At 56.1% G+C, this 57,671-nt stretch carries 45 protein-coding genes and 2 tRNA genes (1 of these 47 running past the window's edge); 27 read left to right on the plus strand and 20 right to left on the minus strand.

Annotation, left to right across the window (positions count from 1 at the left end):
- The 12 genes from Pla52o_RS04045 to Pla52o_RS04100 form a co-directional block, all read left to right on the plus strand.
- A protein-coding gene (locus Pla52o_RS04045) for a prepilin-type cleavage/methylation domain-containing protein (RefSeq protein ID WP_146593259.1) crosses the window boundary here: on the plus strand, positions 1-73 show its 3' end. It extends 563 nt beyond the left edge of the window; the window shows 73 of its 636 coding nt (coding positions 564-636); its start codon lies beyond the left edge, outside the window; it ends in the stop codon at positions 71-73.
- A gap of 128 nt (positions 74-201) precedes the next feature.
- Complete coding sequence (locus Pla52o_RS04050) at positions 202-663, plus strand: type II secretion system protein (protein ID WP_231612063.1); 462 nt, start codon at positions 202-204, stop codon at positions 661-663.
- Positions 663-1,727 (plus strand): prepilin-type cleavage/methylation domain-containing protein, encoded by a 1,065-nt coding sequence (locus tag Pla52o_RS04055; protein WP_146593261.1) that lies wholly within the window; start codon positions 663-665, stop codon positions 1,725-1,727. Before Pla52o_RS04050 ends, Pla52o_RS04055 begins: the two co-directional genes overlap by 1 nt.
- Positions 1,724-3,388, plus strand: coding sequence for a type II secretion system protein GspK (locus Pla52o_RS04060; protein WP_146593262.1), 1,665 nt, complete (start codon positions 1,724-1,726; stop codon positions 3,386-3,388). The genes Pla52o_RS04055 and Pla52o_RS04060 overlap by 4 nt, the downstream gene beginning before the upstream one ends.
- 13 nt (positions 3,389-3,401) lie before the next feature.
- Positions 3,402-5,024 carry a type IV pilus biogenesis protein PilM gene (gene pilM, locus Pla52o_RS04065; RefSeq protein WP_146593263.1) on the plus strand — a complete coding sequence of 541 codons (1,623 nt, stop codon included), beginning with the start codon at positions 3,402-3,404 and terminating at the stop codon, positions 5,022-5,024.
- The gene (locus tag Pla52o_RS04070) at positions 5,021-6,244 is read left to right on the plus strand and encodes a cadherin repeat domain-containing protein (protein WP_146593264.1); all 1,224 of its coding nucleotides are present in this window, start codon (positions 5,021-5,023) and stop codon (positions 6,242-6,244) included. Before pilM ends, Pla52o_RS04070 begins: the two co-directional genes overlap by 4 nt.
- A complete protein-coding gene (locus Pla52o_RS04075; RefSeq protein ID WP_146593551.1) occupies positions 6,244-7,008 on the plus strand; it encodes an ABC transporter ATP-binding protein in 765 nt (254 codons plus the stop codon). The genes Pla52o_RS04070 and Pla52o_RS04075 overlap by 1 nt, the downstream gene beginning before the upstream one ends.
- Complete coding sequence (locus Pla52o_RS04080) at positions 7,005-7,802, plus strand: ABC transporter permease (RefSeq protein WP_231612064.1); 798 nt, start codon at positions 7,005-7,007, stop codon at positions 7,800-7,802. Before Pla52o_RS04075 ends, Pla52o_RS04080 begins: the two co-directional genes overlap by 4 nt.
- A gap of 235 nt (positions 7,803-8,037) precedes the next feature.
- Entirely contained in the window at positions 8,038-9,159 is a 1,122-nt protein-coding gene (locus Pla52o_RS04085; protein WP_231612065.1) for an NAD(P) transhydrogenase subunit alpha, read from the plus strand.
- Between the two features lie 13 nt (positions 9,160-9,172).
- Positions 9,173-9,478, plus strand: a complete 306-nt coding sequence (locus Pla52o_RS04090) for an NAD(P) transhydrogenase subunit alpha (protein WP_231612066.1) — start codon at positions 9,173-9,175, stop codon at positions 9,476-9,478.
- Between the two features lie 13 nt (positions 9,479-9,491).
- The gene (locus tag Pla52o_RS04095) at positions 9,492-10,898 is read left to right on the plus strand and encodes an NAD(P)(+) transhydrogenase (Re/Si-specific) subunit beta (RefSeq protein WP_146593266.1); all 1,407 of its coding nucleotides are present in this window, start codon (positions 9,492-9,494) and stop codon (positions 10,896-10,898) included.
- Positions 10,899-11,053: 155 nt separating this feature from the next.
- The gene (locus Pla52o_RS04100; RefSeq protein ID WP_146593267.1) at positions 11,054-12,073 is read left to right on the plus strand and encodes an ABC transporter substrate-binding protein; all 1,020 of its coding nucleotides are present in this window, start codon (positions 11,054-11,056) and stop codon (positions 12,071-12,073) included.
- Between the two features lie 194 nt (positions 12,074-12,267).
- Here the strand turns inward: Pla52o_RS04100 and Pla52o_RS04105 are convergent, their stop codons facing one another.
- Complete coding sequence (locus Pla52o_RS04105) at positions 12,268-13,095, minus strand: protein kinase domain-containing protein (RefSeq protein ID WP_146593268.1); 828 nt, start codon at positions 13,093-13,095, stop codon at positions 12,268-12,270.
- A 399-nt stretch (positions 13,096-13,494) separates the two neighbouring features.
- Between Pla52o_RS04105 and Pla52o_RS04110 the strand changes: the two genes are divergently transcribed.
- Together Pla52o_RS04110 and Pla52o_RS04115 are read left to right on the plus strand one after the other, a co-directional pair.
- Positions 13,495-14,574, plus strand: coding sequence for a substrate-binding domain-containing protein (locus Pla52o_RS04110; protein WP_231612067.1), 1,080 nt, complete (start codon positions 13,495-13,497; stop codon positions 14,572-14,574).
- 129 nt (positions 14,575-14,703) lie between these two features.
- A complete protein-coding gene (locus Pla52o_RS04115; protein WP_231612068.1) occupies positions 14,704-14,979 on the plus strand; it encodes a hypothetical protein in 276 nt (91 codons plus the stop codon).
- A gap of 196 nt (positions 14,980-15,175) precedes the next feature.
- On the opposite strand, the gene Pla52o_RS04120 is transcribed toward Pla52o_RS04115, so the two are convergent.
- The gene (locus Pla52o_RS04120; RefSeq protein WP_146593269.1) at positions 15,176-16,894 is read right to left on the minus strand and encodes an NADPH-dependent assimilatory sulfite reductase hemoprotein subunit; all 1,719 of its coding nucleotides are present in this window, start codon (positions 16,892-16,894) and stop codon (positions 15,176-15,178) included.
- Positions 16,895-17,065: 171 nt separating this feature from the next.
- On the opposite strand from Pla52o_RS04120, the gene folD reads away from it, so the two are divergent.
- Both folD and Pla52o_RS04130 read left to right on the plus strand, forming a co-directional pair.
- A complete protein-coding gene (folD, locus tag Pla52o_RS04125; protein WP_146593270.1) occupies positions 17,066-17,968 on the plus strand; it encodes a bifunctional methylenetetrahydrofolate dehydrogenase/methenyltetrahydrofolate cyclohydrolase FolD in 903 nt (300 codons plus the stop codon).
- 254 nt (positions 17,969-18,222) lie between these two features.
- Positions 18,223-18,459 carry a hypothetical protein gene (locus Pla52o_RS04130; protein ID WP_146593271.1) on the plus strand — a complete coding sequence of 79 codons (237 nt, stop codon included), beginning with the start codon at positions 18,223-18,225 and terminating at the stop codon, positions 18,457-18,459.
- A gap of 148 nt (positions 18,460-18,607) precedes the next feature.
- Here the strand turns inward: Pla52o_RS04130 and Pla52o_RS04135 are convergent, their stop codons facing one another.
- From Pla52o_RS04135 to Pla52o_RS04160, 6 genes are all read right to left on the minus strand, one after another.
- Positions 18,608-28,267, minus strand: coding sequence for a tandem-95 repeat protein (locus Pla52o_RS04135; protein ID WP_146593272.1), 9,660 nt, complete (start codon positions 28,265-28,267; stop codon positions 18,608-18,610).
- A 94-nt stretch (positions 28,268-28,361) separates the two neighbouring features.
- On the minus strand, positions 28,362-29,900 hold the full coding sequence (locus tag Pla52o_RS04140) for an outer membrane beta-barrel protein (protein WP_146593273.1): 1,539 nt from the start codon (positions 29,898-29,900) through the stop codon (positions 28,362-28,364).
- A 218-nt stretch (positions 29,901-30,118) separates the two neighbouring features.
- Entirely contained in the window at positions 30,119-31,552 is a 1,434-nt protein-coding gene (locus Pla52o_RS04145; RefSeq protein ID WP_146593274.1) for a class I adenylate-forming enzyme family protein, read from the minus strand.
- Positions 31,553-31,831: 279 nt separating this feature from the next.
- Positions 31,832-32,854 (minus strand): class II fructose-bisphosphate aldolase, encoded by a 1,023-nt coding sequence (gene fba / locus Pla52o_RS04150; RefSeq protein ID WP_146593275.1) that lies wholly within the window; start codon positions 32,852-32,854, stop codon positions 31,832-31,834.
- A 185-nt stretch (positions 32,855-33,039) separates the two neighbouring features.
- Positions 33,040-35,010: a YjhG/YagF family D-xylonate dehydratase gene (locus tag Pla52o_RS04155; RefSeq protein WP_146593276.1), complete on the minus strand. Its 1,971-nt coding sequence runs from the start codon at positions 35,008-35,010 to the stop codon at positions 33,040-33,042.
- Positions 35,011-35,115: 105 nt separating this feature from the next.
- Positions 35,116-35,784, minus strand: coding sequence for a zinc metallopeptidase (locus Pla52o_RS04160; RefSeq protein WP_146593277.1), 669 nt, complete (start codon positions 35,782-35,784; stop codon positions 35,116-35,118).
- Between the two features lie 431 nt (positions 35,785-36,215).
- Here Pla52o_RS04160 and Pla52o_RS04165 point away from each other — a divergent pair, with 431 nt between their 5' ends.
- Positions 36,216-37,319: a phosphatidate cytidylyltransferase gene (locus tag Pla52o_RS04165; RefSeq protein WP_231612069.1), complete on the plus strand. Its 1,104-nt coding sequence runs from the start codon at positions 36,216-36,218 to the stop codon at positions 37,317-37,319.
- A complete protein-coding gene (locus tag Pla52o_RS04170) occupies positions 37,316-38,104 on the plus strand; it encodes a TatD family hydrolase (RefSeq protein WP_146593278.1) in 789 nt (262 codons plus the stop codon). Before Pla52o_RS04165 ends, Pla52o_RS04170 begins: the two co-directional genes overlap by 4 nt.
- Before the next feature lie 217 nt (positions 38,105-38,321).
- Here Pla52o_RS04170 and Pla52o_RS04175 read toward each other — a convergent pair whose 3' ends face one another.
- Complete coding sequence (locus Pla52o_RS04175; protein ID WP_146593279.1) at positions 38,322-38,651, minus strand: nucleotide pyrophosphohydrolase; 330 nt, start codon at positions 38,649-38,651, stop codon at positions 38,322-38,324.
- 23 nt (positions 38,652-38,674) lie between these two features.
- On the opposite strand from Pla52o_RS04175, the gene Pla52o_RS04180 reads away from it, so the two are divergent.
- Both Pla52o_RS04180 and Pla52o_RS04185 read left to right on the plus strand, forming a co-directional pair.
- Entirely contained in the window at positions 38,675-39,364 is a 690-nt protein-coding gene (locus Pla52o_RS04180) for a hypothetical protein (protein ID WP_146593280.1), read from the plus strand.
- A 67-nt stretch (positions 39,365-39,431) separates the two neighbouring features.
- Positions 39,432-40,865: a phytoene desaturase family protein gene (locus Pla52o_RS04185; RefSeq protein ID WP_146593281.1), complete on the plus strand. Its 1,434-nt coding sequence runs from the start codon at positions 39,432-39,434 to the stop codon at positions 40,863-40,865.
- A gap of 22 nt (positions 40,866-40,887) precedes the next feature.
- Here the strand turns inward: Pla52o_RS04185 and Pla52o_RS04190 are convergent, their stop codons facing one another.
- Complete coding sequence (locus Pla52o_RS04190) at positions 40,888-41,466, minus strand: DUF4416 family protein (RefSeq protein WP_146593282.1); 579 nt, start codon at positions 41,464-41,466, stop codon at positions 40,888-40,890.
- Between the two features lie 183 nt (positions 41,467-41,649).
- Here Pla52o_RS04190 and Pla52o_RS04195 point away from each other — a divergent pair, with 183 nt between their 5' ends.
- Positions 41,650-42,762, plus strand: a complete 1,113-nt coding sequence (locus Pla52o_RS04195; protein ID WP_146593283.1) for a pyridoxal phosphate-dependent aminotransferase — start codon at positions 41,650-41,652, stop codon at positions 42,760-42,762.
- Positions 42,763-43,229: 467 nt separating this feature from the next.
- Here the strand turns inward: Pla52o_RS04195 and Pla52o_RS26625 are convergent, their stop codons facing one another.
- Both Pla52o_RS26625 and Pla52o_RS04200 read right to left on the minus strand, forming a co-directional pair.
- Positions 43,230-43,397 carry a hypothetical protein gene (locus tag Pla52o_RS26625; protein WP_197168983.1) on the minus strand — a complete coding sequence of 56 codons (168 nt, stop codon included), beginning with the start codon at positions 43,395-43,397 and terminating at the stop codon, positions 43,230-43,232.
- Positions 43,398-43,596: 199 nt separating this feature from the next.
- Complete coding sequence (locus tag Pla52o_RS04200) at positions 43,597-44,091, minus strand: hypothetical protein (protein ID WP_146593284.1); 495 nt, start codon at positions 44,089-44,091, stop codon at positions 43,597-43,599.
- On the opposite strand from Pla52o_RS04200, the gene Pla52o_RS04205 reads away from it, so the two are divergent.
- Positions 44,077-45,105: an L-threonylcarbamoyladenylate synthase gene (locus Pla52o_RS04205; RefSeq protein WP_146593285.1), complete on the plus strand. Its 1,029-nt coding sequence runs from the start codon at positions 44,077-44,079 to the stop codon at positions 45,103-45,105. The two genes, Pla52o_RS04200 and Pla52o_RS04205, sit on opposite strands and share 15 nt — an antisense overlap.
- Positions 45,106-45,417: 312 nt before the next feature.
- Complete coding sequence (locus Pla52o_RS04210) at positions 45,418-46,995, plus strand: AAA family ATPase (RefSeq protein ID WP_231612070.1); 1,578 nt, start codon at positions 45,418-45,420, stop codon at positions 46,993-46,995.
- An 82-nt stretch (positions 46,996-47,077) separates the two neighbouring features.
- Here Pla52o_RS04210 and Pla52o_RS04215 read toward each other — a convergent pair whose 3' ends face one another.
- From Pla52o_RS04215 to arfB, 4 genes are all read right to left on the minus strand, one after another.
- Entirely contained in the window at positions 47,078-47,707 is a 630-nt protein-coding gene (locus Pla52o_RS04215; RefSeq protein ID WP_146593286.1) for a response regulator transcription factor, read from the minus strand.
- Positions 47,708-47,810: 103 nt separating this feature from the next.
- On the minus strand, positions 47,811-49,277 hold the full coding sequence (locus tag Pla52o_RS04220) for an ATP-binding protein (RefSeq protein WP_231612071.1): 1,467 nt from the start codon (positions 49,275-49,277) through the stop codon (positions 47,811-47,813).
- A 19-nt stretch (positions 49,278-49,296) separates the two neighbouring features.
- On the minus strand, positions 49,297-50,031 hold the full coding sequence (locus tag Pla52o_RS04225) for a UvrB/UvrC motif-containing protein (RefSeq protein ID WP_146593287.1): 735 nt from the start codon (positions 50,029-50,031) through the stop codon (positions 49,297-49,299).
- Between the two features lie 198 nt (positions 50,032-50,229).
- Complete coding sequence (gene arfB, locus Pla52o_RS04230; protein ID WP_146593288.1) at positions 50,230-50,658, minus strand: alternative ribosome rescue aminoacyl-tRNA hydrolase ArfB; 429 nt, start codon at positions 50,656-50,658, stop codon at positions 50,230-50,232.
- 151 nt (positions 50,659-50,809) lie between these two features.
- Here arfB and Pla52o_RS04235 point away from each other — a divergent pair, with 151 nt between their 5' ends.
- Positions 50,810-52,165, plus strand: a complete 1,356-nt coding sequence (locus tag Pla52o_RS04235; RefSeq protein ID WP_231612072.1) for an outer membrane protein assembly factor BamB family protein — start codon at positions 50,810-50,812, stop codon at positions 52,163-52,165.
- A 76-nt stretch (positions 52,166-52,241) separates the two neighbouring features.
- On the opposite strand, the gene Pla52o_RS04240 is transcribed toward Pla52o_RS04235, so the two are convergent.
- Complete coding sequence (locus tag Pla52o_RS04240; protein ID WP_231612073.1) at positions 52,242-53,504, minus strand: FAD:protein FMN transferase; 1,263 nt, start codon at positions 53,502-53,504, stop codon at positions 52,242-52,244.
- A gap of 289 nt (positions 53,505-53,793) precedes the next feature.
- Here Pla52o_RS04240 and Pla52o_RS04245 point away from each other — a divergent pair.
- The 3 genes from Pla52o_RS04245 to Pla52o_RS04255 all read left to right on the plus strand — a co-directional run bounded on the left by Pla52o_RS04245 (position 53,794) and on the right by Pla52o_RS04255 (position 54,703).
- Positions 53,794-53,882, plus strand: a tRNA-Ser gene (locus Pla52o_RS04245).
- A 121-nt stretch (positions 53,883-54,003) separates the two neighbouring features.
- Positions 54,004-54,076: transfer RNA gene (locus tag Pla52o_RS04250), tRNA-Lys, on the plus strand.
- Positions 54,077-54,319: 243 nt separating this feature from the next.
- The gene (locus tag Pla52o_RS04255) at positions 54,320-54,703 is read left to right on the plus strand and encodes a group I truncated hemoglobin (protein ID WP_146593291.1); all 384 of its coding nucleotides are present in this window, start codon (positions 54,320-54,322) and stop codon (positions 54,701-54,703) included.
- Between the two features lie 31 nt (positions 54,704-54,734).
- On the opposite strand, the gene Pla52o_RS04260 is transcribed toward Pla52o_RS04255, so the two are convergent.
- The 3 genes from Pla52o_RS04260 to Pla52o_RS04270 all read right to left on the minus strand — a co-directional run bounded on the left by Pla52o_RS04260 (position 54,735) and on the right by Pla52o_RS04270 (position 57,629).
- The gene (locus tag Pla52o_RS04260) at positions 54,735-55,274 is read right to left on the minus strand and encodes a type 1 glutamine amidotransferase domain-containing protein (protein WP_146593292.1); all 540 of its coding nucleotides are present in this window, start codon (positions 55,272-55,274) and stop codon (positions 54,735-54,737) included.
- Positions 55,275-55,343: 69 nt separating this feature from the next.
- Positions 55,344-55,682, minus strand: coding sequence for a P-II family nitrogen regulator (locus tag Pla52o_RS04265; protein WP_146593293.1), 339 nt, complete (start codon positions 55,680-55,682; stop codon positions 55,344-55,346).
- Positions 55,683-56,192: 510 nt separating this feature from the next.
- Entirely contained in the window at positions 56,193-57,629 is a 1,437-nt protein-coding gene (locus Pla52o_RS04270; protein ID WP_231612074.1) for an ammonium transporter, read from the minus strand.
- Between the last annotated feature and the right edge of the window lie 42 nt (positions 57,630-57,671).

The raw sequence follows: 57,671 nt of genomic DNA on the forward strand, positions 1-57,671 counted from the left end.
CACGGTTCAACTTCGCGGGATCACCGGAGAGGTGACCGTGGGAGACATGACGGTGGCGGAGGGAATACGATGAGTCGATCTTTGAGTCGATCTTCCGGGCGCTCGGACGCACCTGGGCGCTCGGACGTACCCGGGCACTCGGACGCACCTGGGCGCTCGGACGCACCTGGGCACTCGGACGCACCGAAAAAAGGCACAGGATTGTTGAAACGCAGAGGGTTTTCGCTGCTGGAAATTCTGCTTTCGATCGCGATTCTCGGCGGCTCGTTGGCGGTTTTAAGCCAGTTGGCGTTGACCGGAACCGATGCGGCTCGCGAAGCACGCGAGTTATCGATGGCACAAATGATCTGTCAAACGAAGCTATCGGAGATCCTACTTCAGAATGTCTCCCCGCAAAGCGTTCCGAACTCCTCCGTGGAATCAAGCGACAGCGGTTCGATGGTACCGTTTTTCTACTCCGTCGATGTTCAACCTGCGTCGTTGGACGGCTTGTTGGCGGTACGTGTGACGGTCGAGGCGAGCGATCCCGATGGAGGCCCTGCTCTGGCGACCTACTCGTTAACGCGATGGATGATCGATCCCGCGCTAGGGCTCGAAGCAGCCGAGGCCGCCGAGCAAGCCGCCAAAGATGCCGAAGCATCCACTTCTCAGGAGGCGGGGTGATGAATCAACGTCGCGTTTTGAATTCGAATCTCGCTGGCCGCCAAATTTGGCCGCCCTCACGGGCCAAGTCGGCCAAGCACGCGACCGCCTCGGGCTTCACGCTGCTAGAGTTGATCTTAACTCTGTCGCTTTCGGTTGTTTTGATGATGTTGATCGGCGGTGCGTTTCAATTCTACGCCGACACCATGAACACACGTGACATGGATGTTCGCCAAGTACAACTTGCCAGAGCGGTGCTGCAAATGATTGAAGATGATTTGCGCTGCACTTCGCATCCTCAGCCCATTGATTCGGCGGCCCTAGAAACGTTGCTGGTTTCGATGGCTTCTCAGAGTGTCGCCGGAGCAAGTGGTGCCGGAAACGCGGCCGCAGGCGAAGATCTTTCTGCAGCCGGCATTGCGAGTGGAGAGGACGCGATGGTCGATGACGCGGCGAGCGGGGTGACAGCCGATGCCACGCTTGATTTACAACTTGGTGGATCGGTGCTGCAGCGACCGGGGTTGATTGGCAACCAATATCAAATCCAAATCGACTTGAGCCGGTTGCCGCGTTTGGAGGAGTACACGGTCATGATGGACGCTTCGACGGCGACCCTGGATGACATCCCCAGCGATCTGAAGACGGTGACGTACTTTGTTCAGGATGCCGGAGTCATCGGCGGGGTGACCGATGTTTTCGCAGACCAAAATACGGCGGCGATGGAGGCCGCCGGAGGGCTTGTGCGTCGATCGCTCGATCGCGCGGCAACGGTGTATGCCGTCGACAGCGGCGCGATCTCGACTTTGAACCAAACCGGTGAGCTACTTGCTCCGGAGATTATCAGTATCGAGTTTGGCTACTGGGACGGCTTGATGTGGTTGACCCAGTGGAGCAGCGATGAAATGGGTGAGTTGCCCGCGGCCGTGCAAGTGCGGTTGACCATGAATGATCCCACGATCGCGGCCGCAAACGAATCGGGGATGTCCACTACCAGTGCGATTCGCACGTTCACGCATGTCGTTCGTTTGCCGCTGAGCCGACCGGTGGAACAAGCCGAGACCGAGTTGGCGGAGGTGGGGCTATGAACGCTGTGTTTGAATCGCGTCAATCCCGACGCCGTCTCGCTAAACGTCCTCGCGGCGGCTTCTTTTTGGTGCTGGTGCTCGTCGTCGTTGCTGTGGCAACCATGGCGGTCTATTCGTTTACCGAGTTGATGGTGGCCTATGATGATTCAGCCAACCTGTCGGGCGACTTGGTCCAAGCGCGCGTGAATGTGGAATCCGGTGTCGATACGATTCGGTTGCTGTTATCGCAACCGCCGAGCACACGTGTCGATTACGGGGGTGTCTTCAACAATCCTTCGATGTTCCAAGCGATCACCGTCTCTGCGGGAGTGGATGGAGTGACGCCCGCGAACTTCACCGTCGTCGCACCTGGGTTGACCGAGACGGGAACCTTAGGCGGGATTCGATTTGGGCTTCAAAATGAGTCCGCGCGTTTGAACATCAACACTTTGACAGTGCTCGAAAAAAACTCCGACCTGTTGGTTCCCTCGTTGGCGCTGACCGGCGCCGATACGGAGGAGGTGGATGCGGAAAACTTGGCCGTTTCGCTGTTAATGGCATTGCCGGGAATGACGTTGGAGGTTGCCGATGCGATTCTCGATTGGCTCGACGAGGATGACGAAATGCGGCCTTCGGGCGCCGAGCTTGACTATTACATGACGCTGCCGACGCCCTACTCGCCCAGCAACGGACCGATCCAAAGCGTCGAAGAATTACTGTTGGTACGCGGCGTCACCCCGACGCTGTTGTTCGGTGCCGACGCGAATCGCAATGGGGTGCTCGATGCGGACGAGCAACAACGTTACGGCATTAGCATCGATTCGCCCGGAGCATTGGGTTGGGCGGCTTACTTGACGGTCTACGGCGCCGAAGGGAACAAGACTCGCGATGGCTTGCCCCGCGTCAACGTCAACAACGATGACTTGGAAGTGCTTTACGAACAGCTCTCCGAAGCGTTGGGCAACGACCTCTACGCGACCTATATCATGGCCTATCGCCTCTACGGCGTTTCCTCCGTTGCAGCGATCAACCGTGATGGCAACAGCGGTGCTGGTAATGCGAAATCGGCGGGAATGTGGACGGCAGACATGTTCGAGAAGCTCGATTTGAGTGCCGGTGGGGGAACGAAAGTCAACCAAATCCTCGATTTGATTGGATCCAAGGTGACGATTGGAAGCGGGGACAACCAGCAAAGCTACACCTCGCCGCTGGCCGAGGATCCGATTTCGATGGCGCTCTATCTGCCTCTGTTGATGGACATTTTGACGACGCAGGAGGTCGACTCGCTGCCCGGGCGGATTAATCTCAATGAGTGCCCGGCGGAACTGCTGTATGGAATTCCTCTGCTCGATGAAGAGACTGCTCAAGCCTTAATCGAAGCACGGTCAAACGACTCGGATGACCCTAATCGCGAGTTTGCGACCTGGCCGATGGTCGAAGGAATCTTGACGCTCGAGCAAATGAGAACCTTGATGCCGTTATTGACCGGAGGGGGCGATGTGTTTCGTGCTCAATTGGTCGGATATTTCGAGCAATCCGGGATTTCGAGTCGCAGCGAAGTTATTATTGATGCAACGAGTGTGAACCCCAAAATAATCTCCTGGAACGAACTCAGCCATCTGGGACGCGGCTTCGATCTGTCCGTGTTGGGCCAGCGATCGGCCATCCTCTCCAGCGAATGACGCCAAAATAAATATGCCTAAAAAGTTAGCTATCGATTGGGACGAAACGGAGCTGCGTTTCGTTGCGGCTCAGTGCACCGGGACGCAAGTCACGATCACCGATGCCGCAGTCATTCCAATGCTGCCCTCGGGGATCTTTGAGACGCTGCGCAAAGCGATCTCCGAGCATGGTCTCGAGAAAACGGAAACCTTGGTCGCAATCGGACGTGGCAAAGCGGAATTGCGCGAGTTGCAATTCCCGCCCGTGCCCGACGAAGAGTTACCGGATATCGTTCGCTTTCAAGCGATTCGCACGTTCGCCTCAGCTGGCGAAAGTGCAACGATCGACTACCTCGTTACCCATCGCACTTCGGCCAATGTGAACGCCATCGTGGCCGCCGTGGCTCCCCCCAAATTAGAAGAGGTCAAAGAGGTCTGTGCCGCTGCCTCGTTGCCGGTCAATCGAATTACCCTACGTCCTCTGTCCGCTGCGGCGTTCTTTCTCACCCGTTCCAACGCATTGGCAACCGAGGGCGATGTCGTCTTAATCGATCTGCTTTCGCATGACGCTGAGATTGTGGTGTCGCGCGACAACAAGGTGATCTTTGTGCGTACCGTGCGGATGCCGACGGACGCATCGGCGCGGCCAAGAGCACTCGTTAATGAACTCAAACGAAGCTTGTTGGCGTGTGGTAGCAAGTCGCCTGAGAAAATTGTGTTGTGGGGCCGAGAAGCGGTTCACCGCAGTGATGTTGCCCTCCTTTCCGAAGCGATCGACACGCCGGTGGAAGTCGCCAACCCCTTTGATTTGGTCGACGTCGATGCGAAGCTCAAATCGCAGTTGCCTGATCATGTCGGACGTCTCGCCCCCTTGGTAGGCTTGTTGGTTTGTGATGAAACTCATGCGGGACGTCTGATTGACTTTTTACATCCGCGCGAGCGAGTCGAAGAAAAAAAGGACCACCGACGCACTGCGTTGTTTGTCGGAGTGCCCGTGGCCGCGGTCCTGCTATTGGGCTACTTCGGTTATCACAAGCTGAGTAAGCTTGACGCCGAAATCGAGCGGCTTAGCAAAGCCAACGCGGCAATGAAAATGCCTGTGGAGGAAGCGGAGCAATTCATTGCCGAAACCGAAAAAGTAGACCAGTTTCTTGACGCCGATGCGATTTGGATTGACGAGATTCGCACGCTGGCAACGAAGCTGCCCCCAGCCGAAGAAGTGATCTTAAAGTCGATCGTGGCGACCAGCGATATTCGATCGGGCGTGAGCACGGTCGTGCTCAGCGGTTCGGCCACCCACCCCAGTGTGATCGAGAAACTCGAAGCGTCGATTCGAGATGAAAATCATAGCGTCACCAGCGAAGGTGCCAGCGAGCAAGACGCCAAAAACGCCTATCGCTGGGTCTTTACCGAGAAAATAGCCATCCCGCCGCACTACGCTCGCGTCCAACGTTATGCGGGGATCGAAGCCGCATTGGCCGCCACTGAAGCGGCGTCCGAAGATCCGATGGAAAACGCTGCGGAGGATACGGTGGAGGATTCCGATCCGGCTTCGAAGCCAGCGGCTCTCGAATCGAATATTCCCAAGGAATCAGATATCCCCAATGAATCGGATGCCGAGACGTCCGTGGTCCCCTCGGCCGAGGTGCAATCATGAACCAACGCGAACGTTTCTTGGCGATTGCGATCGCAGGTCTTGTAGGGGTGGTTGCCATTCAATGGGGGCTCAGTCGATACCAAACCGCCCTGCGCAGCCGGACCACGCGGATCGCCGCTTTGCAGAACGAGAAGCTCAAACTCGAAGACCGCTTGCTCGATGGCGCGTATGCCGACCGTCAATTGGGTGAGTACTTGTCGCGATCGTTGCCCGGCGATCCCGAGCGAGCACATAGCGATTACCAAAGTTGGTTGCTCGACGCGGTTGAGCAAAATGGGGTAACCAACCCGCGAGTCAATCGCACAAACATGCTTCCGGTGGGCGACCTTTATCAACGGCTTTCTTATAGCATTGATGGGCGAACCGATCTGCCGAAATTGATTGACTTTTTGCACGCGTTTTATGCCAAAGATTATTTGCATCGAATGAGTAAGCTTGCAATCACACCGGCGCGTGACGAAGCGAGTCGTTTTGATGTGAAGATCAGTGTCGATGTGATTGCACTTTCCGCAGCGGCCGAGAATGCCAAGGCACCGCAGGGGACATCGTGGCGCGTCGAACCGCTTGTCGCTGCCTATCGCGAACCGATTTTGAACCGCAACTTTTTCGAGCCTCCCAACAAGGCGCCCCAATTCACGGGCAAGCCGGTGGTCGATGCGGTTGTCGGCAAAGAATCGACCACCCCGCTGACCTTCAAGGACCCCGAAGGGCACAAGCTTCGCTTTGAGCTGATCGAATCATCACCCGACTTTGTGCGGCTCGATGAGACGACCGGGACGCTGACGCTCAACTCCGACACGAAGCAAGAGTTTGAAGTCCAGGTGCGCGTGACCGATGACGGCTATCCCAACCGGACCACGGAGCAGAAATTGTTGGTCAAAGTGGGCGATCCGCCCCCGCCGCCGGAACCGCCCGCGGTGAAACCGATGTTTGATGACTCGACGCAGACGGTGTTGACCGCATTGGTCCAAGGACGCGACGATTGGACGGCATGGATGAATGTTCGCACCAAGGGTAAAACACTCAAATTGCGGGTCGATGACGAGTTCGAGATCGGTAGCCTCAAAGGAAAAGTGATTGAGGTGACTCCCCGATTTGTGTTGCTTGAGATCGATGGCCGCCAATTTGAACTGAAACCCGCCGGGGTGCTCTCGGACGCAGCCAAGCGATCCGAATCGACCCCAGCTGAACCTTCCTCAGCTGAACCGACAATCGAGTGATGACCGTTTTGAGCTCGCATGCCTCCGCCATCCGGTGCGACAACGTGACCGTCGAGTTCGACGACGGCACGCGCGCGGTGGACCGGATCGATGCCGAGTTTCCAGCCGGGAAAATCACCTCGCTGATTGGCCCGAGCGGCTGTGGGAAAACGACGTTGCTGCGATTGATCGCGGGGCTTCAACGGCCGACGTCGGGCGGTGTGCGTTTGGATCCTCCCGCAGCCCAACCTGCGGGAGAGGTTGCGTTTGTGTTCCAGCAACCCTCCCTGCTCCCTTGGCGAGACGCGTTAGGGAATGTCTTGTTGCCGCTCGAACTAGTGTCACGCGACACGGGGGCACAGCAGCGAGAGAGAGCGGCGGCGGTGTTGCAGACGGTGGGGCTGGGCGATGCCATGGGCCGGATGCCGCATGAGCTTTCCGGAGGGATGAAAATGCGGGTTTCGCTGGCCCGGGCCCTGGTCACCGAGCCTCGCGTTTTGCTGATGGACGAGCCGTTTGCGGCGCTCGACGACATGTTACGCAACGCACTCGGGCAACTGTTGTTACAACTTTGGAGTGATTTCTCGCTGACCGTCGTGATGGTGACTCACAATATCGCGGAGTCCTGTTTGTTGTCCCATCAAATCCAAGTCATGCAACAGGGCTCGATCGCACAGATGATTGAGAACCCATTGCCGTGGCCCCGCAACGCAGCCCTTCGTCGTACGGCGGAGTTTGGAATGTTTTATGGGGTGATTAGTGATTCGTTGAGGGAGCCATCGTGAACGGTTTCCGCTGCTGGAAAACGATGAGCTCCACTGCGGCGCCTATTGTCGTAGGCGTTTTGATCCTAGTTGCGCTATGGAAGGGGGTGATTGGGTTCTTTGAATTGCCTCCGATTCTATTGCCGGCACCGCGTCAAGTTTTGGCAACCGCGTTCGAGGAAAGAGAATCGCTAGTTCGTGGGACGTGGGTTACGGGGGTGGCGGCGACGGTGGGGTTGTTTACGGCGGTCGTGTTAGGATCGGTAGTCGCCGTTGCTTTTAGTCTATCGATGGCGATTCGCAAGGCGTTCTTTCCCTACGTGGTGTTCTTGCAAACCGTTCCCATCGTCGCGATTGCGCCGCTGCTGATTACGTGGAGCGGTTATCAATTTCGCACCGTCGTGATCGTGACCGTGATCGTTTGCTTGTTTCCGATCGTCAATAGTGTGACCGAGGGATTGCTGGCGATGCAGCGAGATTTGAACGATCTGTTCCGTTTGTACGGTGCATCGAGAATTCAGCGACTGTTGAAGTTGCAACTGCCAACGGCGATTCCCTATTTAGTGCTCGGTACGAAAACGAGTAGCGGACTTGCTGTGATTGGGGCTATCGTTGCCGAGTTTTTTGTCGGCAACGGCTCGAATTACGACGGGCTCGGAACGCTGATGACGGGATGGCAAGGGTTTCAACGAACCGACGCGCTGATCGCGGCAATCTTTGCCTCCACGATGTTAGGGTTATTGCTTTTCGGAGTCGTCAATCTACTATCGGCAACCGTGTTGCGTCGTTGGACGTCCGGCGATCGGGATCGCTAACGACTTCATTCGCTCTGCTTTTCATGCGCCGTCGGTTCGCTTACGCTTTGATGTGGTTGCGACTTGATGGTCCTGTGTCAATTGCTTGGAGCGTGATCGGTCCGATCCAACGCTTGGTTCGGACTGTGAGGCTGAATAAAGCCCATCAGCGATCGAACGTAGACAAATCGAACGTAGACAAATCGAACGTAGACAAATCGAAGATTCGAAAACGGGGAACATAATGCGAATCGGGGTGCCCAAGGAAACTTGGCCGGGTGAGTTGCGGACGGCGCTGGTGCCAGCCAACGCTAAGAAGCTCATCCGAGCTGGCTTTGAAATTGTTGCCGAGTCCGGTTTGGGGCAAGGAGCGGGATTTAGTGACCATGACTACACCGAGGCGGGGGTCAAATTACAATCCAATCACCAATCGGTTGTCGCCGATGCGGACTTGGTCTTGCGTGTTCGTAAGCCCTCGGCGTCGGAAGTCGGCTGGCTCCGACGAGGAGCGATTCAGGTTAGTTTTTTGGATCCGTTCAATGAACGCGCGCTCGTAGACGCCTTGGCCGAGCAAGGGGTCACGGCCATTTCGATGGAAATGATCCCGCGAAGCACGCGCGCTCAAAAAATGGATGCACTCTCCTCTCAGGACAATTTGGCTGGCTACGTCACCGTGATCCAAGCGGCCTATCACAGCATCAAAGCGTTTCCGATGATGATGACTCCGTCGGGCACGATTCGCCCCTGCCGAGTGTTTGTGATCGGCGTGGGGGTTGCGGGATTGCAAGCGATCGCGACGGCGAAGCGACTCGGGGCCCGCGTCGAAGCGTTCGACACGCGTCCTGTGACGGCCGAGCAAGTTCGCTCGTTGGGGGCGAAGTTTGTTGAGATCGATTTGGGCGAAGTGGGGCAAACCGAGCAAGGCTACGCCAAGGCGCTGACGGAAGAACAAATTGCGTTGCAGAAAGAAGGCCAGAAGAAGGTGATCGCCGAGTCGGATGTGGTCATCACGACCGCGAAATTGTTCGGCCGCCCCGCACCCCGCATCGTCTCGCGAGATATGCTCGAGGCGATGCAACCGGGCAGCGTGGTCGTCGACATGGCGGTCGAAACCGGGGGCAACGTCGAGGGGGCAGTTCTCGATCAAGTCACCGAGATCGGTGGCGTGAAGGTGATCGGGCAAGGTAACTTGCCGTCGCAGGTTAGCCGCAATGCGAGTGAAATGTACTCCAATAATCTGGTGAATTTAATCGAAGAGTTTTGGGACGTTGACAACAAGCAAATGGTGTTGGATCCCGAGGACGAAATCATCCGTTTGGCGGTCATCACGCGAGCCGGTGAAATCGTCAACGAAACGATCCGAAATCTAAACACGTAAGTGAGGACCCATCATGGGAATGGAAGCGGTTTATCTCGGTTTTGTTTTAATGCTGTCGATTTTCTTGGGATTTGAATTGATTTCAAAGGTCCCTGCGACGCTGCACACTCCGCTGATGTCCGGTGCAAACGCGATCTCCGGAATCACCGTCGTCGGTGCGATCACCTCGGCCGGAGCCGGGATGGGCGATTGGGCGACATGGCTCGGTGCGATCGCCGTCTTTTTTGCGATGGTCAACGTCGTCGGTGGGTATATGGTTACCGATCGAATGCTCAGCATGTTCAAGAAAAAAGAAACACCCGCAAACGACCGAGTTTGAAAAAAGGCGATTCATGAGTTCGGAACTGATTGGCGTGGTCTACATCTTCGCCGCAATATTGTTTGTTTTTGGTCTGAAATTGTTGAGCTCGCCAGCCACGGCGGTGCGCGGCAATTTGATTTCCGCCGTCGCGATGTTGATTGCGATTCTGATTACGCTGGCCTCTAGTGACATCATCGATTACCGCTGGATCGCCGGCGCTGCGATCGCCGGAACGATCGTCGGCGCGATCGCAGCCCGTCGTGTCGCCATGACCGGGATGCCGGAAATGGTGGCGTTGTTCAATGGTTCGGGCGGGATTGCCAGTTTGTTGGTCGGTTGGGCGGCGCTGTACATGCACGACGGCGATGGAATCATGTCCGTCGCCTCCGGTCCCGAAGCCTCGGCAATCTCGCCCTTCACCATGATCACGGTGCTCGTGTCGATCCTGATCGGGGGAATCACCTTTTCCGGCAGTCTGGTCGCGTGGGGCAAGTTATCGGAAACCATTCGTAGCGGTGCGATGGCGCTGCCAGGCCAGCGATTCCTCAGTTTATTCAATCTGTTTGCCTTGCTCGCGTGTAGTGTGTTGATCTTCATGCAGCCCGCATGGACGCTGCCGTTGATCATCGCCGTGATCGTCTTGTCCTTGGTCTTGGGCGTGATGGCCGTGATGCCGATCGGTGGTGCCGACATGCCGGTCGTGATCTCGCTGCTGAATAGCTATTCCGGTTTGGCCGCCTGTGCCGCAGGATTGGCGATCGACAATTCCATTTTGATTGTGGCGGGATCCTTGGTCGGTGCCGCCGGGATTATTCTGACGAACATCATGTGCAAAGCGATGAATCGCTCGCTTAGTAATGTTTTGTTCTCTGGTTTCGCGGCGACCACTCAAGCGACGAAGGTCGAGGGCGAGGTCAAGCCGATTTCTGCAGATGACGCTTACCTGATCCTTGAAGCCGCCTCGTCGGTCGTGATGGTGCCGGGCTACGGTATGGCGGTTGCCCAAGCGCAGCATGTGGTGCGAGAATTGGGGGAACTGCTCGAAGCCAATGGGGCCGAAGTCAGTTACGCGATCCATCCGGTGGCCGGCCGAATGCCAGGTCACATGAACGTCTTGTTAGCCGAAGCGAATGTGCCGTACGACCAATTGGTCGAAATGGATGATATCAACCGGCGGATTGAAAACGTCGACGTCGCCGTCGTGATCGGAGCCAACGATGTCGTCAATCCAGCGGCTCGTGAAGACGAGAACAGTCCGATCTATGGCATGCCGATCATCAATGTCGATCACGCACGCACCGTGTTCGTGCTCAAGCGATCGATGGCATCAGGGTTTTCCGGGGTCGATAATCCATTGTTCTTCGGCGAGAACACGCGGATGTTGTTCGGTGACGCGAAGCAGTCGTTGTCCACCGTGATTGCACAGTTTAAGAACTGAGCCTATCGTGGGCCGACCCGACGCAAAGTAAGTCATTGGACGTAGTGGATCTTGCCAAAGATCCTTCACGAGGGATCTTTGGCAAGATCCACTACTGAAGGGTCTGCGTCACTCATTGGTTTATCGACCCTCCGAGCCATACGGCGAAAACTTTTATGACATCCAATCGCCCCCTTCCGATGCTGCGGTCCATTTCGTTCCTGGTCGGCTGTGTCATTGTCGCCGGTTGTGGATCCTCAGATTCATCCACCAACACCACGCCGGTTGCTGTGGCCGACGCGCAGGCTTTAAAGCCTGTGGCGGTTCAGCTGAATTGGTTTCCTGAATCCGAACATGGCGGTTTGTATCAAGCCGCAGCCGATCAAACGTTCCTATCACACGGGATGAATGTTGAGATTCGCCCCGGCGGACGACAAAGTCCTGTGGCGCCCGAATTGGTTCTCGGGCGGGGCCAGTTTGCGATGGCCAACGCGGATGATGTTGTTTTATTTCGCAACCAAGGAGCCGATATCGTGGCTGTTTTGGCAGCGATGCAGAACCATCCACGTTGTATTTTGGTTCGCGAAGATAGCGGCGTGAAACGCTTCGAAGACTTGGCAGGCAAGACGCTCCAGCGCCAAGGAGGCCGTGCATTTCTTGAATTCATGCGATCCAAAGGCTTGCTTGATCAAGTCAAAGAGGTGCCCTATCACGGCAGCGTCTCGGCATTGGTGACGGACCCAGATGTCGCGATTCAGGCCTACTCGTTCGCTGAACCGCTGCTAGCGGAGCAGCAGGGCGTGAAGGTTCGCAAGCTGATGCTTAGCGAACTCGGTTGGAACCCCTACTCAAGTGTCCTGATCACCACCGGTGACATGGTTCGCAACCAACCTGAGCTGGTTCAGGATTTTGTCGATGCTACCCGCGCAGGCTGGCAACATTACTTGTCCGATCCGCAATTAGGAAACGAGGCCATTTTAAAAGCGAACCAGCACGGGATGACCATCGAGGCGCTGCAGTTCGGGCATCAAGAACTCAAAACACTCGCGTTGCCTGAGGGGATGTCGAGCAAATCGATTGGCCAGATGACGGATGAGCGTTGGCACACGTTGGTGTCGCAAATGGTCGAGCTAGGGCTCGTCGATGGCGACAAAGTCCGCGCCGACGATTGCTATACGATGCAGTTTCTGAAATAAAATCGTTTCTAAGCAGTTAGGCAGGAATGATTGGGTGAAATCCCATTAGCCGCTTGGGCGTTAGCCCCGCTTGAACCGCTTGAACCGTGGCTAACGCCAAAACGGCTAATCTACGGAAAAGACTCCTGCCTACCTGCTTAGCGGAATGAAATCGGGGGATGTCACCCTCGCTGACGCGATTTGAAGTTGCGATTTTACGCCGCTCGACGGCGACGTTTTTCCGGTTCGATGTGGCAGCCGAGACTTTCGATTTCAAGACGCAATAATTGTCGTGCAACATCGCTTGCGGTGGGGCGATCGTGAGATTGGGGCGAGATCATCCGCTCTACCAATTCCGCGACGGGAGAAAGCAACAAGTCGCTGGCGGTTTCAACGCGTGTCAGCCATTGCCAAAGAATGCGTCCGAGCGAAAAGATGTCCGACGCAGGTAACGCCACCATCTTGTCGGAGAGAGTTTCCGGCGCGGTGTATTCGGGGGTGCCACGGAACAGTCGTTTCGACGAGGTGTGCACTCGCTCTGCAAATCCAAGGTCGATCAAGGTCACATGTCCTGTCGCCCCGACCATCACATTGAGCGGTTTCACATCGCCATGGACCCAGCCCTTCGCATGCAGTGCCTCGAGCGCCTGAGCCACTTGGCGAACCAACCAAAGGCCCACTGGTAACGGTTTTCGGGGGACTTGTTTTAAATGATCGTGCATCGTCAGGGCGTCCAGTCGTGGCATCACCAAAAACGGGGACTCCCCCGAATCGGACGCGTCCAAGACGGCGATGAGATTGGGGTGAAGGACCTCGGTCGCACAGGCCGTAAACTGCTGGATTTGTCGTAGCGATTCGATCGTGTTGTCACCGACCCCGCGGCGGACGATGTAGTCCCAACGCGGGCTGCCCAGTGCGTCGGCCGGTTGCGCATGAGCCAGTTCTGCCATCTCGCCTTGATGAATGACCTTCCCTAATCGCCAAATCCCCAGGATCGCGCCGCGCGAGTGAGCCGAATGTGACTCGGAGCCATTTGGATTCATAAGTGAAACTTTCGACACAGCAAGTTTCCCACCAACGTGATGAACAAAAGGGCGACACCTCTGGGGGGACGCCGAGACCGAAACGCGCCGAGCGTGATCGGCGCGTTCCACCGTTTGAGCATCGACCAACGGGCCTTGCTAGGTCGAACCGCTATATTCGGAACGTCAGAAGTCGCCAGGATTGCCTAACCGGACTGATCGTCTTTCTCTGCGTGATCGGAAGGGTTGTCCCCCGTTAATGCGTAGTAGTCCTCGGCTCTGAGTTCCGCTGGGGGGATTCGCCGAGGGTTTTGGCGGCCGAACGCTCACGTCGCGTGAAGATGGCAACGAGGGCTCAGCCTGCGTTATGATAAAGCGGCGATCCTTCCATTTCGATTCAAGTTTTCGATAGGTGTTGATGTGCGATCTTTTGCTTTAATGCTTGGCATGTTGCTGATGGCGGGATGTGGGCCTTCGCAGGAAACAAAGACCGATTCCCCATCGTCGGGGGCGGCTTCGGTCCAAACCCAAGGCTCAGGGCGTTTCCCTTTAGCCGCTGGCCAATACACCGTGCTGGGGATTTTGACCGATAACCAAGACAACAGCAAAGCGAAAGAGAACGCCGAAGCGGCGTTGGTAACGCATCCCGATGTGGCCTGTTTTGTCGGGCTCTGGAACATCAACACTCCGATGATCTTGGCGGCACTTCGCAGCAGCGATGCGACCGGTAAAGTCAAAGTGGTCGGGTTTGATGAACACCAAGAAACGCTCGCCGGGATTCGCGAAGGGACCGTGGTGGGCACGATCGTCCAACAACCTTATGACTTCGGGTATCGCAGTGTCCAATGGCTGACGTCGTTAGCAAAGGGCAAACCCGTCGATGTGCCCGATTCGGGATCCATTTACATCCCTCACGATACGATCACTGCCGAGAACGTCCAAGAATTTTCGGATCGCATTAACGCAATCAAGGCAGGCAACGGCCCTCAGCTATCGCCCGAATCGGATCTCGATGGCAACGGCGTGCACGTTGCATTTATTAGTAACAGTATCGATCCGTTCTGGACGCTAGCCGAATTTGGTTGCAATAAAGCGGCTGCACAATTCGGCTGTAAAGTGGACGTCCAAATGCCATCGACCGGCTCGATCGAAGAGCAGAAGCGTTACCTCGAAACCAACGCCGCGAATAAGTTGGATGGAGTCGCGATCAGCCCGATCGATCCTGCCAACCAAGTCGGGATGATTAACGAGGCATGTGATGCGATGACGGTGATTTGCCAAGATAGCGATGCGCCAACCTCGAAACGCAAATTCTACCTCGGGACCAGCAACTACATGGCGGGACGTGCGGCAGCGAAATTGATCAAGCAGGCCGTTCCCGATGGGGGCAAGGTGATGTTGTTTGTCGGGAAAATGGAGGTCCTTAATGCCCAAGAGCGAAGTCAGGGGATTATCGATGAGTTGTCCGATAAACCCGTGCCTGGGATCTTCCTACAATAGCCTCCGCCGCCCGACGTCTCCGGCGGCGAACGCTTGCCCAATCGCTACAACCCGATAGAGCGGGACGAACCGGCGTAAATCAAGCGAAGAATCCTTGAGACGCCACGAGCGGATACCGATTTTGTTTCGATGAGTGATGTAAGTTTCGGAAAGGATGAAGCGATTTATCCTTTCCGACGATTCTCCGATCACGACCAAGGTTCGCCCATGTCATCGATTCATCCCGCCGTCGCAAATGTGCTAAACGCTCGCAATGATGCGACGCAACAGAAAGTGCAGATGGCCGTGCTTGCCAAGGGGATGGCCGTTCAGCAGCAAACCGGCGATGCGATCAACGCCATGCTTGAACAAGCCCAGCAGGTTCAAACGCAAATCGCCAGCGGACATCTCGACGTCCGCGTCTAACGCGAACTCTCTAGCGGTCACGCTGCCGCTATCTTGTTAGCGGCACGCCGAGGGGCTGTCCGGCTTCCGTGTGTAAAGCGTTGGGACGCCCTTCCCGAAAATCTCGCTTGCAGGCTCGATTTTCGACCCTGCCCAGCGTTGCTGGGCGGGTAAAGCATGTGGTTGCTACGGCTTAACTAAAAGCCGCGCCACCAAGTTAGGGGCGAGGCGCGGCCGCGGCTAGCACTTCCAAATCGTCGCGGCCCACTCGGGTACAAAATGTGCCCAGCGATTCGCCGTCGAGACGATTCGACTTGTAAGCCGAGAAGATCCCGATCAACTCATCCGCGACATCGGCATCCTTTACCAAGTCCTTGTAGATGTACGCCATGCGGTCGCCAACCCAGCCACCACCGGCAAACAAGGTGTACTTGTCCTTGGCTTTTCCAACGAGCGCCAAGTCGGCGTTGTAAGGCCGCGCACATCCGTTGGGGCAACCGGTCATGCGAAGCGTAAAACGCTCTTTGTCCAGCCCGAGTTTTGCCAGCGGTTGTTCAATCGAATCGATGATGCTTGGCAGACGTCGTTCGCTTTCGGTGATTGCCAATCCACACGTGGGAAGGGCAACACAAGCTATCGACCAGCGACGGACCGTGCTGATATCTTCGGTTAACGTCGCTCGGTGTTTGCGAATGATCCCAATCAGTTTCTCTCGGTCACCTTCTTCGATATCGGTGAAGATGATGCTTTGATTGGTGGTCATACGAAGATCGGTTTTGAACTCGTTGCAGACCGCGCGGATCGTCGCTTTGAGCTGATGTTTTTCGTTGTCGTACAAACGGCCATTTTCAATGTTCAAGCCGTACGACCATTTGCCGTCGCCTTGTTCTTGCCAACCCATGTGGTCATCGACTTCGTGCACATCATCTTCGGTGCAATCTTTGAGCGGCTCGCCGAAGTACTCTTCGACCTTGGCTCGGAACTTGTCCATGCCCCAATCGGCAATCAAGTACTTCATCCGCGCGATTTTGCGGTCTTCGCGATTTCCATGGTCACGTTGAACCTTGACCACCGCGACGGCCACGTCGACAGCCTGTTCCGGGGTGCAGAACGCCATTCGTTTGGCGATTGCCGGGAAGGTCTTCTTGGCCGAAGGAGTAGTGCCCATGCCGCCACCGACCAACACGTTGTAGCCGATGATCTTGCCGTCACGCACAACGGCGAGGAAGCCGAGGTCTTGGGCATAGATGTCGATACAGTTGTCATCGGGAAGGGCGATGCCGACTTTGAATTTACGAGGCAAGTAAGTCGGACCGTAAAGAGGTTCGACGACTTCGCCGCTACCGCCACCTTCGAGAGTGGTTTCGCCACTCTCAGGATCGCTCACCCACAATTCGTGATAAGCGGGAGTCTGCGGTGCGAGGGCAACGACGAGCGCGTCGGTCAGGATTTGCATGTCGCGATGCACTTCATCGGTGCGTTTCGCAGGACAGCAAACGACGTTGCGATTGACGTCGCCACAGGCCGCGAGTGTCGAGAGTTGGATCTCGTTGATGCGATTGATTGTCTTTTGCAGATCGCTTTTTAACACACCATGAAGCTGCAGCGTTTGTCGCGTGGTGATCTTCAAGGTGGAGTTTCCGAGCTCGTCGCAAAGATCCAACTGAGCGAGCATCTGATCCGACGTGATGCGGCCGCCTGGGATCCGACAACGGACCATCATTGAAAATGCCTTGCCGCCACCGGTCTTCTTGGCCGCTAAGCGAACGTCACGGTCGTCCTGTTGATAGGTGCCGTGGAATTTCAGCAGTTGCAGATTGTCTTTGTTGAATTGGTCCGTGCTTTCGCTCAATTCGACGTCAATGGTGCCCTTGAGGAAATTGCTTTCTTCTTTGATCGCTTCGTTGGCGCTAAGTTTGGGAGTGTCGGTAGACATCGAGACTCGAATCCTGTGAGATTTCGTTTTTCTGATTAGAGGTGCATCAGTCGGTGGGCTTTTGCACCTCAGTGGGGTTCCGCAAGCTCTTGCGGTTTGGAGATACTATAACGATGAGACCGAAATGCCACTATGGCGATCAATTTGACTCTTTTTCCTGAGAGAAACTGTATGACGGCGGAAATACTCGACGGCAAGCGGATTGCTGCAGAGATTCGTGAGGAAGTAGCCCAAGCGGTTAAGAAGCTTCAACTTGAGCTTACTCGCAAAGTCGTCCCTTGTCTCGCAGCCGTACTGGTGGGTGAAGACCCCGCCAGTCAGGTGTATGTGCGTAACAAGCAACGCGCTTGCGAGAAAGCGGGGATCGAGGGACGGACGCACCGATTGCCTGCGGACACCAGCCAGACGCAGTTGCTCGAATTGATTGGTCAGTTGAACGAGGACGTTTCGGTTAACGGAATTTTGGTTCAGTTACCGTTACCATCCGCAGGCAATGGTGGAGCGGGATTCGACGAGCGCGCGGTCCTCGATGCGGTTGACCCCCTGAAGGACGTTGACGCATTTTCACCCGTGAACGTCGGGCTTTTGATGCAGGGGCGGCCACGTTTTTTGCCCTGCACGCCTCACGGAATCGTGCAACTTTTGCATCGCTGTAACATTTCCGTTGCCGGAAAACATGTCGTCGTCGTTGGACGCAGCGACATTGTCGGCAAGCCCATGGCGATGATGTTGGCGCAGCGCGACGGAAGTTGTGGCCGCGAAGTCGCCAATGCCACCGTCACGATCGCCCACAGCCGCACGGCCAACCTAGCCGAAGTTTGCCAGTCCGCAGACTGTTTGATCGCGGCCGTTGGCGTTCCCGAAATGATCAAGGGCAACATGGTCAAACCTGGTGCCGTGGTGATTGATGTCGGAATCAACCGCGTCGGTGACAAGTTGGTTGGTGACGTCGCGTTCGCCGAAGCAGCGGAAGTCGCCTCGGCGATCACGCCGGTTCCCGGCGGCGTCGGCCCGCTGACGATCGCGATGCTGCTACACAACACCGTGCTGGCGACGCGTCTGCAACATGTGTGAGACGATAAACCGCACCCGCGTCAGGGTTAAATGACATCACTCAGAGAGCCGAACGGAGGCGGAGATACAACGCGAATTTCCCCTGGCTGCATACCAATTTCACAGCGAATTCGAGCTGTTGCGAGGCAGCCGCTTCTCGCTGGGCACGGCCCGTTCGCCGATCACGCTGGTGGTGAAAGCGGATACTGCGGTTTTATAGATCGATGGATAGATCATTATCCCATCGGGCTTGTCCGCTTGAACGATCGACGATCATGAAGTCGGCTTCAGCGACCGCGTCCCACGAGATCGTTGGTGCTGGATTACTCGAGGCAAGCGTGGCACCCTCCACGAGGGTGATCGCGGAGGCGATTTACGGTGGATACGATCCCCGTTTCGCTCGTCGCCGCAAACTCTCCCTACGCTGGGACCGTGTACCGCTGAACCCGCGTGCTGAGATCGCCCAGTGCTTTGAACCGAATATTGATGTTCGTCACATTTGGATGGATTAGCTCGATGTCATAAGCCGCACGGTCTCGGATTGTTGGATCTGAATGCTGTGGTCTTACTTACCACTGATCCACCGTTTCGGCAGAAGCAATACCCGCCATGCACGGCAACAAGCAAAGGCCAATGATAATGAGTTTGCGATGCATGTTTTTATCGTTCGCTGATCCAATCTGTGAGTGCGGCGTCAAACACGTGCGCGGATGAATTTGATGATTCGTCAGTGTCAGGAAGCCGACGTTTCCCCGTCGATAGAACCGTGTTCATTAGGTCGTCGACCGCATGGTTGTGGTCTTTGCCGAGGATATGATTGAACTCGTGTAGGATCGTGGTCAGTAGGTCGATGTGATCGTCCGGTACTTCGTCCACTTCGTCAACCGCGGGCGTTGGGTCGACAAACCAACCGTGGTTGGCTGCGTTGACGTCGATTTGGATGGCGTCCTCGGTAGTTGAACCGAGCAGGTTTCCGTCTAAATCAGTGATCTCGATCCGCGTGTTTTCAATTTGCTCAATTTGGGCATCGCTGATTCCCGTTGCCGCTAAACGCGAGATGGCTTCATCAACAATCGGTTGCAATTGATCGGTTGTGAGCACCGCGTGGCAGACATGATTGTTTGCTGTCGTAGCGGCGCGGAGATCGCTGGTTCCGACGTTCAGGGTGCTGAGGGTGATGAGTTCGACTTTGGTTTGAATGGTGCCGTTCGAACTGGTGCTACTGCTGCGGTGATGTTGAGTTTCGCTGGCACCGACGCCGATGAACAGTCGCTCGTCGGTCGGAACGTCTTCGACAACGATGCGAGTCGCTGTTGATGATACCGTCTGTTCGGCAATTTCCTCATTGTCGCCTTGGCCAGGAGCATTCTCGATTTGAACGAAGCCAAAGATTCCATCGACCGAAAGCTGTGGTTCCCAAGAGATCTCCAGGTTCGGATCGCTCGCGGAAATTGTGGCACCGGGTGTGGGGCTTGTCACCACAGGAGCGTCGGGCAGTGATGCATCTAGCAAATCGCTGATGTTAAAGGTGACAGTGAATTGTCGATCGATCGTGCCGTCGTCTTCGTAATCGACGTCAACCGTGTACGTTCCATTGTTGGCAGCGATAAGTTCGGCAAGGGTGTCAAACTGGTGCTCGAGGAAAACGTGGGCTGCTTCTTCGTTGTCGCTTTCAACGCCGCCGCCGGGTCGCGTGACGCTGATCGTCGACGCACCGGTGATGTTGGGGCCGTAAGCGGAAAACTCAATGTTGTTCAGATAGAAGTCGTCGCCACCGTCCATTTCAACGCGATAAACCTCCATCTCGGCTTCACCAGCAAGATGGTTGGGATGCCAATCTACTTGTGATGCGGACATGTCGTAGCCGAGAACGATATGCGATCCGGCTGCGGTCGCGCGGATGTCCAGTTCCGAGTCCGAAGGACGACGGGCGAGTGTTTCCAGCGTTTGCCACGAACTACCATCAAATTGATAGGCAACCAAATGATTTGCGATCTCGCTGGTTGTGTTCCAATCGTTCCCAAGCAGCGTCGCGTCGTACTTGAGCGAAAGGTCGGCGTGATCGAATGCGACGGCGTTGCCTGCCGCGTCGTCGACGATGAACTCCCATGACTGAACGACGTCGAACCCGCTTGGCTGTTGCACGGTGCTGCGTAGATCGAGGGTCGCATCAAAATCGCCGTAAGCGACATATTGCCATTCCGCGCCCGTAAAGACTTGATATTCGAACTTGAAGTTTGCCTGATTGGCCAGCCCTTCAACGACGAAGTCCACACCGCCGACGGCATCGTTGCCACCGCCGAACGCACCGGATGGCTCAGCGGGGCTGATCGCTTTCACATGATCGTCGATCTCGATTGTTGTGACCGAGAGGGTGGAGAGGCCGAATGTGACGTTGGCCACATCACTGCCGCCGGTTTGCTCGACGCGAGAAGGCAGCTGATGACTAGGCGCGGCGATGATGTTCAGCTCGAGACCCGTCGGCAACGCTGGCGTCGTCAGGCTTGCTGCACCTTCAAAGTTGGTCTCAAAGAACCAGACGTCCAGGTCCCCGTTACCGACTTCGACAAACACTTCGTCGGCAGTGGGATGTTCAGGCAAGGTGATCGTCAATTCGCGATTGTCCGCAGTGAGGACGGCCCCGTCAGCGGGCGTCGTCGGCGAGATTGCGGCGGGGAACATTGACGCGATGATCGCCGCCGTATCGAGCTGGATTGTGATGGTCTCGTCGATCGAGTCATCACCATCGAAGTCGAATTCAAACAGGAAGTTGCCGTCTAGCAACGCGACGAAATCGGTCAGCGATTGGTCTTCTTCGGCATCGATGCCAATCCACTCATCGCCGCCGCCCATGCCATGCACTCGCGGTTCCGAATCCATGGGCGTCGTTACGTACAAGACTGTCTGATAGTCGGCTCGATCGTCGAGCGTATCGATTTCAATGTTAAAGGCAATGAAAGACTCGCCACTAAATTCACCTTGAACGAAACCAAACTCAATATCCGCGATTGCTGCGGTCTCGGCGGGCTCCACCGAGGCTTCCGTTCCTCGGACCTCCACTTCATCGATGACCACGATCGCGTTCGGGTTGCCGACGGCGAGGATCGCGTAAACCGAATTGGTAAAGGCCGCTACATTGAATCCATTGAGCTGGCTGTTGGGGATCAAGCCGCTATCGAGTTCGTTGTCGCCCTGCTTGGCTCTGATTTGCACGCCCGAAGATTCGATCGACAGAGTCAGTTCCACTGGTTGCGTGGAATCGTAGCCGGAAAGCTGCAATCCCGAGTAGTAAGAATCGTCATCAGGAGAGCTGAGTTTGATCTGTCCATCGGAGTGGAAATCGAGGCCGACCCCCGCGCTGGATTCGAGTTCGATGAAGCCAACGTAGGTGTTTGCTCCCGCTGATAGACTATCGAGGGTAACGCTGAACGTTGCCGGGCCGCCGGGCAGATCGATCGCGGTTTCGGGATAGGCGATGGTCGTCCAGTCGTCATCGGTCGCGCCGGCGAGCATCGTCAAGCTCGATCCCGCCTCCACAATCGACCCGCCGTTTTCGAGCACGGTCCAGCTTTCAGGCACGCCGCCGGTACCATTACTGAAATCGTCATCGATCAGTACTGCTAGATCATCCTGTATGGCGATCGTGAATGAAGATGTACCAATCGAGTTGGTGAAGAACGACAAGTTAACGAGTCCATCGGTGCTGGCCGTTATCGCTAGATCGTCGCGGCGGAAGTTGGCTTGCACGCTAGCGAGAAGAGGCTGGTCGGTCGGAAGTGAGTCGGTGGTGACACTCGTTGCGGTGCCTGCTAGTTGCGGTTGCGCCCACCAAATCTCGTCCAAGTTTTCGATGCCGGCTCCTTCAACTAAATTCGCTGAAACATAAATGCTCTCCGCACCACTGATCTCGTTCCAAGCGATCGTGGGCGTCGTGTCATCGATCTCCCCACTGGGGCTGGCCACGACCGGGTAACTAGGGAACGAGTCCGCAGTAAAGCCTTCAAGATTGACGTCGATCGTGAAGGTTTCCTCGTAGGCACCATCACCGTCGTGGTCGATTCCAAATTCATGAATACCGTCGTGGGCATCCATGAATTCGGAAAACGAGGTGTAATGGAAGCCAGCGGCTTGATGTTCCCCATCAACGTCCGGACGCATGAACTCCGTATCGTCCACTCGCTTCAAGTCAATTCGCGTCGCGTCGGTATGATTCGATCCCGAAGCGTTCAGGTCAAAGTAGCTCAAGTAGACCACTTGTCCGTTGATGTCAGCCTTGCCGATCTCCAGGATCACGTCCGCTAGTATCGGTTGGGATGCATCGTTAACCGTAATCGTGATGTTCTCGCTGTCCGTGGTGGTACCATCGTTGACAATGACATCGAATGTGAACGAACTGCCGCCATCGGTCTCACTTGGCGTCCACTCGAACACGCTCGCTGACGAGATGTGAGCGGAGTCTGGTGCATTCTGGCTGAGACTGAATGACAGCGTGTCGGCTGGCAGGTCTGCATCGGTTGCTGTGACCGCAAACGTTAACAATTGGCCCTCGTCAACGCTGTGGTGGCCGATTGCGTCGAGGACGGGTGGATCGTTGACTTCGGCGATCGTCCATGTGATTGTTTCATAGTCGTTGGCTTGACCATCGGAGACGACGACGTTGAAGGTGAACACACCCTGCTGATCTTCACTGGGAGTCCAAGAGAACTCACCACCGGTGGTGATCGCAGCACCGTCAGGCACGTTGCCATCCAGGCTGAAGGTCAGCGTATCGGAGGGGAGATCGCTGTCGGTTGCTGCCGCGGTAAACGAGAGGAGTTCGTTTTCGTTGCTGGTCTGGTCGCCGATTGCGTCGAGGACGGGTGGATCGTTGACTTCGGCGATCGTCCATGTGATTGTTTCATAGTCGTTGGCTTGACCATCGGAGACCACGACGTTGAAGGTGAAAGCACCCTGTTGATCTTCACTGGGAGTCCAAGAGAACTCGCCACCGCTAGTGATCGCAGCACCGTCAGGCACGTTTCCGGTCAGGCTGAAGGTCAACGTATCGAAGGGGAGATCTCCGTCGGTCGCTGTGGCGGTAAACGAGAGGAGATCATGTTCGTTGCCGCTGTGGTCGCCGATCGCATCGAGGACGGGTGGATCGTTGACTTCGGCGATCGTCCAAGTGATTGTTTCATAGTCGTTGGCTTGGCCATCGGAGACGACGACGTCGAAGGTGAAAACTCCCTGCTGATCTTCGTTAGGCGTCCAAGAGAACTCGCCATCGGTGGTGATCGCAGCACCGTCAGGCACGTTTCCGGTCAGGCTGAAGGTCAGGTCTTGGAATGGTCGATCGGGATCACCGCTGATCGCATTGAAGGTATGGAGTTGACCTTCGCTGAGCGTTTGATCGCCGATCGCGTCGAGGATGGGTGGATCGTTGACTTCCGCGATTGTCCATGTGATGGTTTCATAATCGTTGGCTTGGCCATCGGAGACCACGACGTTGAAGGTGAAAACTCCCTGTTGATCTTCACTGGGAGTCCAAGAGAACTCTCCATCGGTGGTGATCGCAGCACCGTCAGGCACGTTTCCATCCAGGCTGAAGGTCTGCGTATCGGAGGGGAGATCGCTGTCGGTTGCTGTGGCCGTGAACGAGAGGAGTTCGTGTTCGTTGCCGGCCTGGTCGCCGATCGCATCAAGGACGGGAGCATCGTTGACTTCCGCGATTGTCCAGGTGATGGTTTCATAATCGTTGGCTTGGCCATCGGAGACCACGACATTGAACACAAAGGTGCCCTGTTGGTCTTCGCTGGGCGTCCATGTGAACACGCCACCGCTGGTGATCGCCGCACCAGCAGGCACGTTGCCGTCCAGGCTGAACGTCAACGTGTCGGAGGGGAGATCGCTGTCGGTCGCTGTAGCGGTGAATGAGATGAGTTCGTGTTCGTTGCCGGTCTGGTCGGGAATCGTTGTCAGTACGGGCGAGTTGTTGACGTCGGCGACCGTCACGGTGATTGTTTCGGTTGCGGTCAAATCACCATCGGTGACGACGATATCAAATGTGTAGCTGCCGGGACCTTGTGACTCAGTGGGCGTCCAGGTGAATTCGCCACTTTGGGTGATCGCAGCGCCGGCGGCCGCATTAGAACCCAAGCTAAACGCAAGCGTGTTGGCGGGGAGGTCAGCGTCGGTTGCCGTCGCGGTGAAGTGGAGTTGGGAACCTTCGTCAATCGAATGATCGTCGATCGAATCGAGTACGGGGGCGGTGTTGACTTCGTTGACCGTGACCGTGATTGATTGACGATCGTCGGTGTCGCCATCCGAAACAATCACGTCAAACACAAACGTGCCGGCTCCATGTGCCTCAGTGGGCGTCCAGCTGAACTCACCGTCGGATGTCATGCTGGCCCCGAAGTGTTGGTCGCCTTCAAGAGAGAACGTCAGTTCGTCTGACGCGGTCTCCTCGTCCGTGGCTGTCGCGGCAAATCTCAGTGTTTGCAACTCATCAACGGTTTGATTGGAAAGCGTCGCCAGTACCGGTGAATCGTTGACCGGATCAACGGTGATCGTGATCGTTTGCGACGGAGATGCATCAATCCCCGTATTGTCGGTGCCGCCATTGTCACGCAGTGTTACCAGCATGGTTGCGGTGCCGTGCGCGTTGTCGGCAGACGTGAAGGTTAAGTTGCCATTTGCGTCAATCGTCGGTGCGGTCGCGAACAGGGCCGCGTTGGAGTTGTTGGTGATCTCAAACGTCAACGTCTGCGAGGACTCATCCGCCGGGCCCGTTGAGAGTTCACTGGCGAAACCGGTTACGGTTTGCGTTCCTGCATCTTCATCCACCGTCACGGTTGTGTGCTCCAGCGTGAAGGAAGGGGCATCGTTGACGGGAGGTGCCACCGTGATCACAAAGGTTTGCGAGGGCGAGGTGTCAACGCCGCCATGATCTGTTCCACCATCATCGTGAAGGACAACCGTGATGGTTGCGGTGCCTGTTAGATCATCGGCAGGTGTGTAAGTCAGTTCGCCCGCTGAGTTGATCGTGGGCGGTACGGCGAATAGATTTGCGTTGGTGTTGCCGGTGACTTCGAAAGTTAACGTTTGCCCCGATTCATCGGCTGGACCGGGTGATAGGTTGGTAGCGAAACTAGAAAGGGTCTGTGTCCCGCTGTCTTCGGGAACGCTGGCGGGATCTGCCGAAATCGTGAACGAAGGTGCGTCGTTGACAGGCACCACTTCAATTGTGAATGTTTGCGTTTCAGAGGTATCCATGCCTCCGTCCGTTGTCCCGCCGTCATCACTAAGGTTGACGGTGATGTTGGCGGTCCCGAGGGCACCGTCTGCAAGTGTGTAGGTCAGATTGCCGGTTGCGTCGAGTTGCGGCAAGACAGCAAAGATCGCTTCGTTGTCGTTGGAGAGAATTGTGAACGCGACGACTTGATCGGATTCTGTGGGGTCTGGTCCGGGAGTCACGTCGGTAGCGAAGGCGGTGATGGATTGCGGCCCACCGTCTTCCAAGGTGGTATGAACCAAGGACGGCAAGATGAACTCGGGGGCGTCATTGACCGGTGTGGTTGCCTTGAGTCCTGTGTTGCCCGTGATGTTGAACTTCACTGTCGCAGTGGTGTCGGCGTTGAAACCGGCATTGTTCAGCTTCACCGTGCCACCATTGTTGCCGGTGATCGTCACTGCCGCTTCGTCAGAACCTTGAAGGGTAAGTTCACTGTTTTCATCAAACGCAATCGTCGAGGCAGCGGTGTTCAGAATTTCCAACAGCGAGCCGCCGTCCTGGTCGATGTCCAGGTCGTCGAACTGGAATGAGGCGGTACCTCCATCGATCTGAATCGCCGTTCCGGCATTGGTTTGGCCATCGGCACTTCCGATATCAGTGCTCTTGATCGTGATCGTCCCCGTGACGTTTCGAAGTCGAATGCCTTCGTTGTCATTCGTACCGCCACTGGTCACGATGATGGTGAATTCAATGACCAAATCACCCGCGTTGTCGCCCGCGATCCCAGCACTGGCGACCGGGTCCAAGGTCACGCCACCAATCGTGTTGCCCGTTGCGACGGTGAGCACGTCACCGGTCGTATTGGTAATCGTGGGCGAAATCGCGTTGATGGCAGGTAAAGCGTCACTGCCTGCGGGAACGGTGATGTCGATACCCGCGAGGTAGGCTTCCAGTGTCGTCCCGGCGAGTCCCGAGCCGATGAAGACTTGGTCATCTTCGAGATGAAAGCCGCCGTCGTTATGGACTCCATAAGTGACATCATAGGGAGTCACCGTGCCGACGACAAAAATAATGTCGCCCGAAGCGTCCGCGTCGGGATCCGTTTCAACGTTGTTCAGGGCGGTAAAGTTTTGAAAGGGTAAGGCCAGCGAACCGTCACCACCGGGCGCCGCCGAATTGTCGACGACCCAGAGTGATTGATCGATCGAAATCGTCGCGGTTTGTTGATGCGTCGCACCGTCGGAGTCGGCGATGGTGAACAGAAACGTCGTCGTCCCTTCGAAACCGGTTTGAGGGACATAACGGAACGTTTCGGCCACGTTGTCAAAGGTGAGAGTGCCCACACCGGTCGTGGAATCAATGGATTCAACCGAGAGCACGTCATCCCCTACGTCGGTGGCGCCGGCGAGCAATGTCGACCAAGCTCGCGAGAGTGGCACGTTCCCGAGCGCGTTGATGGTTTGTGCGGCGGCCACAGGAGCCACGTTGTTGACCACTAAAGCGAACGTGGCAGTGGTGGCTGCTGTGTCATTGTCGGTCGCGGTGATGGTCACCGTTTGGCTTTCGTCCGGTCCATCGGTGCTGTCGTACGACCATGACCAGGTTCCGTCATTGTTGTCCGTGATCGTGCCGAAGTCGGCAGTCAGTGTGACGGTATCACCGCTCGCATCCGAGTAAGTGCCGGTGTTGGTTGCCGTTTGACCTTCGTCGACCGTCACGGTGGCGTTGTTCGCTGCGACGATGGGGGCGACGTTGTTGACGATCAAGCCGAATGTGGTCGTTGTCGCGACGGAATCGCTATCGGTGGCGGTGATGGTGACCGTTTGACTCTCGGTTGGGCCATCGGTGCTGTCGAACGACCATGACCATGTGCCATTGAGATTGTCCGTGATAGTCCCGACCGAAGCTGAGAGAGTCACCGTGTCGTCACCGCCGTCGCTGAACGCTCCCGTGTTGTTCGCGGTGACGCCTTCGTTGACCGTGACGGATGAATTATCGGCTGCCACGATTGGAGCGGCGTTGCTAACGGTGACCGAGTGTGTTCCGGCGGTATGCGTGCCATCTTCATCAATGACCGACACGGTGACTGTGTAGTCGTTCGGACCATCGGCATAGGTATGTGTTTTGAGTCCCGCCGTGCCAGGCGTTTCGAGTGGGGTGCCGTCGCCCCAATCGATGGTGTAGCCGGTGACCGTATCGTCGCCTGGATCGGTCACACTACCGAGGGTCAGCTCGTAAAGAATTCCTTCAACGGCGCTCCCACTGCCGGTCAAGGCAATGGTCGGTGCGACGTTGGTGACGGTGAATTGAAACGTCACGTCGTTGCTCGCCGCCATTGCGTCCGTCGCGGTGATCGTAATCGCACGCATTGCCGCGTCATCGGTCGTCGCTAGCGACCACGACCATGTCCCGTCGAGATTGTCGGTGACGTTGCCTTCGCTGGCCGTGAGTGTAATGGTGTCACCACTGTCGACGTCGGCAAACGTGCCTGTATGGGTCGCGGTCGATCCTTCGGTTGCTGTTGCCGTGGCGGCACCGGAAATCGTCGGTGCGTCGTTGGCCCCGGTGATCGTGACAATCACGGTGCCGGTACTGTGACCATTTTTGGAATCGTCAAGCGAATAATAAAAGGTGTCGATGGCGGTTTGGCCATCGGCGAGTTGCTCGAACGCTCCGTTGGGATCGTAGGTGATTGTGCCCGTGAGTGAATCGAAGGAGACAAGGCCGAGTGTTCCCGTGTTGGACACGGCGATAATCGAAAGTGTGCCGCTATCGTCTGGGTCACTGTCATTGACGAGCAAATCCGCCACGTTGATTGTAATCGCGGGGCCGTCCTCATTCGCAACGTCCGAGTCATCGCCAGCAATCGGGTTTTGATTGTTGACCCCAGGGACATTGCTGGTGCCAATCGAGCTTCCGCCACCGCCGATCCCGTCAACATAGCCTTGCTGTACCGTGCCGCCACCATTTGGATCGAATAAGTCCACATCGCCACTGCCGCTGAGATCGATACGGAAGCCATCGACGGCTAACAATTGACGTTGTTCGAGCGTCTCAACGAAAAGTTGACGACGAAGTTTACGTTGTGCTTGCTGGTACCGAATCATCAGGCTTCCTGCCAAGTAGAGGGCTCGATCTTTCAAGCCAATGAATTTTGTTACTAACGGTTGACTTACCAAACTTGAAACATCTGCAGCGTTTTTAAAACAGAACGATCAAGTCCATTGCGATCGTCAGCTGATCTTGATCACTGCGATCATCGAATGGGCGAATTCCGGCGATCCCGCCCGGAACACTTGCATTGCTTTGGACATCCGAACCGTCCCAGCGAATTTCGTTTCGAAACAACACGTTTGGGTGCGGTTTATAGTTAACTCCCCCTGTAATGGCGTAGTAGTCACTGCCAAGGAAGGCAGGACCCGAATTTACGTATTCGATTGGTACACCAACGCGACTATTTCCGTCATCGCGGAACCATTCGACACGCATTCCCGATGCCCACTGGTGGCTAATTTGATAGACAAGATATTGATTCAGCCCCCACCACTGACCCGCATCAAACGCAATCGTATTGTTGGAATTGTCCAGCTTGATTACCGCTTGCTCTTGCCGCCCATAATCACCCTGAAATACATAATAGAGTTTGGTGTTGAGATAATGCTTCAACACGATACTTGCCCAAGTCCGGCTATCGTAACTTGTGCCTTGGCTGGTGGTGATGCCCGTGAAGTCGTCCCCGGTATGAGCTGTTAACGCAATCGTAGTTTGCCCCTCGTTCAACTCCTTCACGATTCCAAATCGAGTTCCCCATCCGTCCAATTCGTTGTAGAACGAATCCCACCCCGTCGTCGCTGCAACAGCAACCGACAACGTTGGAGTCAACTTTGCATGCCACATTCCCCCAGAGTGTGTAAACGGTTCGCCGTACACGTAAGTGTAAGAATGGGAGTAGAAAAAGTTGTCGGGTGCAGCAAATGTTTCATAGCCACCCAGAGCATAGAAATGCCCCGCTCGAAATGTGCTGCCATAGGGGCCTAGCGGAGTTGCAATGTCCAAATACGCCTGCGGCATGGCCAGTCCAAACTTCGATGTTTCACTATTCCACTTGCGAGTCCGGTCATTGTGTTTCTCTAAACCTGGAACCGTTACAAAACGACTGTCCGTTCCGTAGTTTAGATCCACTCGGGCACCCCAATCCCAACCCGTGCCATCGACTTGAACTTGCTTGCCGGCGTACACGTAGAATTGGTTGAGTTGGTAGTCGTTGGATCGATCATTGAATAGCACCGGAGCATTGGAATGGTTTCGTGGACTGTCGGGATTCAGCGTCACGCCTTGCTGAATCCAACCACCTAGCTGAAAGGGCCGCCGATTAAATCCCCAACGCTGTTCCTGAAGGTCACAGGTCCTACAGTGCAACGGTTGAAATTCACCATCCGAAAGATAGCTCCACGTTTCCCCCTCGGAGTCGGTAACATCTTGGTTGTTGGTGTCATGGGCTATTGCCGACGTCCGATCGCTCCATGGCATGATCGCGTCCGCATTTTGATTCGTTCCATTCCCATGGAACTGCCACGGGGTTTCCACGACAAGAGGCTGAGGTACTTCGCTGTGATTACCGGCGGTTGGCGATTGTGCGATCGCTGATGGCGGGGACAACCACTTCACCATCGCGAGGATGACGACTCCGCGAGCAATGTTGGCGACGGTACCTCGACGCGTCTGGATGAGTGAAAACATGCGAACCAACTTTTTCGGGGAAAAACTAGATTTCGCATTGGATTTACTAAAGAACCCAAAGGGGGGGCAACACTGTCCCTCGTAAAAAAACACTAAGTTTTCATTTAAAATCCTTTGGAATGACTGAAAATGGCCATGGATGCATCGCTTTCTTCCGGTTTTCCACTTGGGTAAAGCGAACCGAAGCAATTCGAGAGCATCTTCGCCTCGAATGCGTTTTATGCTTTTGGCGAGAAGCGATTATGGAGAATGCGGCTGCGGCAAATTGTCCCTTTTGTCGTCAACTCGCCTTGGAGTGCACTCAGCGGCGGCGAAAAGAATTGAAGCTGATCAGGGACCTGCCACGACACCTCGTTCGCCAACATTTGATGCACACTCATCTCGATTTTGCTGGGGTCAGAGTCGCTCTCAATATCAAGCCACAATTCCAGCGTGCCGCCCCGATAGGTGAGCATCGAATGTCGGACGCGGGGCAGTTGGTTGATTCGCTGTTCAATCGACGCGGGGAAAATTTTGTGGCCATTGTTCAGCACGATCACATCATCGCTACGACCTAAGATTCGAAACTGGTTCGACCGGGGATCGATCTCCACTAGGTCGCCCGTTTCGAACCAGCCATCGCGGTCAATCCGTTGCTCGGTCGCTGCGGGATCATCCCAGTAACCGAGCATCACGTGATCGCCGCGGACAAACAATCGTCCATCGCGAATGTCGATTTCCCAGCCGTCGACGGGGCAACCGACAAGTCCGGGCTGCGGGTCGTGGGGAGTTGCACTGCAAATCACCGGGCCGGTCTCGGTGCACCCGTAACCTTGAATCACGGTGACGCCTCGTTCCGTCCAGCGATGGAACGTTTCGGTGGTGAGCCCCGCACCGCCGCAACCAAGAATTTTTAATCGCCCCAGACCAAACGAATGGGCCTCTTCATTGAGAAGCCGATTAGCCAAGCTCGGGACGACGTTGGCCAAAGTCGGTTGGACGTGCGCGGCCAGTTGTTTCCAGCCCGCGTAACCATAGCTCAGCACAAGGGTACAGCCACTCAATAGCCAAGTGCCGAGGTCACAGGTCCGCGCGTAGGCATGAGCCAGTGGCAGGCTGGTGAGCCGCACGTCCGTGGGCGATTGTGGAACCGCTTTGAGTTTCGCGTAGGCGTTTTTGGCGAGCGTTTCGTGAGAGAGCGTGACCCCTTTGGGAGTCCCGCTGGTGCCGCTGGTCCATAGAATCAGCGCAGGCGATTTGGGAAGTGTCGCTGTTCGCTCCGCGAACATTGCGTCATCGGCAAATTTCGCGGAGCGAAAGGAGGCCGCGGATTCGTCGTCGATCCAGTGACCGCCGACGCGGTCCCAACATGCTCGTTGGTGTGCCGGGCTGGTCTTGCTGCTGATTGGAACATGGATCGCACCGACGCGTGCGGTGGCGAGGGTTAACACCACATCGTCGATCGTGTTGCTGCTGGCGTAGCCGATGCGTTTTGGCAAAGCAGGCGATGACGCGAAGAGGTTATCAAGATGGGCTGCAGTTGCCTCGACGAGCGATGCCAATTCACGCCACGATCGCGAGCAACGTTGCTCGTTTTCCCAAGTGATTAAGGCAACCGAATCGGCTCGCGATTGCACGTGTTCGTCAAACGCAGCGAGCAGATTCGTGTGCATAAGATTTGCCCCACGGGGGCAGTTCGACGCTAGCGGACCCGTGTCATCTCGCTTGGTAGCGGCGGGGAAAAACGTTCAAATTCGACCGGGCGGCTTGTGCCGCACCGCTATAAAGCCTTCCCCAATAAGAGTTGGGGAAGGGGGACAACGATGGACAGGCTAGCGCATTTTTAGATAGGTCGTAGGGCCGGTTCCTACCGGCCAGCTTGTGATTGGCCGGTGGGAACCGGCCCTACATTCCACATCAATTTTTAATACGCTCTCAAAGCCGAAGCCGCTTTAGGCGTTCGCGCCGAGGGTCTTGCGCAGCTTAGCGGCGTTGCCGGCTTGGCCGAACGCGACCATGCGTGCCACGCAAACGTCCTTCATCGCGGTGCGAGCTGGCTTCAAGTAAGCGCGTGGATCGAAGGCCGACTTGTCTTCGGTCAATACCTTGCGGATCGCACCGGTGATCGCCATACGGCAATCGGTGTCAACGTTGATCTTGCGAACACCGCTCTTGATACCGCGTTGAATTTCTTCGACGGGCACGCCGTAGGTTTGCTTCATTTCACCACCGTACTGGTTGATGATGTCTTGAAGCTCTTGTGGCACGCTGCTGCTGCCGTGCATGACCAAGTGAGTGTTAGGGCATTTTGCGTGAATCTCTTCGATTCGGCTCATCGCCAAAACTTCACCGGTGGGCTTCTTGGTGAACTTGTACGCGCCGTGGCTAGTGCCGATCGCAACGGCCAATGCATCGACGCCGGTTTCGGCAACAAAACGAGCCGCTTCATCGGGATCGGTCAACAATTGATCGTGAGTCAAAACGCCTTCGGCACCGTGACCGTCTTCTTGCTCGCCGCCACCCGATTCGAGCGAACCGAGGCAACCGAGTTCGCCTTCAACGCTGACGCCGCGAGCGTGAGCGGCTTTGACCACTTCGGCGGTCACGCGAACGTTGTAATCGTAATCGGCTGGGGTCTTGCCGTCCGCTTCGAGCGAGCCGTCCATCATCACGCTGGTGAAACCATTGTCGATCGCTGACAAGCAAGTCTCAGGGCTGTTGCCGTGATCTTGGTGCATCACGATCGGAATGTGTGGGTACAACTCGGTCGCTGCGATCATCAGGTGACGCAGGTAGTTGTCTTGGGTGTAAGCACGAGCGCCACGCGATGCTTGGATGATCACGGGCGAATCGGTTTCTTCGGCCGCCTCCATGATCGCTTGAATCTGTTCCATGTTGTTGACGTTGAACGCGGCAACGCCGTAATTGTTTTCAGCCGCGTGATCGAGAACAACGCGAAGAGGAACCAAAGCCATGACTAGCTACCTAAGGTACTTGAGGTGATGTAATTGAATTAGCAAGTGACCCCCGAATTATCACTGAGTGGCCTAGTCCCGCAAGGGCTTTTCGCTGTAGGGGGAGAGGACAACGGAAATGGAGTTTGCTAGCCGCGGAGCGTGGGGGAGAGACCGGATCGGCTAGCTATTGCGCAACGGCATGTTCATTGCCCCTGTCTCGCTTTTAGGCCCGCTTGGAGCGTCGCTACGATCTCATCCACATCGTAAACACAGCCGCCCCAAGTTCCGCCGCCCACTTGTTGCAGGGCTGCCCATAGACGTGTGTCCTCGGGCATGTTCGCTTCCACACAGAGCCCCGGATGAGGGGGGCGTGAGGCAAAGATCTCTTCGGCCGAGGATTCCGGGGCCTCGGCGGCTTGGACTAAATCGACCCGTCCCGACAACGACACGCGGTCGATCTCGATCTCGATCAGGTCGCCATCGCGGACTTTCGCAATCGGTCCTCCGGCTAGCGCTTCGGGCCCAACGTGGCCAATGCAGGCCCCTGTGCTGACGCCTGAAAAACGAGCGTCCGTGATCAAAGCGACGTCCTTTCCAAACGACAAGTATTTCAGCGCCGAGGTGATCTGATACGTTTCTTCCATCCCACAGCCGAGCGGGCCGCGACCAATCAAGACGATCACATCACCCGCTTGAATCGCTGGTTCGGTTTGTCCTTTGATCGCGGCGATGGCATCGCGTTCGGTCGTGAATACTCGCGCCGGACCTCGTTTGCGATAAATATTGTCCTCGTCGATCACACTTGGATCGATCGACGTCGACTTGATAACCGAGCCTTCGGGGCAAAGATTGCCGCTGGGAAAACAAACCGTGCTGGTCATGCCACGACGGGTGGCCTCGGCGGGGGCAATGATCACTTCATCGGGATCGACACCGTCGGCTTGCGCGAGTCGATCGCGACAAATTTGGCGGCGATCGCTGGTGATCCATTGGTCGATTAACTCGTTCCACGTTTGACCGGTGATGGTGAGTGCATTGGCGCGAAGCAGTCCCAATTCACGCAAATGCCACGCGACTTCGGGGACGCCGCCGGCCAAAAACAATCGCACCGTGGGATGCCCGACCGGACCATTGGGTAAGCAGTCCACGAAGCGAGGCACCAACTGGTTGATCTTGCGAAACGCGGCGGCATCGGGACGCTTCAATCCTGCCGCGGCAGCGATCGCGGGAATGTGCAGCAGCAAGTTCGTGCTGCCGCCGACCGCCGCGTGAATCAACATCGCGTTATAGATCGCATCGTCGGTCAACACGTCACGAAGGGTTTGCCCACGCAGCACCATTTGCCGGGAAGCTTCCGCCGAATCGCGGGCCAACTTCGTCCAAATCGGTTGACCGCTGGGGGCGAGCGCCGCATGCGGTACGGTCATTCCGAGGGCTTCGGCGACGACTTGGCTGGTCGCAGCGGTCCCCAAAAATTGGCAACCTCCGCCCGGCGTTCCACACGCTCGGCAACCTTCGAGTGAGGCTTCTTCCAAGGACATTTCGCCCCGTGAATAACGCACACCGATCGTTTGTACTTTGCCCGCATCTTCGCCGACTGCGGGGGGCAGCGTGACGCCGCCGGGGACCAATACGTTGGCCAGACCACTGCATCCCGCCAAGGCCATCATCATCGCTGGCAATCCTTTGTCGCACGTTGCGATGCCAATCACCCCTTTGCGGCGCGGCAGCGAGCGGATCAGGCGTCGCATCACCATCGCCGCGTCGTTTCGATACGGCAACGAATCGAACATTCCCTGCGTGCCCTGCGTGCGGCCGTCACAGGGATCGCTGACGAAGGCAGCAAAGGGGACCCCTTCGTTTTTACAGATCTGTTCCGCCGCCGCCTGGACCAACAGCCCGACTTCCCAGTGTCCGGTGTGATAGCCCAACGCGACCGGAGAACCGTCCGGATTCCGCACGCCTCCCTGGGTGCTGAGGATCAGATATTGGTCGCCGAGCACCCGCCGTGGATCGAAGCCCATGCCGACGCTTTGCGTTAACCCAAATAAATCGCCGCTGCTCCAATTACGCAGGATTTCATCGCTAAGCGGAAGTTTTCCGGTCGGTCCGGCGGCCTTGGTTTGGACGGCGGATACGTTTTCGAGAGCACCGAAGTAATTAGGTTCGCTCATGGGGGGACACCACAAAAAAACGGTAGGACGAGGGGGGATCGTCCTACCGTAGCTTGAAATGATCTGCGAGGGAACTCGGCGACAGACTGGAAGCCTAACCCATGTTTAGCGGCGATCGCCTAACAGGATGAATAGGTAATACGCCAACGTCATGATCGACTGCAGCGTCGCGGCAACGTAGGTCAATGCCGCCGCATTGAGAACTTTGGCGACGTAATGCTCTTCGTTGCCCGCGATAATTCCCTGAGAAACAAGTTGCTCGCGAGCCCGTGAGCTGGCGTTAAATTCGACCGGCAAGTTGATCACTTGGAAAAAAACGACCGCCGCGAACAAAATGACGCCAATCCAAGCCAACGCCGGGATGCCGAACCACATCCCGCCCAACAGCATCCAAATCCCGGCACCCGAACCAAAGTTCGCTGCCGGTACCGCGGCGTTGCGAATCATCAGCGGTGCATAACTTTGAGCGTCCTGGAAGGCGTGCCCCGCTTCGTGACAAGCAACGCCGACCGCCGCCATGGTATGCCCGTTATAAACGTCGCTGCTCAGCCGCAATACTTTCGCTCGCGGGTCGTAGTGATCGCTCAATCTGCCGCCAACTTGCTCGATTCCGACCGAGTTCAGCCCAGCACTATCGAGCATCCGGCGAGCCGCTTGGGCCCCCGACATCCGAGTTGATATTTTGCTCATTTGCGTAAATGCCGACTTCACCTTCCACTGGGCGTAAAGACCAAGCAGAAAGGGGGGCAATGCAAACAAAAAGTAAAGCATCATTGGCTCTCTATCACCTCATTTGGGTAAACACACACTTCGACGCCAAAACGACAGCGCAAAGCGATACAGTGCGATACACGCAACTTGTGGACCATTCGTAACAGCTAGCGTCAATCTTGGTAGCGTAACGCCAAAATTGTCTGGATCGGAGGATCGATAAATCGAATCGGGGCACGCTCGTCAGATTGTAGGCTCAGCCATTACAATTCGAGGCACAATGAGCTGGGGCGTACGCCTTCGCACTCCGAGAATTCTGGAACCCCCCCGAGAATTCTGGTTTGTTGGCGACTTGGTTTGGCGGTAACCTCGTTCATTTTAACCACTAGGCCCCCCGTTTGTTCTGTCGCCGGATGGTTGACAAACTAACGTGTTTTCGGCGGCCATGACCGTCGTCATTCGCGGCTGACCACTGCATTGCATTGAAAGTTTTCGTGAACGTTTTAAGCCAACTTGCCATTTCAACGACCGATTTAACGTCGTCGATGAACCCTACTTTTTCCCTGTCAGGGGGATGTGGTCTGCTAGCAAACGCTCAGTGGTTGTCCAATCGCACCTACATTCTGCTAGCTGTCATTTTGACGGCGCTTGGGATTGCCACGATTGTTGGGGAAGTGCTTTCGCGACGCGAACCGATGGGGATCGAGTCGGCGCTGATCGCTCGTTTCAACCACAAAGTGCGTGTTTGGTGGATGATGCTAGCCATCTTTGTCTTCGGCTTTGTGCTCCATCGGGTCGGGGTCGTGGTGCTGTTTGGATTCGTCTCGTTTTGGGCGTTACGTGAGTTTATTACGATGACGCCGACACGGCGTGGAGACCATCGGACGCTGTTTTGGGTGTTTTTTGTCTTCACCCCGCTGCAATACATTTTGATTGGGTTGGGCAGTAGCGCTCCAAGTTGGATCACGTCAGACCCGAACCGCGATTTCTATGATTTCTATAGCATCATGATTCCGGTCTATGCGAGTTTGTTCATCCCGGCGCGGGCGGCGATCGCGGGCGACTACAAGCGGTTCCTCGAACGCAGTGCAAAAATCCAATCGGGGTTGCTGATCTGCGTTTATTCGCTCAGCTACGCTCCAGCCCTATTGGATCTCGATTTGGTACAAACCGGAAACATTCCTTGGGACGGCAGCAATGTGAGTCTGTTGGTTTTCTTTGTATTAATTGCACAGCTTGCCTCGGTGTTTGAACGGACCTGGGGCAAGCTCGCGGGCCGCAAAGTGATCGCCGAGAAAATCAATGCCTCACGAACCTGGGAAGGCTTTTTGGGCTCGATGGTGACCACCGGACTCGTTGCGGCAGCACTCTCATGGGCCACGCCGTTTCATCCTTGGGAAGCTTGGGTCCTGGGGGCGATTGTGACCGTGATGGCATGTGCCGGAACGATGACGATCAGTGCGATCAAACGCGACCGAGGCGTGACCGATACTGGCACGCTCGTGCAAGGTCACGCGGGATTGTTGGACCAGATCGACTCCATGTGTTTTGCAGCTCCCGTCTTCTATCACCTCACTCGATTCTTTTGGTCAGCATGACGCTTACTCTTTTCGACACTCACGCCCATCTCAATACCGATGCCTTTGATGGAATCGTTGACGAAGTGATCACGCGATCCCAGGAAGCGGGCGTCGTTGGTATCAACGTGGTCGGGGTGGATGTAAAGACCAGCCGGCGAGCGTGCGAGCTTGCCGTGGAGTATCCGGATTACTTGTTCGCCACGATCGGGATTCAGCCCAACTCGGCCGCCGAAGCCGCCGAGGGGGACTTTGCTTTGATTGAAGCGATGGTCAACCAGCCGGGCGTGAAAGCGATTGGCGAAACGGGATTGGATTGTTATTGGGACGACACGCCGTTGCCGATGCAACACGATTACTTTGATCGCCACATGCAATTGTGTCGCGACACAGGGCTGCCCATGGTGATCCATATGCGTGAAAGTGGCGACTTGATTGTCGAACAATTGCGACGGCAATCATCCGTGCCGGCAGGCATCATGCACTCGTTCACGGGCGATCTGGAGCTGGGCAAACAGTGTCTAGAGATGGGGCTGCACCTCAGCTTTGCGGGGATGGTGACGTTTAAAAAGAGCGATGAATTGCGTGCGGTCGCGGCGATGGTCCCGGATGACAAACTGCTCATCGAAACCGACGCCCCCTATCTCAGTCCCGAACCGCTGCGCGGCAAACGGCCCAACGAACCAGCTCGGGTCGCTCACACGCTTCGTTGTCTGGCCGATGTCCGCAACGTTTCCCCCGAGCGGTTGGCGGCGATCACGACCGAAAACGCTCGCCGTTTGTTCGGCTTGCCAATGTCTTCGTAGCGAAGGTCGCTAAGCCGTTCGCGACGCTGCACGATTCCACCTCCCCAAAACTTGTTTGGGGGAGGTCAGAGCGAGCGCTAACAAGCTCTGGGAGGGGCCTCGTTGTGTTAGAGATGGATCGTGCAAGCTCAGTTCCGCCAACCCTCGTGCGGCCGATTCTCCCAACGGAACGGTAGATCTCTCAGCGGAACGGTAGATTCAGCGACGCCGAGGCGTATTACGGCGCGGGGTACTTCACCGCATTTCGGATCATTTTTGCTCGCAGCGTCTCGCTCAGATCGATCTCCATCGCGTTGGCGATTGCGATCACGTAAGCCAAGCAATCTGCGAGTTCTTCGCCAGCGTCGTGTTTGCGTTTTTCATCCAGTTTGACTTTGGCGCCTTCTTCGAGCGTCAACCACTGGAAATGCTCCATCAACTCGGCCGCTTCAATCGCGAGCGACATCGATAAATTTTTAGGGTTGTGGAATTGATGCCAATCTCGCTCGGCCACAAATTTCTCGACCAGGATTCGTAGTTCATTGACCGAGGTTGTTTCATCGCTCATGGTTCACACTCTACAATCTTGGCATGGATGATCCATCAACCGCACCGCAACACCGTCCGCAGGGACGTGCACGCCGGCAATGGAGTTTGCGTGAGTTTTTGGGGCTGGTCACGATCGGGATGTTGGGGGTCGCGTTGGTCGTCTTGCTCGGTCGGGTGCGGCGGGCGGAAACGGAACTCGTTCGCTTGCGTCAGGAACATGGCTACTTAGAGCCCTCCACCGCAGAGGAAATCGCCGCTTCGCGTGCTCCGTCGGACCAACCGCTGACCTATCGGGCTCGTGTTCGAGTCCCGGATCAACCGCGTTACCGGGTGTGTTATAGCACATGGTGGCCTAAGAATACGTCAGCTCCCGAGTGGTTTGCCGCCGTCGATCTGCCTCCTGGAGAATCGGTCGTCACGGTGAAAATTGGTTCCGATCCAAGGGATTCGCAGTGGAAGATTACCGCGACGGTCCAGAGCGAGCGGGGGACCAAACGTTTGGCGACGGTTTTGCCGGCCGAGCATGTCACGATTTTTCGCGGCACGCATGACGCGCTGCGATTGGGAATCGGCAACGAGACGGTGCGAGCAGGAACATCGAGCTCGATTCGATTGATCGACGATCGCTGGCTGGCCGGAAATGCAGGCGTTCTCTTGTACGGGGACAAACCGCCGTCGGAAAACCAAGTGGGGGTTTTTGCAGAGCTGCAGCCCGATCAAGGCCCTATCTAAACAATCGTCGTTTTGCTGTATCTTTTAGCCTCCCTCTGTTTCTCCCTTTGTTTTTGTAGCTTCATCGATGGCAAAAGATTTCCTAAAAGGTGCCGCGGACGAATATGACGTGGTCGTGATTGGCAGCGGACTTGCCGGAATGACCTCCGCGAACATTCTCGGCCGCGCCGGGCATCGCGTTTTGTTGCTCGAACAGCACTACAAACTTGGGGGATTGGCGACGTGGTTCCTACGCCCCGGCGGCCACATCTTCGATGTCTCGCTGCACGGGTTTCCTCACGGAATGATCAAGTCGTGTCGCCGTTATTGGAATCGCGACATCGCCGATCGTATTGTCCAACTGAAAAACATTCGCTTCGATAACCCTCAGTTTTCGCTCACGACAAGCTTCAATCGCGAAGACTTCACGCGATTGTTGACCACCGACTTTGGAATCGCGCCGGAGACTGTCAAGGAGTTCTTCGATACCGCGCGAAACATGAACTTTTATGACGACCAACAAGTCACGACTCGTCAATTGTTCGATCGTTTCTTTCCCGGTCGCGATGACGTCGTGCGATTGTTGATGGAACCGATCACCTATGCCAACGGTTCAACGCTCGAAGACCCCGCGATCACTTACGGGATCGTGTTTAGTAACTTCATGAGCAAGGGCGTGTTTATCTACGAAGGGGGCACCGAGGACCTCGTTGCTCGAATGAAGAAGGAACTCGAATCGAACAATGTCGACATTCGTATCCGCTGTGGCGTCGACAAAATCAACGTCAAAGACGGCAGTGTGAACTCGGTCGAAGTTAACGGTCGCACGATTCGTTGTCGCGCCGTGGTCAGTAACGCGAACCTAAAAACGACCGTGCTAAAGATGCTCGGCAGCGAAGTGCTCGACAAAGACTATGTCGAACGAACCGACGGTGTGCGGCTGAATAACAGCAGCACTCAAGTCTATATGGCGCTAAAAGAAGGGGAAGAGATCGATGAGTCGGGCGGCGATTTGTTCTTCACCAGTACGGCCAAAGAATTTCGCACCGATTTGCTGTTGAGTCGTGATATCACCAGCCGCACGTTCAGTTTCTACTATCCTCGCACGCGGCCCGAGAAAAAGAAGGATCGTTATGCGATTGTCAGCAGCACCAATGCGAACTGGTCGGACTGGGCCGATTTGAATGAACAGGACTACCAGACCAGTAAACAAGACCTCGTGGAAACGACCATCGAAGCGTTAGAGAAATATATCCCCGGAGTGCGAGACAAAATCGACCGCGCCGAAGCGGCGACCCCGCGAACGTTCAATCATTACACGCGGCATGAGTTGGGAGCCAGTTTTGGAACCAAATTCGAAGGGCTCGGCGTCAGCCGCGAATTGCCTCAACAAGTCGGTGGCATGTACCACGCCGGCAGCGTCGGGATCATCATGAGCGGATGGCTCGGGGCGATCAACTATGGGGTTATCGTCAGCAACGAAGTCGATCAATTATTGGTCAGCACGGCAAACCAACACTAGCACCCGCGGCCCCTCGACGCATTCATGCGCTGGGCTTGCTAGAGGGGCGGTTTCGGAATTTGCGAATGGACTTTAAGTGTTCACGCAAATGGTTGCGACACTGCCCTGCAAATAGCTTGACATCCTCGGTGCGGTAATCGGGATAGGTCCAACGATGGTCAACCCACTGGCGATGGACATAGGTGAGCGTGACCTCGGCGAACATACCGTCACGAAGGTAGATGCGATGGTCGCGATCTTTTGTCGTGGCTAAGACCAATTTGGCTTGGGTGACGTAGCCGGGGTCGAGGTTGAGTGGCCGTGCGTCTTCGCTGGCGATCTGCTTGGCGCAATCAAGTTCCCAGAGGTTGGTTTGCGTCTTCCAGGCCGCCAATTCCGAGGGGTCGCAGAACTCGCGAAATCCGATGATGGTTTTCTCAAGCCCGCCGCCCATCTCGCGGGTGTAATACCCACCGGCTTCAAAAGGCATCCGCGGGGTTTGCACGAAGGGATCGCCCCAGGCCTGGGTGAGCCGATCGACGGCCCAATCACGCGCCGCATCGTGACGCGTGATCACCGCACAAAATCGCACCACGGGTTCAACGTACTGAATCACTGCCATCGGTTGGGTTAACTCTACGGGATTTAGTTAGAAGGGACACTAGAGTAATCTATGCGCACGAGGACAATGTCGTTTTCGTGGTGAGTGGCAAATGATTTCGCGGCGGCTGCGTCCCTAAAAAGGGGTGGTCGCCCCACCGCTCACGGACTTTTCCATCCCCGTTCTTTGCCATTAAGTTACATCATGCATCCTTGGATCGCCGACCGCACCACCACTTTTGATAGCAGCGGAATTCGTAAGGTTTTTGACTTGGCGGCAAAGTTGAAGGATCCCGTCAATCTCTCGATCGGTCAACCCGATTTCGATGTTCCTGAATCGATTCAAGACGCGGCGATCGAGGCCATTCGCGGGGGCAAGAACGCCTACTCGCCGACCCAAGGGATCGCGCCGCTGCGGGAGGCGTTGCGGCAAGAAATTGCCCAAAAGTATCCCCACGAGGACCGGGACGTTTTTATCAGCAGCGGGACCAGCGGCGGATTGATGTTGGCGATCCTGTCGATGGTTAATCCTGGAGATGAGGTCATTTTTCTTGACCCCTACTTCGTAATGTATCCTGCGCTTTTGAAAATGTGCGGTGGGGTTCCGGTGGCGGTCGATTCGTATCCCGATTTTCGCCTGGACGTCAACAAGATTGCCGCTGCGATCACGCCGCGTACGAAAATGATCCTGCTCAATAGCCCGGCAAATCCAACCGGAGTGACGGCGACCGAGGCCGAGCTGAAAGCGGTCGCAGAGCTTGCCGCGGAAAAGAATATCGCGCTGTTGTCGGACGAAATCTACAGTCGCTTTTTCTACGACGGTGAATTCGCCTCGCCCGCTTCCTTCAACGACCAAACGATCGTGATTGATGGCTTTAGTAAAAGCCATGCGATGACCGGATGGCGCGTCGGTTTCGTGCATGGTCCCAGCGAAATCATTCGCACCATGTTGAAAATTCAACAATACACCTTCGTGTGCGCGCCGCAGCCAGCCCAATGGGGAGCCTTGCGGGCAATGGAGGTCAACCTCCGTGGACACATCGAGGACTATCAACGCAAACGAGACTTGGTCTACGATGCGCTGGCGGATTGCTACGAAATCGCAAAGCCGGGGGGCGCATTTTACATGTTCCCCAAAGCGCCGATCGAAAGTGGCGAGAAGTTCGTTGAACAGGCGATAGAGCGGGGACTGCTGATCATTCCAGGCAATATCTTTAGCGCTCGCGATACTCACTTTCGAATCAGTTTTGCGGCCAGCGACGAACAACTCAAACGCGGCGTCGAGATTCTGCGATCGATGGCCGGGGCCTCGCTGTAGAGCGGCTTCGTCGTAGGTCCCCCTCGCTGGGATTCCGGCGAGTCGCGAAGGGAGACTGTTAACGCCGGCGAGCAACAACGTGGACGACCCGAGAGTCGAGCTAAAAATCGATCCCGTTGTCCGGGAAATGCAGGAGGGGCGAACGGTTGCTTTTCACGCCCCCGCGAGGGCGAAGACGTTCCAACGACAGCGGTTTTCAAAAGGGGGGAGCAAATGGCCCAGCAACACGCTGGGCACGCTACGTGACCGAGGCATATGCATTGTGTCGCTGGAAAAAGGGGGGGCTGCCTGCTGCGGACTGAAAAAGTGAGCGGCGAATTCGCTTAGTCACGCTCCATAGCCGAAGAGAGCCAACGGCGTTTTGGGTGTCCTGGACACTTTGCTGTGGCCGCGAGCGACTGGGGCTTTCGCTCGGAGGCCCGAGAGGGGGCGGCGTGGCTCAGGCGGGCGGTGCGGTTTGCACTTTCTTACTCGCCATCGTGTCCCGTGTTGCTTCGTAACACATATTGGCGTGAGTTCTTGCTCGCATCTAAACAAATCGCTGCCACGATCCATTCCAGCGTTGCCGGGGGCGGCAAGGGAGCGGTTTGAGTCTGCGGTTGAACCGAAGTCTCCTTCGTTCTGGCATCAGTCATGACTTGCATTGTGGGCACCTGCGGGAGTAAGGGCTGTGTTTGAAAGGGAGAGGGTAAAGGAACCTTATGGAGAAACTCGAAATCAATCAAATTTCGCCATCGGGGTAAGTCGGTTGCGGGACACGCATGTCCCGTTGCCTCATCAGGCGTATCCAATGTGCAAGGACCGCAGAGAACCGACGCAAAAAATCACTTTTTCTTAAAAAAAGGATCCGCCGTTGAGTTGTGGTCGTTTGTTCATGACTCTGAGAGCGGTTGCCACTTTTGCTTGCTCCGAAGAGAAGGCGACCGGCTCGCGGTGCCGCTGACCTTCGCTCTGTTTTGGGAGCCATCGGAGATCGTATTCAAGTCGACGCGTCTCCTTTTTTATTGCCTGCGAGGGGATTAGATTGAGTTCAGCGAGATCTAATCCCGAGGGGGCGTTTCCTGCTTGGTTTGAGGGTACCGCAGCGGTAACAACCTTGATGGGAGATGTCGTTTTTGCCCTCCTGGCCGCCACTGAGAACCGTGCGAGATATCGAGAATTGATGCCAAGACACCCACGCCATATCGTGTTTGCAACGGTTTTGGCGATTAGGGGGGCGATGGGGAAAATCACCGCGTGATTTTTGCCGCCCCGGGTGTTCACTCCTTCCTCCAATACTCCTTCCTCCAATTCAGTTCCCAAGCTCTGACCTTCATGACTTTGATCCATTTGCCATCGGATGACGTGCTTGATCGAGCCTGTGCTTTGCTGGCTACGGGGAAGCTGGTTGCGATTCCGACCGAGACGGTTTACGGACTTGCTGCCAACGCATGGGATCCAGACGCGGTAGCGAGGATTTTTACAGCGAAACAGCGTCCCCCGAATAATCCGTTGATCGTTCATGTGGCTTCGGTGGCGCGAATCGGTGAAGCGGTAGCGTTGCCGCTTTCGTCTGAATTGCAGTGGCAACTCGATTGTGTGATTGATTTGTGGCCTGGCCCGCTGACCGTCGTGTTACCACGTTCGCAGCGTATTTCGGACATCGTCACGACGGGGCGCGACACGGTGGCGGTGCGAATCCCTTCGCACAGCGTCGCGTTGCGTTTGCTCGAGCGTTGTCCATTTCCCATCGCCGCACCGAGTGCGAATCGTTCGAATTACGTTAGCCCCACGACTGCCGAACATTGTGTCGGGACGGCCGCGTTACCTGGAATTCACGATTTTATCGAGCTTGTGATCGATGGCGGCAACTGTGATTTCGGAGTCGAATCGACCATCGTGGCGTTGCGTCCAGAGGGGCCAAAACTGCTTCGTCCGGGAGGAGTGACCGCCGAAACCCTGGCAAAACGCTTTGGCATTTCAGTGGATCAACTTACCGAATGCGAAACTCCCGCGGCGAGCGGAACGACCGCCATGCAGGCGCCAGGAATGATGAAAGAGCATTATTCGCCCAGGACTCCCTTGCGTTTGTATCCGTCCGACAGGGAGGTGGCATTGCCAAAGCGGAGCGGACGGATTGCTTTCCAGAAACTGGATCCGGTCGATGCGGCTCGCTACGTCATAGTGGAAACGCTGAGTGAATCGGGGGATCTTGGCGAAGTGGCCAGGGGGTTGTTCGCGGCGCTGCGTCGCTTGGATCAGGCCGAGCTCGACTTGATTGTGGTCGACACTTGCGAATCGAGCGGAATGGGGCTGGCGATCATGGACCGTCTCCATCGCGCCGCGGCGAGCGGTTCTCGCTAGGACGCCACCCTTGCCGTTCATCGGCCGGCGGACCGCTTTGCGGTTACTTTAGGGGCGCTGTTTGGGGGAATCGCGAAACTCCGCTGCCGTCACCAACACGGATGTCAGCCGGGACCTGGAGTAACGATTGCAACGATGCAACGGAAGATACCGGGTGTCATGAACAGGAGGGTCATTCTCATTTTCGTCGTCCGACGTGATTTGCTTCCGCTTCCTGCCGATAACAAAGGTGGCGATTGAGTCAGACGAATGCGCCGGTTCATGTCTGTTCCGGCGATAGCGATTGATCCTGAATTTTTGAAGATGGGTTGCATGAACTACGCAAAACCTTCCAGCGACGCGAAACAGAGTGCAGCGGAAGATCAACTCGATGCACTTTTATCTCGAATTCACTCGCTCAGTGGCGAGAATTCAAAATCGCAAGGAGGTGAGGGGGCCCGTCCCAAACAAGCTCCGCGTCCTGCTGCCGCTCCCGCCCCCGTGCGCGCACCGCAAGCGACGGGCGCACCGCAACCGTCCCCTGCACCACTAACGCCCGCTGCACCGCAAGTGACCGCTGCATCGCAAGTAGCCGGGGTGCCGCGACAGCGAGAGCCGAGCATCCTTGGATTCCAACCGTCACGTGACGAGCCCTGGCGTCCCTCGGAGCCCTTTGATGCCTACGAATCACGCATCAATGAAACGCTGCTTGAGGCGATCATCTATCGTTTTTTAAGAACCGTGGGCGAGAGCGAAGGTCGCAAGATTGCCGATCAAGTCAAGTTGCCATTCCGCATGGTCGAGCCGATTCTAAATCGTCTTAAATCCGATCAGCGGGTTGCGTACAAGAACTCAACCACGACCAATGATTACGTTTACGTGCTGACGGAATCAGGCCGCGAGATCGCCCGGTTGATGCAGCAGGATTGCACCTATTATGGGGCGTGTCCGGTAAGTTTGTCGGATTACATCAGCAGTGTTGGCAAGCAAACGATCGAGGGCCAATTTCCCAAGCGGCCTGACCTTGAGCGTGCGTTTAGCGACCTTTTGATCAGCCCTCAGATGTTGGTCCGGCTCGGCCCCGCGGTTGCCAGCGGCCGTGGGATGTTCCTGTTTGGATTTCCCGGTAATGGGAAGACGTCGATTGCCGAACGCGTGACGGGGGCGTTTGGGAAGTACATTTGGATTCCACGTGCGATCGAAATCGATGGTGCGGTGCTACGGATTTACGATCCGATGAACCATGAAATTGCGATGCCCGAAGCGGGCAGCGGCATCCTGGATATCGGCGGATTTGACAAGCGTTGGGTGCGAATCAAGCGGCCGACGATTGTTGCCGGGGGGGAATTGACGCTTGATATGTTGGAGGTGCAGTCGAATTCGGAAAGCAATATTTCCGAAGCCCCACTGCAATTGAAGAGCAATTGCGGCACGCTTGTAATCGACGACTTTGGTCGCCAAAAAATGAGTATCGATCAGCTGCTCAATCGCTGGATCATTCCGCTGGAAAAACGCTATGACTTTTTGAACATGGCCAATGGAAAAAAAATCCAAGTCCCGTTCGACCAATTGGTCATCTTCAGCACCAATCTCGAACCCAAGGATTTGGTTGATGATGCGTTTTTGCGTCGGATTCCTTATAAGATCGAAGTCCCCAATCCGCCCGAAGCGGACTTTCGGAAACTATTCGAAATCATGTGCAAGGTGACCAAGATCCCCTACAACGCGGATGCCATCGATTACTTGATCACCACGCATTATTTGCCGGTCAGCCGCCCGTTTCGAAACTGCCAACCGAGAGACTTGTTGCTGCAGGTTCGCAACTATTGCATGTACAACGATTTGAGGGTGGAACTCAAGAACGACTATTTCGACTTTGCCGTCGACAACTACTTCTCGGTCATGGATTGAGAACGTCGCAGCGCGTCGTGGTCAAAGCGTGTAGGCGTTCGGCAGCAGCAGAAGCATGTGGCAACCTCCCACGGAGTTGCGTTCACTCGTCCTCGTCGAGTGCATCCTCGGCGTCAGGAATCGCCGGATCTTCCGGAGCCCGTTTGCGCAGTTTGCGTTGCAGGGATCGGCGATGGATCCCCAGTCGACGTGCGGCTTCGCTGATGTTGTTGCCGCATTCGGAAAGCACGCGATGGATGTGTTCCCATTCGTTGCGAGCCAATGAGGGAGCCGGAAACGCGGTGGCGCCGTCCGGGACGCTCGGTTCGACGCCCCGCACAAAGGCGGACAAAATGTCGTCGGCGTCCGCTGGTTTGCTCAGAAAGTTCACCGCTCCGGCACGCACGGCATCGATCGACGCGGGGATGCTGCCGAAGCCCGACAACAGAATCACACGCGTGCTGGGTCGCATTTGCAACAGCTTTCGCAGCAGTTCTAAGCCGCTTTTTCCAGGCATGCGCAAATCGAGCACGGCAAGATCGGTAGGACGTTGGCGAAAGACTTCGACCGCTTGGTCATAATCGCCAGCCATTTCGACACGGAACCCTCGTTGCTGCATTGCCAGCGACAAACGTTCGCGTAATACCAGTGTATCGTCCACCAGTAAAATGCTGCCTGCACCCACCGTTGCCGCATTGTAAACAGGGGGAGTTTCGCTTGTGGGGTCAATCATTTGATCTAACTTTCGCAGTGGATCCGCTTCCACGTGCATGATAACACATCGTCGCTCAAGGCCGAACCATTGCAAACTATAATCACTCGCATCGATTTGTCGATCAGGACGTGAGGTCGTTTGTTTCGCCCGAGGGGTAAAGCAAACTTGATTCAGGGGGTGTTTTCGCTAACGGGCGGATGTCGTCTTGCTCAAGTGGTAGACGAACGATTGCCCGAGTGCCTTGTTCGGGACTGGATTGAAACGTTAACTTGCCACCTAGTTGCGAGATCACGTTCCGCGTCAAAAACAATCCAAGCCCGATCCCTCGCCCCGGTTCTTTGGTGGTGAAAAAGGGGTCGCCCGCACGCTTGAGGACATCGTCGGTCATCCCTTGGCCGCTGTCGTGTACCAAGAGTTGCAATTGTTGGTCGACAAGGGTCGCCTTGACCCGGACGCGTCCTTCGCTGCCGCTGGCATCGAGTCCATTGTGGATCAGGTTGCGGATTGCTTGCGCGACCGCTTCGCGAGGGACCCAAAGTTCTTGGTTCTCGACCCGGTCACTGCCATCGTCCACGTCGACTCGGTGCGGATCACGGATGCCTTCGAGTGTCGCATCAATCAGGTCCCCGACCGTGGTTTGATCCCAACGATCGGCCATTGCATCTCCTGCGGCCGAACGCATGCGAGCCAAGATTTGGCGACACATTTCAAGTTGTCCATCGATTAATTTCAAATCGGTGTCGACCGAGGGTGGTTTTTCACAACCTTCTAAGTGCCGCGACAGCTCTCGGACAATCACGTCAATCGTTGATAGCGGCGTTGCCAATTCGTGCGCGGCTCCCGCGGCTAACGTGGTCAATCCCTCCAACCGATGGCTGGCCGCCTGAGCCGCTTGGGCACGCCGCAGTTCGCGTTCACGATTTTGAAGTTCACCGGCCGTTCGCGTGACATAGTAGGTGACCACGGTCGCGCAAGTCGAAAAGGCAAACAGCAAACCACCGGTGTGCAAATTGAAACCGCTGCCGGGTTGTCGAATCGTGATGCCTTCGACGGGAACATTAAAGCCTAGCAAGATCATGTAGCCCACGATCGCAAACGCCGTCATCGACCAAGCCGGGCGTGGCCGAATCATCACGCCACCCACTGCGAGATTTACAAAGTAGAAAAAGCTAAACGGATTGTCCGCGCCTCCGCTGAAGTACAGCATCAGCGTCAACGTGACCAAATCGAGCAGCATCAGGGCGAGGGCCACCGATTGCAGCAAACTCGGGTCGTCGGCTTCGCTGACTCGTTCCGCGGTCGGGCGTGCCGAGCCGACGGCCGGTTCGGTAACACCGACCAGTGTCGATTTGCCGGTTTGTGTGTAACGCAGCCAAATGACACAAACAAGATTTGTGATGGCGGTGATGGCAATCAAGATCAACAGAGGCGTAAACAGCAATTCGACGTCGGCCAAAAAGACCGCGGCCAAAATGGTGATCAATTGCCCCGCAACCGCCATCCAACGCAGGTGGAGCAGCCACGTGAATGATCCACGCCGTGCTGGCGCGATCAACGGAATCGGAATGGGCTCGCGAGGCGTCGGCACGATCGGGGTGTCCCTCGGCCTAGTTGGCTTCGCGACGGGTGAGTTCGTCACGAAGTTTTGCGGCTAACTCGTACTGCTCTTGTTCGACCGCAGCGGCCAATTGCTCTTTCAACGTTTTACCAACCGAGTATTCATTGCGCAATGATTCACGCATCTCAATCAAACGGACGACCAACTCGTCTTCTTCGAAATGATCCTCCGCTTCGTGCTTGATAAAGAATTGGTGAATCACCTCGAGCCCTTGGTTGATCGCTTGGATGGCTTCCTCGGCGGTGTGATCTTCCAACTCGCCGAGTGCTTGCGCTTGGGTGCGGTGGAATAACACGAACGGACGGTATTGTTCGTGAGCGGAACCCCAGTCCTCTTCCGGACTCATCTCGCTACTCAGGTCCATCAAACGCAAGGTGTGGTCCGCATCCATCACCGCGCGATGATAATACTGGAGTCGCAACCAGCAGATTCGTCGGTGATAGAATTGCATGAACTCGCGATCGACTTCGTTGCACTCCTCTTCACTCAACTTATGTTCGGGATCTTGCAAACGAAGATGTTGCAAGTGGTCCAGGTAGGTTTCGCTCTCATCGTAGACAGCCCCATCGGGGCGCCCGGTCGTTTCGAGCTGGAGCATCCCCATATCGACCCGCATTTGGATGACATCGCGTCCATCTTTGCCTTTGACCAATCGGACATTTAGATTTCCGGGATCAAATTCCCATGTGGAAAGAAGTTCGTCAAAGTGCGTTGCTCGCTTCATCAATCCGTTCTGTTCAATAAGGAATAAAACCGGCTGTTCCGCGCCGAACCATGAGTATAACAGCCCACCTAGGCCGGTGAAGCATTGTTGACATTTTAGCTTGCATGCCGTTGGTTTATGTGAATCCGACACATTCATGGCGTCGATTTGTGGCAAAGCGGCGTAAAGCCGCCCCGCTTTGGGGGCGACGCCAAGGCGTTAGTCGTCCGCGCGTGGGCCGCGGCGGTCGCTTTTTTTCTGCGAGTTCTGCCGTTTTTTGTCGAGCCGTCGCCGCTGGCTTCCACGCGTCGGCTTGGTCGCCTTGCGGGGCGTCGGAGGCGCCTGGCACGCTAATAGCATCTCCGCCAATTTGCTGCGAGCATCCGCTAGATTACGAGCTTGGTCGCGATAACGCTCGCTGTGCAGCACCAGTTCGCCTTCGCGGGTGATGCGATTTTGATAACGGGTCGTGAACCGGCGTCGCCAACCGAGATTGAAACCCGGACAATCGGCCATCGACCACCGTAAGGTGACTTTGGAGTTCACTTTATTGACGTTCTGGCCACCTGGGCCGCTGCTGCGTGCGGCAGTGAAATTCAATTCCGCAGCCGGAATCGAAAGCCGGGCATTTACAAAAAGATCGTTCATGGTTCTGCGGTAGATTGTAGACGTAGCGAGAAGCCGTGTCGGGGAATGTTGGTATCCCTTGGAGTCCCCAGGACACGCTAAGTTGGTGGGGAATTTAAATTTTTAAGTCGTTCAGAAAATACAAACCGGAGACGTTTGGATGGTTTTTGTCGTGCGTTGTCAAGTTGTGATTGCGATCGGAATCTTGCTGCTGGGCGGGGTCTGCGGAACATCGCTGCCCGTCCAAGCCGAGGATTCGACGCCGCGTTGGCCTCGTTTGCTGGGCCAAAACTATGACGGAAATGCGGAGGTCGAGCAAACGTTCGATTGGAAGACCAAGCCGAAGTTGCGCTGGGCACTCGATGTCGGCGAGGGGTACGGACTCGGATCGGTATGGGGGAACGAGTACTTTCAATTTGATGCCGAATCCACCGCAGCGGGTGCCGTGGAGCGAATCCGTTGTATCGACCTCACCGACGGTGAAGTGAAGTGGCAAGATGCACGCCCGTTGAATTATCGTGATCTATACGGCTACGAAAGTGGTCCACGGACTACCCCGACACTGGATGCGGAGTTTGTGTTCACTTTCGGAGTTGCCGGCGATCTGGTGTGCCGCGATCGCAAGACGCATCAAGTGCGTTGGTCGGTCGATACGAACAAAGAGTACGGCGTCATCCAGAACTTTTTCGGGGTCGGTTCATCACCGTTGTTAGTGGATGATCTAGTCGTCGTGATGGTCGGCGGCAGTCCTGCCGAAGACGCCAGCATTGCTCCAGGGCGATTAGACCGGGTCTCGCCCAACGGCTCGGCGCTGGTGGCGTTTGATCGCAAGACAGGAGTCGAACGCTGGAAGTGTGGTGATGATCTGGCCAGCTATAGCAGTCCGCGGACGGTCCAAATCGATGGAAAAACACTCATCTTGGCCTATGCACGCGAGCACTTGATGTGCGTCGAACCGGCGACTGGCAAACTGCTCTGGAAACACGCTCATCGCGCCGATCTGCTCGAAAGCGCGATCGCGATGACCCCCGTCGTTTCGGCGGACCAAGTTTTCATTAGTGAGTGCTACCAAATCGGAAGCGTGCTGTTGAGCATGACCGACAAGAGCGCCGAGGTGATTTGGAAAGACCCGCCGTTCAATCGCCGCAGTCAAGCGATGCGGGCACACTGGGCAACTCCGGTCTTAATCGACGGCCACCTTTACGGCTGCAGTGGCCGCAATGCGCCGGACAGCGATTTTCGCTGTATCGAATGGAAGACGGGCAAAGTGAAGTGGACCGACGACCGACGCACGCGTTCTTCCGCAACGCGGGTCGGCGACGTGATGTTGGTGCTCGAAGAGCGAGGGACGTTGCAAGTGATCAAAGCTAACTCGGAAAAGTTCGAACTGATCAACGAGTGGCGACTCGATACAAGCGATGGGGACACCCCGCCGATTCGCTATCCATGCTGGGCTGCACCCATCGTGGTTGGCAATCAGCTCTTGGTGCGAGGAGACCAACGCGTGCTCTGTTTTGAGTTGCAGTAGGCCGCTTAAGCTCGCCGCTTTACGCGGTCATGGTCTTGATGTTTCGAGCTTTGCCGTTTCGGCTTCCCTGCGAGGGTTAGCGGCCGGCGAAGTCCGTCGGGGGAATCGATTCGGGAGGATCAATCCAGTGAAAGTCGCCTAGCGTTTCCAGCGACGCCGAATCCTGTTTGATGCCTCGATGAACCATCAACGCGGCGGAGATTTGTTGCTGTTGGAATTGATCACGGACCGCCTCGGATCCTGAAACGAACAGCCCGGTTGCCAAGGCATCGGCATCGGCAGCATGGTCCATCAACAGGGTTAACGACAACAGGTCGCCAGCCGGGTATCCGGTGCGAGGGTCGATCACGTGACCGTAGCGACGGCCCTGGTGGTGGAAAAATTGTTTCCCCGATCCGCTGGTCGCTAAGGCTTGGTCGCGCAGCCAGATGCCGGCGAGTCGGCGATTCGGTTTGGTGGGGTGGGCAAGCCCGACAGCCCAGCCGAGACCGCTGCCGGGCGTTTGGTCACCGCTGGCGATCACGCTGCTATTACCGCCGTGGATCAAAAAGTCGCGGACGCCTCGGCTTCGTAAATGCTTGGCGAGTCGGTCCAACGCATCCCCTTTGCCGATGCCTCCTAGATTGATCGCCATCCCAGGGACTGCAAAGGCAACACTGCGATCGGCGGGCGCCAGACGCAAGTGTTGGTAACCAACGCAATCGCATGCCTTTTTAATTTCCTGTGCCGTCGGTTTCTTGCCACTGCGTTGGGTGAATCCCCAAGCTTCCACCAGCGGTCCAGCGGTGACGTCGAAGGCACCGCCGGTTTGAGCACCCCAGTAAACCGCTCGCTGTAACAGCGAGAACGTGGACTCCGAAACGACGACCGGAGTTTCGCCCGCGAGGAGGTTGATCCGCGAAATTTCACTCGTGGGGCGATAAATGGTCAGATCGGCTTCGATGCCTTCAAGCAAGTCGGCCGCTTCGACCGCCGCTTCGACGGCAGCCCCCGGGCTGTTGAGGTCTGGGCTGTTGAGGTCTGGGCTGCCGAGCACGTCAACTTCGGTGTCCGAGCGGTGCCGATGCGATGGAGTCGTCCGGGAGTGGTCCGAGTCGAGGCTGGGCAACAGGATCACGAATTCGGTTGCCATCGCTTTGCGAGTGACTTGGCAGATTGAGTAGGAATCCGAAGTTGACGAGGGGGGCGTTGCGGCCGAGCCGGTTGACACTTCCGTCCCCGATGGGGTGGCTTTAGGGCTCTGCTCTTGGGGGGGCGAGTCAGAGTCGTGTTGTCCAGCGATGCGTTGACCAGAGAGGCGGGACGGAAATTCCTCGGCAGGAGAAGGTGACTGATTCATCCAGAGGGTCGGTGTCTTGGGGAAACGGGGGGCGATGGAGGGAGTAAAAGTTTAGAAAAATTTTGCCAGCGTTGCGAACTTGGGCGTTTACGGAGAGGTCTGTTGTGGAGCAGGGGCGGGATTTACCGCTGAAATCGGCCTTAAACGGGAGGAATATGCGGTTCGGACGGGTTGCGGAGCTAACTTCAAAAAAGGCTGCCAACATCTGCCCAGTGTGGGTTGCGTTTTCGGTGCTGATTCAGCACAATCTGGCCTGCTTGATTGAAGTTTACCGAAGCAGAGCAAATGAGGAGCGGTGGCTGAGTGGTCGAAAGCGCCGGTTTGCTAAATCGGTGACCCGGGAAACTGGGTCCGCAGGTTCGAATCCTGTCCGCTCCGCTTAGTAGATGACCCAAAAGCATAAAAACCAAGACTAGCTTGGTTGCTCTTGGGTTTTTTATTCGGTATTTCTTGAGTCGAGTGATTTTCTAGCCGGTTGGTTTTCCAGCCGAAGAAAATCGAGGGCGTAGCTCAGTCGGTAGAGCAACGGACTTTTAATCCGTTGGTCCTGGGTTCGAGTCCCAGCGCCCTCACTTCCTTCGCAAGAAAAAAGAAACCCGGTATCCCCTTCAGGATGCCGGGTTTTCTTTTGCTCCTTTTGAATGCATCGCAGATTCTTAATGGCTTCGCGAGTTTCTTTTGGGTCTCAATTTCTTTTGGACCTCAACCCAAATCGGGCGCGCTGGCACGCTTTGAATCTCGAGCGTTTTGGTATGTTAGCTTGTGTTCAAGCTCTCCCGTGAAGCAAGCCCCTCGTGAAACAAGGCATCAGTGAGATGGATCAAAATTCGCCGGAATTGTTCGATCGTATGGGAGGAGCCGATGCGCTTACCGCGATCGTTCAAGATATGTATGAGCGTATTTTCCAGGACCCCGAGCTCGCTCCGTTCTTTGCAAACGTACGACGTGATCACTTGCGGAAAATGCAGTACGAGTTTTTAGCGTCGGCGTTCAATGGCCCGGTCAATTACACCGGAGCCGAGTTGACGGGGATTCATCACCATCTTGGGATTAACGCCGTCCACTTTGCCCATTTCTGTAACCACTTTGCGGAAGCCGCGAGAGCCCACGGAGCCGCGGAAAGCGATGTCGACCAAGCCCTCGGGCGGTTGGCGACTTTCAAAGACAGTATCACCGGCGATACCAACGTCGATGGCTAATTCGCAGGCGAGACTTCGCGTGGGTTGCTGATTAGGATCCGCTCATCAATCCGATGATCGCTCGGCAAAAATCGGGCAGATCGTCGGGACGACGACTGCTGATGTGATGCCCATCGACGACAACGGCCTGGTCTTCATAGGTCGCTCCCGCGTTAACAAGGTCGTCCTTGATCCCCGGGGATCCGGTCACGCGAACGCCACGATAGACGCCTGCGGAAATGGGGATCCAACCGCCATGGCAAATCGCGGCAATGGGCTTTTGGGCGGCATCGAAATCGCGAACCAATTGCAATAGCTTGGGATCGCGACGCAGTTTGTCAGGCATGAATCCACCCGGTACGACCAAGGCATTAAAGTCGTCGGCGGCCATGTCATCGATTGCCGCATCGCTCGTACAAGGGTAGCCGTGCTTGCCGTTGTAGTGTTGGTTCGCCTTGGGGCCGGCAATCGTTGTCGTTGCCCCCGCCTCTTCAAGTCGTAGCTTGGGGTACCACAGTTCGAGGTCCTCGTAGATTTCACCGACTAGGATCAAGACGCGGTTGCCGGTTAGGGGGAGTGCAGCGTTCGACATGTTGGAACTTCTTTGGCTGGGATTACTTCGACGGGGATTTTGTTGGCTGGAATTTGGAGTGAGCGGTGCTTAGATCGCTTCACTGCCTCGTTCCCCGGTGCGGATGCGAATGCAGTCGTCCATCGGTAAGACAAAGATTTTGCCATCGCCAATCTCACCGGTGTGCCCGCCCGCAAGAATCGCATCGACGGTGGGTTTGACGAATTCTTCGTTAACCGCGATTTGAAGTTGGACTTTTCGCAAGAGATTGACACCGAACTCGTGGCCTCGGTAGACGCCGGTTTGCCCTTTTTGGCGTCCGAATCCTTGGCAATCCATGACGGTCAAACGAAACACCTCGACCTGGGTTAAGGCTTCCTTGACGGCTTCGAGCTGGCTCGGCTGGATAATGGCAATGATTAGCTTCACGACTCAACACGATGGGGAAAGGGGGGCAGCGAGCGGCGCGGCGACTCGCACGGAGAAAACAGACACGACTGCCGCATTGTACGTCGCCAGTCCGCAAGGGCGTAGGGCGGCGCCAAGTCCCGATCTCGCCGATAGGAGTGTCGTCGGGCGACTCGGCGGGAGAGAAAGAAAGAACCCCGACCCGGACGAGTGAGGCGGACACGCGTCGCGGGTCGTTGGGGTTCAATCTGGCTCCGTGAGGAGCCAGGAAGTGAGGGAAACTTCGTCGGAACAGGCCCCTGAAAATGGCCTGTTCAATTGGTTCCGCTAACTGGTCGCCTTGCCAGCGGGTTTACCGGGGTGCCCGTTTTACCAGGGTGCCCGTTTTACCAGGGTGTCAGTAAAGCCCCGGTGTTCTTTGAAGTCAGTCTGCCTAACCGGGCCGCTCCGCCGCTGCAGGGTGAGATCCATCTCGTGCAACGGCGGAGCCGCGAGGTAGGTAGCTTGCTTCGATTCCGACATGCTAACTCGTTACGCGGTCACGCTTGCGCCGTAGGGTTCCGACGGGTAGGCATGCATGCCGTGCTCGGACACGTCCAAACCTGCTTTTTCTTCTTCCGGCGAAACTCGCAACATGCCGATCGCTTTGAGTACGAGGAACAATGCGAACATCGTCGCAAATGCCCAAGCACAGTACGACAGCGTGCCCACGAGCTGAATCATTAGTGAGGTGCTACCGCTTTCCAGATGGCTGTTCGGAAGCAGCCCGATCGCCAAGCAGCCCCACATGCCACAGAGTCCGTGTACCGGCCATGCGCCGACGGGATCATCAATTTTCAATTTGTCCAGTAGCATCACTCCGAAGACGACAAGGCCTCCAGCGATCGCACCGACAACCACTGACCATCCATTGGTGAAGCAGTCGCAACAGGCGGTGATGCCGACGAGTCCGCCGAGTGCACCATTCAAGCTCATCGTTAAATCGGGATGCCCAAACAGGATCCAGCTCAGCAGCGTGGCTACCACGACACCCGCCGCAGCGGCCAAGGTGGTGTTCACCGCGATCAACACGGTCGCATCGATATCGCCAGTCCCTTGGAAGGCAAGTTGGCTGCCGGGATTAAACCCATACCAACCGACCCAGAGGATGAACACGCCAAGTGCGGCAAAGGTGATGTTGTGTCCTGGCAGCGGAACGGACTTTCCATCCGAAGTGAATCGTCCCAGTCGTGGGCCGAGAATGATGGCTCCAGCAAGGCCGGCAAAGCCCCCTACCGCATGGACCACGGCCGAGCCAGCAAAGTCTTGGAAGCCCATGCTCCATCCATCCGCCGTCTCGACTCCGAATTGCATCAACCAGCCACCGCCCCATTTCCAGAAACCACTGATCGGATAGATCAGTCCCGTCAACAGCGCGCTGTAGGCCAAGTAAGCACCAAACTTCATTCGTCCGGCAACCGCACCCGAAACAATCGTTGCCGCCGTCGCTGCGAAGACAGCTTGGAACAACCAATCCACTTGAGGGCTGAATGTTCGATCCGCCGCCGCTTCGTAGATGCCGTAGTGGGGCATATTGAAGTAGGCGTTCGGATCGCTCACATAGCTTCCCGCGTACATGATTGAAAAACCAAACGCAAAGAACAGCAGGGCACCGACGGCGAGATCCATCAAGTTTTTATAGAGAATGTTGACCGTGTTCTTGGCCGAGTTCAGCCCCGCTTCGACCATCGCGAATCCGGCTTGCATGAACAAAACCAGTACGGCACAGACCATCAACACAAAGTTGTCCAAGGCATAACCGACACCCAGATCGGCCGTCGCCTCAACCACATCCGCCACGACGGGGTCGCTCACCGCCGCCACTTCCTCTTGGGCCAATGCGACCGGCGCGAACGCCATGCCGATGCCTAGCCCTAACCCCAAAATCAACATCGCCGAGAACCTCGGCATCCGTAAGCCGTAACACATAAAACCGCCTTTTTCTGAAAAACTTGAACAACCAAGCACGAT

This window comes from Novipirellula galeiformis (assembly GCF_007860095.1).
GTDB lineage: Bacteria > Planctomycetota > Planctomycetia > Pirellulales > Pirellulaceae > Novipirellula > Novipirellula galeiformis.

Excerpts from the sequence above, each read along its gene's own strand:
- Pla52o_RS04270 (WP_231612074.1), bottom strand. The coding sequence starts at position 57,629 with ATGTGTTACGGCTTACGGATGCCGAGGTTCTCGGCGATGTTGATTTTG.
- pilM (WP_146593263.1), top strand. The coding sequence starts at position 3,402 with ATGCCTAAAAAGTTAGCTATCGATTGGGACGAAACGGAGCTGCGTTTC.
- Pla52o_RS04225 (WP_146593287.1), bottom strand. The coding sequence starts at position 50,031 with ATGAAGCGAGCAACGCACTTTGACGAACTTCTTTCCACATGGGAATTT.
- Pla52o_RS04170 (WP_146593278.1), top strand. The coding sequence starts at position 37,316 with ATGACGCTTACTCTTTTCGACACTCACGCCCATCTCAATACCGATGCC.
- folD (WP_146593270.1), top strand. The coding sequence starts at position 17,066 with ATGACGGCGGAAATACTCGACGGCAAGCGGATTGCTGCAGAGATTCGT.
- Pla52o_RS04215 (WP_146593286.1), bottom strand. The coding sequence starts at position 47,707 with ATGATTGACCCCACAAGCGAAACTCCCCCTGTTTACAATGCGGCAACG.
- Pla52o_RS04200 (WP_146593284.1), bottom strand. The coding sequence starts at position 44,091 with ATGGATCAAAGTCATGAAGGTCAGAGCTTGGGAACTGAATTGGAGGAA.
- Pla52o_RS04240 (WP_231612073.1), bottom strand. The coding sequence starts at position 53,504 with ATGAATCAGTCACCTTCTCCTGCCGAGGAATTTCCGTCCCGCCTCTCT.
- Pla52o_RS04105 (WP_146593268.1), bottom strand. The coding sequence starts at position 13,095 with ATGAATCCAAATGGCTCCGAGTCACATTCGGCTCACTCGCGCGGCGCG.
- Pla52o_RS04060 (WP_146593262.1), top strand. The coding sequence starts at position 1,724 with ATGAACGCTGTGTTTGAATCGCGTCAATCCCGACGCCGTCTCGCTAAA.
- Pla52o_RS04075 (WP_146593551.1), top strand. The coding sequence starts at position 6,244 with ATGACCGTTTTGAGCTCGCATGCCTCCGCCATCCGGTGCGACAACGTG.
- Pla52o_RS04055 (WP_146593261.1), top strand. The coding sequence starts at position 663 with ATGAATCAACGTCGCGTTTTGAATTCGAATCTCGCTGGCCGCCAAATT.
- Pla52o_RS04145 (WP_146593274.1), bottom strand. The coding sequence starts at position 31,552 with ATGCACACGAATCTGCTCGCTGCGTTTGACGAACACGTGCAATCGCGA.
- Pla52o_RS04180 (WP_146593280.1), top strand. The coding sequence starts at position 38,675 with ATGGATGATCCATCAACCGCACCGCAACACCGTCCGCAGGGACGTGCA.
- Pla52o_RS04090 (WP_231612066.1), top strand. The coding sequence starts at position 9,173 with ATGGGAATGGAAGCGGTTTATCTCGGTTTTGTTTTAATGCTGTCGATT.
- Pla52o_RS04155 (WP_146593276.1), bottom strand. The coding sequence starts at position 35,010 with ATGAGCGAACCTAATTACTTCGGTGCTCTCGAAAACGTATCCGCCGTC.
- arfB (WP_146593288.1), bottom strand. The coding sequence starts at position 50,658 with ATGAACGATCTTTTTGTAAATGCCCGGCTTTCGATTCCGGCTGCGGAA.
- Pla52o_RS04175 (WP_146593279.1), bottom strand. The coding sequence starts at position 38,651 with ATGAGCGATGAAACAACCTCGGTCAATGAACTACGAATCCTGGTCGAG.
- Pla52o_RS04100 (WP_146593267.1), top strand. The coding sequence starts at position 11,054 with ATGACATCCAATCGCCCCCTTCCGATGCTGCGGTCCATTTCGTTCCTG.
- Pla52o_RS04190 (WP_146593282.1), bottom strand. The coding sequence starts at position 41,466 with ATGGCAGTGATTCAGTACGTTGAACCCGTGGTGCGATTTTGTGCGGTG.
- Pla52o_RS04070 (WP_146593264.1), top strand. The coding sequence starts at position 5,021 with ATGAACCAACGCGAACGTTTCTTGGCGATTGCGATCGCAGGTCTTGTA.
- Pla52o_RS04095 (WP_146593266.1), top strand. The coding sequence starts at position 9,492 with ATGAGTTCGGAACTGATTGGCGTGGTCTACATCTTCGCCGCAATATTG.
- fba (WP_146593275.1), bottom strand. The coding sequence starts at position 32,854 with ATGGCTTTGGTTCCTCTTCGCGTTGTTCTCGATCACGCGGCTGAAAAC.
- Pla52o_RS04260 (WP_146593292.1), bottom strand. The coding sequence starts at position 55,274 with ATGTCGAACGCTGCACTCCCCCTAACCGGCAACCGCGTCTTGATCCTA.
- Pla52o_RS04210 (WP_231612070.1), top strand. The coding sequence starts at position 45,418 with ATGAACTACGCAAAACCTTCCAGCGACGCGAAACAGAGTGCAGCGGAA.
- Pla52o_RS04205 (WP_146593285.1), top strand. The coding sequence starts at position 44,077 with ATGACTTTGATCCATTTGCCATCGGATGACGTGCTTGATCGAGCCTGT.
- Pla52o_RS04130 (WP_146593271.1), top strand. The coding sequence starts at position 18,223 with ATGAAGTCGGCTTCAGCGACCGCGTCCCACGAGATCGTTGGTGCTGGA.
- Pla52o_RS04120 (WP_146593269.1), bottom strand. The coding sequence starts at position 16,894 with ATGTCTACCGACACTCCCAAACTTAGCGCCAACGAAGCGATCAAAGAA.
- Pla52o_RS04255 (WP_146593291.1), top strand. The coding sequence starts at position 54,320 with ATGGATCAAAATTCGCCGGAATTGTTCGATCGTATGGGAGGAGCCGAT.
- Pla52o_RS04135 (WP_146593272.1), bottom strand. The coding sequence starts at position 28,267 with ATGATTCGGTACCAGCAAGCACAACGTAAACTTCGTCGTCAACTTTTC.
- Pla52o_RS04185 (WP_146593281.1), top strand. The coding sequence starts at position 39,432 with ATGGCAAAAGATTTCCTAAAAGGTGCCGCGGACGAATATGACGTGGTC.
- Pla52o_RS04140 (WP_146593273.1), bottom strand. The coding sequence starts at position 29,900 with ATGTTTTCACTCATCCAGACGCGTCGAGGTACCGTCGCCAACATTGCT.
- Pla52o_RS26625 (WP_197168983.1), bottom strand. The coding sequence starts at position 43,397 with ATGACTGATGCCAGAACGAAGGAGACTTCGGTTCAACCGCAGACTCAA.
- Pla52o_RS04160 (WP_146593277.1), bottom strand. The coding sequence starts at position 35,784 with ATGATGCTTTACTTTTTGTTTGCATTGCCCCCCTTTCTGCTTGGTCTT.
- Pla52o_RS04115 (WP_231612068.1), top strand. The coding sequence starts at position 14,704 with ATGAGTGATGTAAGTTTCGGAAAGGATGAAGCGATTTATCCTTTCCGA.
- Pla52o_RS04195 (WP_146593283.1), top strand. The coding sequence starts at position 41,650 with ATGCATCCTTGGATCGCCGACCGCACCACCACTTTTGATAGCAGCGGA.